The following is a 57,671-nucleotide window of genomic DNA, read 5'->3' as shown; positions in this document are numbered from 1 at the left end:
GGGTCCAGCAGATTGTCGGTCACATACAAGTAGCTGCAATCCAGTTCCATGGCATCACCACGGTTCACGCCCCAGTCAGGATTATTCCACTCGGGGATGTCAATCAGCTTGGCGGTGTCGGCCAGTTCGGGATCGCCCATCCACACCCAGACCAGGCCATAACGCTCCGTACAGGGATAGCTACGCACAACGGCACTTTTGGGGATCTGCGCCACACCTGGCGCTTTGGTACAGGAGCCGCTGCAATCAAAGGTCAGACCGTGGTAACCGCACTCCACCTGGTCGCCAATCAAGCGCCCTTTGGACAAAGGCAGACGACGGTGCGGACAGGAATCTTCCAGGGCGACAGGCTGGCCGTCTTCACGACGATACATCACCAGGTTTTCGCTAAGCATACGCACAGGCTGCAAGCTGCGACCGAGCTTCGTAGCCAATGCGCCTACATACCAGGCATTGCGTACAAACATGATTTACCCCCAACGCTATATATGGTGCACGATGGCAACAGGGCCATTCATGCGCAATTTCCTGCCATGATAGTCTCAATCAAACTCAGCCTACTATCCATATCGTTTAGAATTTCTAAAGTTAAACCATTTTTTTAGACGGGGTCTGCCCATCATGGATACCTTGCCTCCGCTACGCGCCCTGCAGGTCTTTGAAACGCTGGGCCACAGCCAAAGCCTGCAAGAAGCTGCACGTCGTCTGAAAATTACGCCTGGCGCCATCAGCCAGCAATTACGCCTGCTGGAAGAGACGCTGGGGTGTCGTCTGACCTACAAAGAGGGCAAGCGTCTGCGGCTGACAGCGGCAGGGGTGCGCTTTCACGAGATTTGCACGCAAGCCTTTGAGCTATTACGTGAAGGGCAGCAGGAAATGGAGCGCTCGCGCAACACCAGCCTGTTATCGATCAGCGCCCTGCCCTCCATGCTTAAAACCTGGATGGCCCCGCTGGCGTTTCAGTGGCAAGAGCAATACGACCCCGAGCTGACCTTGCACCTGAAAGGCAGTCATGCCGAGCCGGATCTGGAAGCGGAGCAAATCGACTTTCGGATTACCTACGGCCAGGCCGCCGCCCGCTCCCGCAGTTTTACCGAGCTGTATACGGACAGGGTCGTGCCCGCTTGCAGCCCGGCATTATTGCAAGGACATGCTGCCTTGCGGAATCCCCGTGATCTGCTGGCCTACCCCTTGCTGTCGTCGGACTGGCAACCGCGCTTTACCTCGCCGCCGTCCTGGCGGGACTGGTTTGAGTCTCTGGATATAGAGATCGGTGACACACCGCTGGATCGCTTCCGCGTGTTTTCCCTCTCGCATATGGCGCTGGAGTCGGCCATAGCAGGCCAGGGATTCGTATTGGCGCAATGCTCGATGATAGAAAAGGAAGTGCGCAGCGGGCAGTTGGTTCTGCCCTTCTCCTATTCCCTGCCACTACCCTGGCCCTATGTGCTGACACGGCGGGCGGGCGCGTTTGAGTCGCCTCATAGTCAGGACTTTCATCGCTACTTGTTGAATCGGGCACGGCAGCAGGAGCGGATTAATCAGGAACTGTTGCTGAAAGCATTGGCCTGAGCAATGCTGCCGTACGACGAAAGACGACCAGCTTGCCGATGGACCTGCTTGCCTGGTCATGGCCAAGCACTAAACCATTGAGTGCGTTGGGCGTGTAAGCACGCCGCTATTCGATGGTTTAGCTCTACACCGTTCCGCTTTTTAGTTCAGGCCCAAGCACCCAGCCAGGAGAGCAAGACTAGTCGAGCGCCTGGATCAGACAAGTACGTATCAGCGCTTGCTAGCACCCGATCAACGCAGCTGAGGATACATTCCAGCATCAACAAAAAAGCGTGTTTACCGCCCCCGAAGGGGCCATAAACACGCTCTTTAATCCTGCTGGAAAGACTTCAGTGTCTTAGGCCACCACAGCAGCCAAGGACTCCGCGAAGTAATCCACGTTGGACTGGTTCAGGCCAGGCACGCTGATGCGGCCAGACTCCAGAACGTACACACCAAAATCGTCACGCAATTTCTGGATCTGCTCCTTCGTCAGGCCGGTGTAGCAGAACATGCCTTGCTGTTTGACGAAGTAGCTGCTGTCGTACTGGGGAGCCAGTTCTTTCAAGCGATCGTGCACGCGCTTGCGCATGGCAGCGATACGTTGACGCATGGCTTCCACATCTGCCGTCCACTCGGCCAACAAGGACTCATCCGACAGAATGGTGGCAATGGCCTGACCACCGTGCGAGGGCGGGTTGGAGTAAATGCGGCGCACCACTGCTTTCAACTGACCCAACACGCGGTCGGCTTCATCTGCGCTCTTGCACACCACCGACAAGCCACCGCAGCGCTCCGAGTAGTAGGAGAAGTTCTTGGAGAAGGAGTTGGCCAGCAAGAATGTCAGGCCCGCATCCACCATGGCACGCACAGCAAAGGCGTCGTCATCCAGGCTGCGGCCAAAACCCTGGTAAGCCATGTCCAGGAAAGGAATCAGCTTGCGCTCTTGCAGCACTGGAATCAGTTGCAACCACTGCTCGTCGCTCAGATCGGCCCCGGTGGGGTTATGACAGCAGGGGTGCAGCAGCACAATGCTGTGCTCTGGCAGGACGGAAATGTCTTCCATCAGGCCGGTGAAATCCAGACCGCGAGTGGCCGGATCGTAGTAACGGTATGTGTGGGTAGGAATGCCCGATCCACGGAAAATGGAGTGGTGGTTATCCCAGGCGGGGTCGCTGATCCACATTTCGCTGTTGGGGTACGCATCGTGCAGGAAGTCGCCACCCACTTTCAAGGCACCCGAACCGCCCAGCGTCTGGATAGTGGCCACACGGCCTTCTTGCAGCACTTTGCTGTCCGCACCAAAAACCAGTTTTTGCACAGCGCTACGGTAGGAAGCCAGACCTTCGATAGGCAGGTAACCACGTGGCTGGCCCTTGGAGGCCCATTGTTCTTCAGCCCGGCGAGCCACATCCAGCAAAGGCAGGCGGCCTTGCTCGTCGTAATACAAACCAATGGTCAGGTTGACCTTGCGATCACGCGGATCGGCGTGAAAGGCCTCGTTCAAACGAAAAATCGGATCGCCACCATAGGCCTGCAAATGCTCAAACATGCTTGTTCCTTGAAAAATTACGGTTGTGGGCCGCCCGGTCTGGTCGACGGTCTATTCAAACAACCATTGACCTTATACCCTGGGCCTACTTTAGCCAATATATCGGGGATCTTTTTGCAGCACATGGGCACGCAAGCGCGGCGTGAATGCGTCATCAGACTTGTCCCCCCCTGGCTAGGCGCAGCACCTGTTCTTGTCTAGTTCGGTGCAAGCAATCAGAAGTCAGCGTCCACCTGCAAGTCTGTTTACACCCTGTGAAGGCTGGGATGCAAAGACCTGAGCGCCGTGTGCCAACCTGTCTGCCTGGGCCATGCCAGCAAAGAATATACATGGCTTTTTCACGATACAGGAGGCTGTACCTGCATTCACCCTCGTTTTGTCCGAGACGTATTGCCCACATGTCACCGCATTGTCATATGCAGATCCCGCCCAAGACCGTTAACATGAGACTTTCACCGTTTCAACAGGAGTCTGCCGTGTCCGTATCGCCGCTGCCTATCCCCGTATCCTGCCCTTTAGAAGGGGCCAGCAACTTCCGCGATATAGGCGGCTATGCCACAGACTCCGGCTCCTTTCGTAAAGGCCGTGTCTACCGCTCGGATCACCTGGCGGACTTGAGCAGCCAGGACCTGGACACCTTGCAGGAACTGGGCATTGCCCGGTCGCTGGATTTTCGGGGCGCACACGAGCGCCAGCGTTCGCCTTACCAGTACAGCTTTTTGACCAGCCACGCGCTGACCGTCGAGCCTACCGTCCTTCCGGATTTTATGGACATGCTGGCCAAAGGTCAGATAGATGTAGAAGCGGCGCATGGCACCATGAACAAGACCTATACCGAGTTCGTGACCGGGCATGCCGCCACCTTTGCGCGCGTCTTTGATCAATTGCTGGAAGCGGATACACCCGTAGTCATGCACTGCACCGCAGGCAAGGATCGCACCGGTTTTGCCGTGGCCTTGCTGCACCGCGCTACCGGGGTGCACCCTGACGATGTCATGCATGACTATCTGCTCACCAATCAATTCTTCCGCCGCCCTGATCTGCCCGACAACCGGGGCATCAGTGACGAAGTGCTGAATATTCTCTGGGGTGTTCAGCCCGAGTTTCTGGAAACCGCCTTCAAGACCATTGATGAGACGCACGGCAATCTGGAGAATTTCTTCCAGAACGTCTTGAAGCTCAGCCCCACCCGACGCGAGGCCTTGCTGGAACGCTACACCGCCTAAACCACGCCCACGGAGGTCGCTGGCAGCTCCCAGTGACCTTCCAGGCTCAGGGCAGGCCCCATCACATTGCGCCAGGTCGGCAGATCATGCATTTGCGTGAACAAAGGCATGCAATAGCGCGGCTGCACGATGTCCACCAACCAGCGCAAATCCGTCAGACGCGGGTGTACATTCCAGCACAAAGTATGGGTGCCACGCGGCGCGTGCGGGGCGACATAACCGGTATGAATCAAGAGACGCTCGCCGGGCTCTGCATTCAGGTCTGAAACCCGTGCCTGATGCTCCCGAATCAACTCCCCTGCCTTGCCCTGACAACCATCTGGCTCGCCTGCCAGAAGCAAATGCGCCTGCGGATCAAAGACTGCCGCTCGGGGCATCAACTCACGCAACGCCTGCTGCACACCGGGCAAGAGCAAATCGCTGCTTTGGCTGATCATGCGGGTCAGATTCTCGTAGCAGGAGGCATCCATGCTCCAATCCTCAAACCCTTGCTGCTGACGCCAAAACGCAATCTCTACGGCTCGGCCCGAAGGAGGCACCGGCAATAAAGCAGCTTGGGACTCCAGCAAGGATTCCAGAATGCTCCAGGCCACATGATGGGACTGGTCGTACAGGCCATACGACGCATCCAGCAAGGCCAAATACGCTGGAGGTGGCAAATCAAAGGGAAACAGCAAGGACTCGCAGGAAAAGTCCCCGCTATAAAACAGTCCACCGCCCACATCCAGATGCAGCCAGACACCCCCTAAAGCGTGTCCGGACAAGCCGGTACGCACGGCAATATCGCCAATATAGGTCGTGCCCCGTGTAGGCAGTTCGCGCCAGATGCGCCCGGCAGGCAAGCTGCGGGCGGTAGAGGCCGTGGCATAAATAGGAATGTGTTCCGGCAGCTTGGACAAGGAGCCGATATGATCCTGATGGTCGTGCGTCACCAGAATGGCATCCACCTCCAGCCCTTCATACCAGTCGCACACCTGCCCAGGGTACAAAGGCCCGCCCGCATCCAGCAGCAATCGCAAGCCACATGCCTGCACCAAAATGGCGGCAGGCGCTTTGCCTCCATAACCGCTTAACACCGTCACCAGGGTCTGGTTCATGCTCCGTCCCCTACAAGGCATTCAGGCAAAGGTAGTACCGAGCCACACCCGGCATCCCGCTTTGCGGCACGGCTGGACACCGGGCACAAGAACAAAGCATCAATAAGCGCAATGGGCCGCAGCACAGGCTGCCGGACAGAAAAAGGCATCAACTTAAAGAACCAGAGTCACCGAAGTGCCCTGCCTTAAAAAGACCACGACAGGCTCAGGTTAAACAAGTGTTCTTTCAGCCCTGTTACAGATTTATGGCAGTTCGATGGCAGTGGTCCCCGGCGAGTTTCTCCCCGTCAGATCAAGGTGAATCTCAGGGCTGGATTCAGGCAAAAAAAGAGCGCCTTACGAAGCGCTCGGACGGGCTGACTGAAACTAGGACTTGGGTGATTCAAACACGGCTTTATCAAAAACCAGCCAGACGGATTCCAACCTGCGTTTGTACTTGCGCGCACCACCAAATAACAGCTCGCTTTGCAGGCTGTCGATCAAGGCCATGTAAGTCATGGCCAAGGTATCTACACTCAAGCCTGTTTCCGGCCTGGCCAGGGCAGACTGCGCCAGAGCTTGATGGATGATGCGTTCCAGATCCTCCATGAACACATGCATGGGTTCCATCACCACGTCGTACAAATGCACAGGCGGAGCAAACAAGGTGCGAATCCAGAAGCGCACTTGATGCGATTGCTCAAAGCGCTCCTGTATTCCTTCCAGATACGCCCGCAACTGCTGCTTGATCCCTTCCCCTCCCTGCAGAACCTGACGTGCATGGTTCAACTCATCGTCCACAATATTTGGAATCAAGCTCATGAACAGCTCGTCCTTGTTGCGGAAATGGGCATAGACCGAGGGCTTTTTAATGCCCACATCAGCGGCAATCTCGTTCATGGTGGTGGCATCAAAGCCCTGAACAGCGAAGCGCGCCATCGCAGCATCCTGCAGTTTTTCAGTAGTGGATTTGCTCACAGTCCAACAAGCTCTCAGTCAAAGGCCAATGATCAGGGCCGCCATCGCGGCCCGCAGCAACTGCTTATTTTACAGCCCCCAGCTCACTGACCGATCGTGTCACCCTGCGGCAACGACCAGCCAGAACATACAGCAGAATCGACAGCAGACCGCAGCCACCAATCGCCAGAGGCAAGACCTGTGGCCCAGGCACTGCCAAGCTGACGATATAGCCCACCACGGCCGAAATCAGGTAATGGAACATGCCCATCAGAGCCGCCGCCGTACCCGCCTGCGGACCAGCCACATCCATGGTCAAAGCCGTCACGTTGCCAAAAACCATCCCTAAAGAACCGACCGACACGGCAATCAAGGCCGCATACAGGATCAGACCCGCCACATCAGCTTGCACGGCCAGATACAAGAGCAAGGCCGAAGCCGTATGAACAATCAGCCCCAAAGCCAGTACCCGGGACGTGGGCATCCCGGCCTTCAACACATAATTGCTGACGAAACCACCCAGCACCAGTGCCACCGAGTTACCGGCAAACACATAACTGAACACGGCTGGCGACAAGGCAAAATGCTGTGTGAACACAAAGGCCGAACCACTGATATAGACAAACAAGGCAGCCAGAGCAAATCCACCGGAGCCGGTATACGCCATGAAAGCCTTGCTGCCTAACTCCCGCCCATAGGCACGAACAATATGGCCTGGATTCAAAGGCACACGCTGGGTCACGGGCAAGGAGTCCGGTATGGCTTTCAAGCCCCAGAGCAAACCCATCGTTCCTAAAAAAGCCAGCATCCAGAAAATGGCCCGCCAATCCGCATGGCTCAAGAGATAGGCGCCCAAGATAGGAGCCACAATCGGTGCAATCATCATCACCTGCATCAGCAGGGAAAAGATACTTGCCGACTCTTTGACATCGCACAAGTCCGCCACAATGGCACGCGGTGTGACCAACCCCGCCGCAGCACCCAAAGCCTGAATAAAGCGCGCGGCCAACAAGGCTTCAACGGATGTGGCCAAAGCACCAAAAACCGAGCCCACCACAAAAATAACCACACCCAACAGTAAAGGGACCCGACGCCCGAAACGATCCAGCAAGGGGCCGTAAATACCTTGTCCCAAAGCCAGGCCTGCCAAAAAGATGGACAAGGTTTGCTGAATCCGGCCGGGAGAAGCACCCAGCTCCTGCGCAATGGCAGGCATACCCGGCAAATACATATCAATGGCCATGGCATCCAATGCTGTCAGCAAGGCCAGCAACAAGATCAAAGGCCAGGCCAGGCTTCTGCTACGTGACAGCTCGCTCATGTCGCGCTCTCTACCGTGCGGAAAAACAGAAACTCAAACACGCTCACACCCCCGTATATAGCGACGTTATTCAAAACTACCTACCGATAGGTAGGAAAGCCGATACTGTACTCCTTTTCAGGATTTGGGCAGAAAAAAACCCCGGAAAATGCCGGGGTTTTTTGAGCATCTGTGCAAATAACTTAGATATCCAGCAAATCGCCCATATCGTCGGCGTGCTCTTCTTCCACAGCCATGATTTCAACCAGCATCTGGCGGGTGGTCGGGTCGGTATCACCAATACGCTCGATCATCTGGCGATAGGACTCAATAGCAATACGCTCGGCAATCAGATTGGCGCGAATCATGGATTTGATATCACCGCTGTCGTCATACTCCGCATGACTGCGCTGGACCAGGTTTTCAGGGTTGAAATCGGGCTCGCCGTTCAGTTGCACGATACGCTCGGCAATGCGGTCGGCATGCTCGGCCTCTTGCTGAGCGTGCTCCAGAAACTCGGCTTTGATGGGCTCATTGTTCAAGCCGGTGGCGGTGAAGTAGTGGCGCTTGTAGCGCATCACACAGACCAGCTCGGTGGCCAGGGCCTCATTCAACATCTGAATGATTTCTTCGCGATTGCCCTTGTAGCCAGATGCGACTGCGCCATCGTCCACAAACTTTTTGGCGGCTGCCCGGATAGCGGCAACATCAATGGGACCGTGGCTGGATTGAACTGCTTTCTGCTTGCTCATTGCATTCCTCCGTATTGATTCCCGCCGCGAAAGTGCGGCGCTGTATCGCGCAACCGCCGGAAACGAACACACTGACTTCAAAAGCAATAAGAGCTTGTTCAAAGAACAAGCGCTTTACCTAAACCTGAGCTTGAAGTCTGCACGCTGCATGTGTTTAAAACCGGCCGTGCTAGAAACTGAACAAAGTGGATAGGTCTTTTCATGGTAACGACGGCTCCCTGGCTTGAAAAGCTCAAAACTGCTTGTATTAGTGGCAGTAACACGGGGGGTTCTGTGCAGAAAAGGCCAAATTTACTGAGCGTGCAACGAGCGGGGACTCACGAGCCATGCGGGTTACGCGATGAAACACTATGTTCACTACGGCAGGAAAAACCGGCTTGAACTCGTTCAAGCCGGGATACAAGACCAAACACTTGGATACATGCATCCAGCCGCTGAACGCTCTTGGCAAGCTGAAAATTGAGCCTGCACTGAATTATCGATTCTTCTTTTCAGAACCTATCAGTTCTACTAATATGAAACGGTCGTTACTTTTTAATCAAGATTATGACTTCAATAACCTGGTTACTGCTGACCTACAAGGTGCCCTCCGAACCCAGTGCAAAACGGCTGGCCCTGTGGCGACGCCTGAAAGCTCTTGGAGCGGTCTATCTGCAAAACGGTGTCTGCGTACTTCCCAAAACAGATGAACACATACGCCGCCTGAAAGTGCTGGAGAACGACATCACCACCATGGAAGGCGACTGCGTGTTGCTGGAAACCATTGCGCTGGACAAGGCACAGGAAGAAAAAGTCATTACTCGTTTTACGGACGACCGCAACGAGCAATACCAGGAACTGCTGGGCCGTTGCAAAGACTTCGAGGCTGAAATTGCCAAGGAAATTTCGATTCAGAAATTTACCTACGCCGAGCTGGACGAAGAAGAAACCGATCTGAAAAAACTGGAAAACTGGTACGAGAAAATCCAGAAACTGGATTTCTATGGCGCCCCCCTGGCACAGGTTGCTCAAGCGCGCCTGCAAGAGTGCAAGGCAAGGCTGGATGAGTATGCCCAAATGGTCTATGACGCTCATGAAGAAAACCGCTAAGCCTGCGTCAACACCGGCTTCCGATGCGCCGCGAGCCAAAATCCACCGCAGTGTCTGGGCGCTGGGTTTTGTGTCCATGTTCATGGACATTTCATCGGAACTGATTCACGCCCTGCTGCCTATCTACATGGTCACCGTCATGGGTACGTCGGTACTGGCCGTGGGCTTTATCGAAGGCATTGCCGAAGCCACAGCCTCCATCATGAAAGTGTTTTCCGGAGCGGTCAGCGACCGTTTTGGAAAGCGCAAACTGCTGGCCGTGATTGGCTATGGCCTGGCTGCCCTGACCAAACCCATCTTCCCCTTGGCGAACTCGCTGGACTGGCTGGTCGGTGCCCGTTTTGTGGATCGCATAGGCAAAGGCATACGCGGCGCACCCCGCGATGCTTTGGTGGCAGATGTCACCCCGCCCGAACTGCGAGGCGCCGCCTATGGTTTGCGGCAAACGCTGGATACGATTGGCGCCTTTATCGGCCCTTTGCTGGCTATTGCCCTGATGTGGTGGACGGCCAATAACTATCAGCTCATTTTCTGGGTCGCTGTCCTGCCTGCCTTTGCGGCCATCGCCGTGCTGGTGTTCTTTGTGCGCGAGCCCAAAATACCGGCCACCACCCGCCCCCGCAAACTACCCCTGAACCGAGAAGATTTGGGTCGGCTGGGTTCCCGTTACTGGTGGGTCGTAGCGATTGGGCTGGCCTTCACCCTGGCCCGTTTCAGCGAAGCCTTCCTGATTCTGCGCGGCGAATCCAGCGGACTGCCCCCTATGTGGGCACCCGCCGTCCTGGTCGTCATGAGTGTGGCCTTCTCCCTGTCTGCCTACCCGGCGGGCGTCTTGTCAGATCGCATGCGCAAAACGGATCTGCTCCTGATTGGCGTCGCCTTGCTGATTGCCGCAGACCTGACTCTGGCCTTCGTACCCGGCTTGCTCGGCCTGGGCCTGGGCGTTGCCCTGTGGGGCCTGCACATGGGCTTCACACAGGGTCTGTTCAATGTGCTGATTGCAGACAGCGCCCCCGCTGAACTGCGCGGCACCGCCTTTGGCATGTTCCATCTTTTAACCGGCATCGCCCTGCTGCTGGCCAGCGTCATCGCCGGTCTACTCTGGGACACCATCGGTTTCCAAGGCACCTTTGCGGCCGGGGCAATCTTTGCGGTACTGACCGGTCTAGGATTGCTGACCTTACGACGAAGCTCCCAAGGGGCGTTCTAATCAAAAAGGCCGACTTCATGTCGGCCTTTTTTCATTCCATCATTCCGCGACGGCGGCGATGCACTCGATTTCCAGCAGGAACAGGGGATTGCCCATATCCGCCGCAATCGTGGTGCGTGCTGGATACTCGCCATCCTTGAAGTAGGTGCGATAGATCTCGTTCATACGAGCAAAGTCACCGGCATTCTTCAGAATCACATTCGCTTTGACGATATGGTCCAGACTGGAGCCTGCTTCTTCCAGCAAGGCTTGCACATTGGCCATGACCTGATGCATCTGGGCATCGAAGTCGTTTTCAGCAATCTGGCGGTCGTCAAAAAAACCGGGTTGGCCAGAGACAAACACGAAGCCATTGGATCGCACGGCAGGCGACAAGGGTGCACGTGGGGGAGTCACTTTGTCGGAACGGATAATTTCTTTAATCATATTCATCTCCTAGTTAGTAGCTTGAGCTCGACTGGCTCTTTTCTTGTGTTCTGTGACAGGTTTACTGAGCACTGGCGCCGGATGCCTTGACGACGGTAGCGGCCATTTCCATTTCAGATTTCAGATACTGGGCAAACTCGGCCGATGTGGTGCCAGCAGGCTCCAAACCTTGAGCCAACAGACGCTCGCGGATTTCGGGCAGATTCACGATGCGGACAAACTCAGCACTCAGCTGCTCCACAATCGCTGCGGGGGTCCCAGCAGGAACAATCACGCCATACCAGGAGTTGGAGTTCATATTGTCCACACCCGCTTCTTTGAACGTGGGCACCTCCGGGATGGACTCCAGACGGGTGTCATTAGCCAAAGCAATGGCACGCAGCTTGCCGGATTTCACATGAGGCAAAACATCCGGCGTATTGGCAAACATCATGTCCACATGACCGCCCAGCAAATCGTTCAAAGCCGGAGCCTGGCCTTTGTACGGAATATGCAGCACATCAATCTTGGCTTCTGACTTCAGGCGTTCGATAGCGATATGCGGCGATGTACCAGCACCAAAGGATGCAAAAGACAGCTCGCCCGGTTTGGACTTGGCAGCGGCAATCACATCCGCCAGGGTTTTGACCGGAACATCGGGATTCGCCACCAGCAAATGCGGCGTGTAAGCCACCCGGCTAACTGGCGTAAAGTCTTTCACCGTGTCGTAGCGCAAGTTGTCATACAGGCTGGGGTTGATGGCAAAACTATTGGCCACCATGCCCAAGGTGTAGCCATCCGGGGCTGCACGAGCCACGATTTCCGTACCAATCACCGTACCGGCACCCGGCTTGTTATCGATGATGACGGGCTGCTTGAAGTCATCCGACATTTTCTGCGCCAGACTGCGGGTCAGATTGTCCAAGGTACCGCCCGCCGGGAACGGAACAATGATGGTGATGGGTTTGGTGGGATATTCCTGTGCCGACACAAGTGAGGGCACAGCCGTTAAAGCGCTTAATGCAGCCACGCCTGACAGGATTAATTTAAAGCGCATAGTCGTCAACCTTACTCAATAGTAGTGACCAGCTCGCCAATGGCAGAGATGCGAGCCTTGATGACATCGCCCGGCTCCAGAGAGCGAGGGGGTTGCAGGGCAAAGCCCACCCCAGAGGGTGTGCCTGTCGCAATAATGTCCCCCGGCTCCAGGGTCATGCCCGCCGACAACTGGGCGATGATGTTGGACACATCGAACAACATGTCCGAGGTATTGGCGGATTGGCGCAGTTCGCCATTCACTTCCAATTCAAGATCCAGCGCGTTGGGGTCTGCAATGGCAGTCTTCAGGGTCACGACAGGCCCAATCGGGCACGTGCCGTCCAGGGATTTGCCCTTGAACCATTGGCCATGCAGCGCTTGCAGGTCACGCGCCGTAATATCGTTGATCACCGTGTAGCCAAAGACGTAATCCAGCGCGTCCTCAGGGCTGATGTCGCGGCCTTCCTTGCCGATCACAATGCCCAGCTCCACTTCGTAATCCAGCATCTTGGTATGGGCGGCGTGACGGCTGACCAAGGCCTGATGCCCGACTACCGTCGTAGGCGGCTTGCTGAAAAACTCCAGCGCCTTGGGGAAGTCATCGGCGGCACGACCACGTGCCAGATTGCCTTCCACGATATGGGCGCGGTAGTTACGGCCTACACAGAAAATGTTCTTGGAGGGGTTGGGGATCGGGGCCAGAATGCACAGATCCTGGGCCGCATGGATAGCGACATTGGCCTGGTCGGCCTGCTCCATCAAAAGCTGCAGGCTGATCAATACCTCATCGCCCATAAAAATGGCATCGATGACTTCCGTAGGGGCCTGCCGACCGCTCAAGGGGTGATCCACCCTGCCCCAAGCCTGTGTCAGATCCACGACGCGATCATCGTCCAGCATCCCGCCCAAACGCGTTTCCCCCGCGTCTACAAACGTCAGTAACCTCATTACAGCGACCCTCCTGATTGGATGTTGTTGGAACTGTTCAGGGTTTGGGTCAACAGCCCTTGCACGTGCTCGCGAGCCAATCGGTCAGCCAGTGCCCCGTCCCGTTTTTCAATAGCGTCGATCATGGCCAGATGCTCGGCCAAGGATTCATGCGCACGCTTCAGGCGTTCGATAGTCTTGGTCTTGAGCATGTCGCGGTGCCCAAACGACTTCCAAACCTTCTCCAACAAGCTATTGGCGGCCAAACGCATGATGGCGGCGTGAAACTCCACATTGGCTGCTGCGTATTCGCTGACACGCTCTTCCACATTGTCTTGATTGAAGGGCGCAAACAGAGCGCGCAAGGCATCCACATCCCGCTGCGACGCATTCAAGGCGGCTTCACGGGCCGCAAAGGCTTCCAGTTCAATACGCAACTTCAGCCATTCGATGTAGTCCTGCTTGGTCAAGGGCGAGAGCAAAGCCCCGCGCCGAGGTTCCATGGTCAAAATGCCTTCCTGCCCCAAACGCAGCAGCGCTTCGCGTACCGGCGTACGGCTGACATTGAGCATCTTGGCCAGTTCCTCTTCCCGAACCCGCACCGGCTCATCAATGTTTTTCACCAGGCCAAGAACGTGAGCACGCACTGACTCATACACCCCATCGCTGTGACTTGTTGTTTTGATCGTGGTCATTGCTTTCCTATTTTGCATTCATTTTTTATAAATTGTATACAAGACTGAAAGTTGGTACACATTGGTGTTTATACGGACGAAAAAAAAGCCCTGGCAAGCAGATGCTTGCCAGGGCTTTGATGTTCAGTCCCGCTAAGAGCTAGGCCTTAGAACGGAATATCGTCATCCATATCGGCCAGATTGTCCGACATAGGAGCTGTATTACGTGGGGCCTGTTGCTGTTGTTGCTGCTGGGGAGCAGGACGCTGTGCACGTTGCGGTGCAGGAGCACCACCGCCACCACCACCACCACCGTATTCGCCACCACCCATGCTGCCACCGCCGCCGCCCATATCGCCATCACGGCCACCCAGCATTTGCATTTGCTCGGCAATGATTTCAGTGGTGAATTTGTCCTGGCCATCCTGACCCGTCCATTTACGGGTGCGCAGGCGACCTTCTACGTAAACGGGGCGGCCTTTACGCAGGTATTCGCCCGCGATTTCAGCCAGACGGTTGTAAAACACCACACGGTGCCATTCCGTTTCCTCGCGGCGTTCGCCGGAGGTACGGTCTTTCCACTGCGAAGTCGTGGCAATGGAAATATTGCAGATAGCCGAGCCTTCTGCGCTGTAGCGTACTTCTGGGTCGCGGCCGAGGTTGCCCACCAGAATGACTTTATTTACCGATGCCATGAAAAAATCCTGTAGTCAAAAATTCTAAATCAAGCCGTATTATCGTGGATTCGTGCCTTAATTAACACTCCCTCCCCGCTCCAGGGAGGGCAGTTTTGTCCATGCAAACGATCCGCGTACGGCGCTTTGAACGGCACATCAGACTCACAACCCTGGCGATGCCGCCTGCTGTGCCCAGCTCTTAATTCTTAGGGCCGATCCGGCCACTTTACTTGCTGCTGCCTGCTACGTCTTCGTGCAAGCGTAACAGGCAATGCCTTTTAATATTTATCTTTGAAACCGCGCGCCGTCAGCAACCAGAGCAAGGCCAGCGCGGCACCGGTCCACAACACCCATTGGGTATGCCCTCGCCCAGCCAGGATGCCCCCGATCAAACCACCGGCAAACACGCCCAGCGATTGAGAGGTGTTGTAAAAACCCAGCGCCAAACCTTTGTATTCCGGCGGCGCCACGCGCGACACCAAAGACGGCTGCAAGGCTTCCAAAATATTGAAACCAATGAAGAACAAGGTCAACGCCGCCACCATGGGAGCCAGGGAATCGCGCGCCCAAGGCATCACAGCCAGCACCACCACTAGCAACAACACAGCCAATTCCAGCGCATGTTTGTGACGCTTGCGGGTTTCAGTCCAGAACACCGCAGGCACCATCAGCACAAAAGACACCAGAATGACGGGCAGATAGACCTTCCACAAATCCTGCGTGCCGTAACCACCCAAAGTCGCCAGAATACCTGGCACCACAATGAACAGAGACATCAGGATGAAGTGCAGACAGAACACGCCAAAGTTCAGGCGCAGCAAGTCCATGTGACGCAGCACCTGCCCCGCGGTGACCTGTACGATGGATGCGGGCGCTTTAGGCGCGCTGGGCACCACAAAGGCTGCAATCAGCAAACAGACAAAACCCAGCAAGCTGATGGCCCAGAACAAACCGGACAAGCCAAACTGCCCCACCAGGACGGGCGAGAGCACCAGCGATACGGCAAAGGACAGGCCAATTGAACCGCCCACCATCGCCATAGCGCGTGTCCGCACTTCGGGACGGGTGGAATCCGCAACCCAGGCGGAAATAGCGGCAGATACCGCACCCAGACCCTGAATACAACGGCCCACGGTGACCCAATCAATATTCTGGGCCAGGGCCGAGATCACCCCACCAATAACAAACAAGGCCATGCCAATGACGATGATCGGCCTGCGCCCAAAGCGATCCGAGGCCATGCCCAAGGGGATCTGCAAGACAGCCTGAGTCAGACCATACGCACCCAATGCCAGGCCAACGCGGGCGGCATCGTTACCGCCGGGCAAAGAATGGGCTGCAACCGCAAAGACCGGAGTCAACAAAAACAGACCCAGCATCCGACAGGCGAACAGCAAAGCAAGCAAGATGCTGGCCTTGCGCTCCTGCTGAGTCAGACTCAGACGCACAGGGCGCGACTCGGCCGTATTCATGGTTTGGTGTGTACTCATTTAATACTCTGTCACAACTGGGCTGCCAGAGAGCCCGGCTACCCGATCACATAAATCCTGACGCAACGCGCTATAGTAGCAAGTTGCCTTTTGACAAGCCTAAATAAAGCGATGGAAGCCATCCGCATTCGTGGTGCCCGCACCCACAACCTGAAAAATGTCTCCGTAGACCTGCCACGCCACCAGTTGGTCGTGCTGACGGGGCTGTCCGGTTCTGGGAAATCGTCTCTTGCCTTCGACACTTTGTATGCCGAAGGCCAGCGGCGCTATGTGGAAAGCCTGTCCGCTTATGCACGTCAGTTTTTGCAACTGATGGACAAGCCAGATGTGGACTTGATCGAAGGTTTGTCGCCTGCCATTGCCATCGAGCAAAAGGCAGCAGGCCATAACCCGCGTTCCACCGTGGGAACCACTACTGAAATCCACGATTATTTGCGCCTATTGTACGCGCGGGTCGGGACTCCTTACTGCCCTGAACATCACTTGGCCCTGCAGGCTCATAGCGTGAGCCAGATGGTAGACCAGATTCTGCAATGGGAGCCTGAATCCCGTATTGCGGTGCTGGCTCCCATGCATCGTGGCCTGGTGGGTAACTTGCAGCTAGAGCTGCGCGGGCTGCAGGCCCAAGGCTTTGTGCGGGTACGAGTAGATGGCGAGATGTCCAGTATTGAAGACCTGCCTGCGCCGAATGCCGAGCAGGCCCACGATCTGGATCTGGTGATAGACCGGCTGCGTATTCGGCCCGATAGCCAGCAACGTTTGGCAGAGAGCCTGGAAACCGCCCTGGCCACCAGCAACGGACGTTGTCTGGTGGTGAATCTGGATACAGGTCTGGAACAACCGTATTCCAGCCACTATGCCTGCCCGGTCTGCGATTATTCCCTGCCCGAATTGGAGCCGCGCCTATTCAGCTTCAATAACCCGGCAGGTGCCTGCCCGGACTGTAGCGGCCTGGGGCAAGTGGATGTATTCGACCCCGAACGCGTGGTGGCCTTTCCCGAACTGAGTCTGGCGGGCGGTGCCATTGCGGGCTGGGATCGCCGCAATGCCTTTACCTACACCTTGCTGACCAGTCTGGCGGCCCACTATCACTTTGATATTGAGGCCCCGTTTGAGTCCCTGCCAGCCGAACTGCGTCACACCGTGCTGTACGGCTCCGGCGCTGAAGAAATCCCCTTTCTCTATTTGAATGAGAAAGGTCGCACCACAGTTAAAACTCACCCATTTGAAGGGGTGATTCCGAATCTGCAACGTCGTTGGGCCGAAACCGACTCCAGCGCGGTACGTGAAGAGCTGAACAAGCTGCGTCGCACCCAGACCTGCCCGGCCTGCCATGGGGCACGCCTGCGTCTGGAAGCACGACACGTACGTATCGGGGACGATCCCGTGCCCAGCCATGCAGGGTGCAAGCACCATTCAGGCACTACTGCTGTCAGCACAGCGTCATCCGCAGCCGCAAGCTCGGTAACCCAAGGACAAGCCAAGGGACTGGCTATCTACGAAGTCGAAGCCCTGGCCCTGTCGGACTGCCTGCAATGGTTCAAGAACCTGTCGCTGACAGGTGCAAAAAAAGAAATTGCCGATCGCATCGTGCACGAAATCCAGCTACGGCTGGAGTTCTTGAACAATGTGGGACTGAACTACCTGTCGCTGGATCGCAGTGCCGACACTATTTCCGGTGGCGAAGCCCAGCGTATTCGCTTGGCCAGCCAGATCGGTTCCGGCCTGACGGGTGTGATGTACGTGCTGGACGAGCCATCTATTGGCCTGCACCAGCGTGATAACGACAAGTTGATCCAAACCTTGCAGCACCTGCGCGACCTGGGCAATAGCGTGATCGTGGTCGAGCACGACGAAGACATGATTCGCACGGCCGACTATGTCATTGATATGGGACCCGGCGCTGGTGAACATGGTGGACAAATCACGGCCCAAGGCTCGCCTGCTGAACTGGCAGCAAACCCGGAGTCTCTGACGGGTCAGTATCTGTCCGGCAAGCGCCAGATTGCCATCCCCACACGTCGCCCGGTGGATGACAGCCTGAACTGGCTGCGTCTGTACGGTGCCAGCGGCAATAACCTGAAGTCGGTGGACCTGGCGATTCCTGCTGGGCGACTGGTCTGCATTACCGGCGTATCCGGCTCGGGCAAGTCCACGCTGATCAACGACACACTGGCTACCGCTTTCTCGCACCTATTGCACCGTGCCCATGCCGAGCCCGCGCCTTACGATCGCATGGAAGGCCTGGAGCATTTCGACAAGATCATCACGGTCGACCAAACCCCGATTGGCCGCACCCCGCGCAGTAACCCGGCCACATACACAGGCATGTTCACCGCGATTCGTGAGCTGTTCGCCAGTGTGCCCGAGGCGCGTCTGCGTGGTTACGACCCAGGGCGCTTCTCCTTTAACGTCAAAGGTGGCCGTTGCGAAGCGTGCCAGGGCGATGGCGTGGTCAAGGTAGAAATGCACTTTCTGCCAGACGTCTACGTCCCTTGCGATGTATGCCAAGGACGTCGCTATAACCGTGAAACACTGGATATACGCTATCGCGGCCGCAACATCAGCGAAGTGCTGGAGCTGACGGTTGAGCAAGCAATGGAGTATTTCGATGCCGTGCCTAGCGTGGCTCGCAAGCTGACTACCTTGATTGATGTGGGCCTGTCGTATATCCGGCTGGGCCAAAGCGCCACGACCCTGTCGGGCGGTGAAGCACAGCGGGTGAAGTTGTCACTGGAACTGTCCAAACGCAGCACTGGCCAGACGCTGTACGTGCTGGACGAACCTACCACAGGCCTGCACTTCCAGGACATCGCTGTCTTGCTGGAAGTGTTGGACAAGCTGGTGGAGTCCGGCAATAGCGTGGTTGTCATTGAGCACAATCTGGATGTCATCAAGACGGCAGACTGGATTGTGGACATGGGCCCGGAAGGTGGACACGGTGGCGGTCAAATCGTGGTGCAAGGCACCCCGGAGACTGTCGCGGCCTGCGAGCAAAGCCATACAGGACGTTATCTGAAGCCTTTGTTGCAGCGCTAAGAGCCAGCCGCCTGGCAAAGTCGAGCTATCAGGCCTACATCTTGAAAATAGCGTCGTGCTCGCGGATGGCGTGGCGGTCCGTCATGCCAGCGATGTAGTCAGCTACAGCACGAGCCTGTGCAATCGGGTCTTCACGCCGATGTTCTGCCGCCAACAAGCGCGGATCATCCACAAACGCCTGAAACAGGTCTCGCACAATGTGTTGCGCCTTGTTCATCATGCGCACCACTTTGTAGTGACGGTACAGATTGGCGTGCAAAAACCGCTTGAGCTCATCTGCCTGGGCGCGCATCTCTGGCGAGAATCCGGCAAGGCGTGGCAGATGTCGAATCGCATCGACACTATCAGGGCGGTGCTCTTCCAGCTTGGCACGAGTCATGTCCGTTAAATCCACCACCAGGGTGTTGATCATGCCGCGAATGATTTCAGCCACCAGCCGCTGCCCTTTCAAACCCGGATACTGGGCCTGCACACGCTCGTAGTGATCACGGAACAAACGCAGTTCCAGCAATTGTTCCAGCCGGATCAGGCCGGAGCGCAAGCCATCATCAATATCGTGATTGTTGTAAGCAATTTCATCGGCCAGATTGGCCATTTGCGCTTCCAGAGACGGTTGCGTGCGTTCAATAAAACGCTGACCGACCTCGCCCAACTCGCGAGCGTGCTTGAGCGAACAGTGCTTCAAAATCCCCTCGCGGGTTTCAAAACACAGGTTCAAACCATTGAAGGCGGCGTAACGCTCTTCCAGCTCGTCCACAATGCGCAGACTTTGCAAATTGTGCTCAAAGCCCCCTGCTTCGGGCCGCAATTCCTGCATACAGCTATTAAGCGTGTCCTGGCCTGCATGTCCAAACGGGGTGTGGCCCAGATCATGGGCCAGAGAAATCGCTTCGATCAGATCTTCGTGCAAACCCAGATTGCGGGCAATGGCCCGCGCCAACTGGGCCACTTCCAGACTATGCGTCAATCGTGTTCGGAATAAATCACCTTCGTGGTTAATGAAAACCTGTGTTTTGTATTCCAGCAGACGAAAGGCATTGCAGTGAATAATGCGGTCGCGGTCCCGCTGAAAGGCGTTGCGGCCTTGGGGCGCTGCTTCTGCATAACGCCGACCGCGGGACTGTTCAGGGTGACAGGCATAAGCGGCAAGCATCTGCATCGGCTTTACTCCTGTTCCACCGTTGTAAAACGGGCCAGCACCTGGCGCACCACATCCGGCGCAACAGCCTGTACCTTGGCATGGCCTAATTTATCCAGCAGTACAAAACGCAGTTGGCCGCCCTCGTTTTTCTTGTCCACCTGCATCAGCTCCAGCCAACGGTCCGCAGGCCATTGCGGCGGGTTGATCGGGCAGCCACTGGCTTGCACCAGGGCTTTGATACGGGCCACATCCTGCGCAGGCAAGCCGCAAACCAGGGCGGACAACTCGGCAGCCATAATCATGCCGCAACCCACGGCCTCGCCGTGCAGCCACTGGCCGTAGCCCATACCGGACTCGATTGCGTGACCAAAAGTGTGACCAAAATTCAGAATGGCGCGCAGGCCGGATTCGCGTTCGTCTTGAGAAACGACTTCGGCCTTGACCTCGCAGGAGCGGCGAATTGCATAGACGATCTGCTCTTGCTCCAGGGTGCGCATGGGGCCGATCTGCTCTTCACACCAGTGAAAGAAATCCAGGTCGTAAATCATGCCGTATTTGATGACTTCTGCCAGACCGGCAGAAATCTCGCGGGCGGGCAAGGTCTTGAGTACATCGGTGTCCACTTCCACCGCGATAGGCTGGTAGAACGCGCCCACCATATTCTTGCCCAACGGATGGTTGATCGCAGTTTTGCCACCGACCGAGGAGTCCACCTGCGCCAGCAAGGTCGTAGGCACTTGCACAAAGCGCACGCCACGCATGAAGCAGGCAGCCGCAAAACCCGCCATATCGCCAATAACGCCACCGCCTAGAGCGACAATCAAGGCCTTTCGGTCCAGATGATCACCCAGCAACGCGTCAAAAATCAGGTTCAGGGATTCCCAGTTCTTATAGGCTTCGCCATCAGGCAACTCAATGACATGGATAGGCTTGCCCGTTGTGGCCAAGGCTTGCTTCACAGGCGCCAGGTACAAGGCGGCCACCGTGGGGTTAGTGACAATGGCAATAGCAGACGTATCGGCTGGCACCGTGTCTGCAAGCTGCGCCAGACGCCCGGCAGCGATATGGATGGGGTAAGCGCCACCCTGGGCGTCAACATGCACTACAGACATTTAGCAACCTCGTTCTTTCAACAGGGACAATAAGTGGCGCACCGCATGATGGACTGGCGCCGAGCCAGTCTCAAAGCGGACGTCCGCCACTTCTTCATAGAGGGGTTCGCGCGCTTGCAGCAGTTCCTGGATACGGGCGCGTGGGTCCGCCGTTTGCAACAGCGGTCGGTTACGGTCTCGGGCCACGCGGCGGTACAGTTCATCTACCGTGGCGCACAAGTACACTACGATACCGCGATCTTTGATGATCTGGCGATTGGCCTCGGACAAAATGGCCCCACCTCCGGTCGCCAGCACAATACCGGTCTGGCGCGAACAAATATCGAGCACCGCAGATTCACGTTTGCGGAACCCTTGCTCGCCTTCGAACTCAAAGATAGTGGACACTCGCACGCCGCTACGGGCTTCCAGCTCGTGGTCCAGGTCCATAAACTCGCGCTTGAGCTCTCTCGCCAATTGACGACCAATGGTCGTTTTACCGGCACCCATCATGCCCACCAGAATAATGGGACGTGGGCCAGTTTGTTGTAAATGGAGCAGCTCGGCGTCTGATAAGGGATCAGGATGTTCTACAGGCATCAGCTCGGCGGGTAAAGAGTGGTTCATTTGTGTATTATCCCATTAGCCTTCCCTAAGCAACGCCCGTCGCTTAGTATTATTTTGTTACATTGATACTTGGTTTGAGGCCCAGTCCTGCTGCGTTTGGACTTTAAAATCAGCCCTAATGAGTTCTTCTTCCCGCTCCCCTAATTCAAAACCCGAGCAAAGCTCCGGTTCCTGGCTTGCCCGCCTCATCATCAAGACCTCGGTCTTTTTTGTGGGGCTTGGTCTGTGTGCCGCCCTGCTCGGATCGCTGGCGTTGGCGCTGGCCTGGCCAAACCTGCCTGACCTTAGCGCCATGATCGACTACCGCCCCCGAGTGCCACTGCGCATTTATACGGCGGACAAAGTGCTGATCGGCGAATTTGGCGAAGAACGCCGCAATGTGTTGCGTTTTGACGAAATCCCCGATGTCATGAAATCGGCCATTCTGGCGGCCGAGGACGACCGTTTCTACCAGCACGGTGGCATTGACTGGATGGGCGTGGGCCGCGCTGCCTTGGCCAATATGACCCATATGTCCAAGACACAAGGGGCCAGTACGATCACCATGCAGGTAGCACGTAACTTCTACCTGTCATCAGAAAAGACCTATACCCGGAAGTTCTACGAATTGCTGCTGACCTTCAAGATTGAGGCCACGCTGTCCAAGGACCAGATTCTGGATCTGTACATGAACCAGATTTACCTGGGGCACCGCGCCTATGGTTTTGCCGCGGCCTCACGTACGTATCTGGGCAAACCGCTGGGTGAAATCACGACGGCGGAAGCCGCCATGCTGGCCGGTATCCCCAAAGCTCCTTCGCGCTTTAACCCTATTGCCAACTTTGAGCGTGCAAAAACACGTCAAGGCTATGTGCTGGGCCGTATGCGCACACTGGGTTACATCACCGAGCAGGAATACCAAGAAGCTCAGGCCCAGGAAATCGTTGTGAAATCGGCCCTGGGTACCCCTGCTGGCGGTTACGCCATTCATGGTGAATACGCGGCTGAACTGGCTCGCCAACTGCTGTACGGCGTCTACCAGGACAATGTGTACTCGCGCGGTTTCAACATCTACACCACCATCAAGTCCAGTGACCAGGAAGCCGCTTACCTGGCGGTGCGCAATGGTATTTTGGACTACACACGCCGTGCGCCTTACACCGGCCCACAGGGCCAGGTAGATTTACCAGCCGGTATTGAAAACGATCACGCCCAACTAGACACGATTCTGGACGACCTGCAAGACAAATACCCGGATACCGGCGATCTGCTAACGGGTGTCGTGCTGGACGCCAACCCCAACCAGATTCGTGTTGCTCGTACTGCCCAGCAAATTATTGACGTCAATGACAAGCGCGCCCTGAAAATCGTGGCTCGCGGTCTGGTTAACAATGCCAAAGCAGACGTGCGCATTCAGCGCGGCTCCGTGATTTATCTGTTCCGCAATGGCGATTACTGGGAAGTGATCAATATGCCTGCGGTACAGGCGGCCTTTGTGTCGGTACGCCCACAAGACGGCGCGATTCAGGCTATGGTCGGTGGTTTCCACTTCTCGGACGGGAAGTTCAACCGTGTGACCCAAGCCTGGCGTCAACCCGGTTCAGCCTTTAAACCCTTTATCTACGCCTCCTCGCTGGAACGCGGCCTGACTCCTGCTACCCAGATTTCGGACGAACCTTTTATTCTGACGGCGGCCCAGACCGGCTCCAAGCCCTGGACACCCAAGAACTACGGGCGCACCTACGAACCCATGCTGACCATGCGTCAAGGTTTGTACAAGTCCAAAAACATGGTGTCCATCCGTATCATGCAGGCCGTTGGTCCCAAGTACGTTCAGGAATACGTTACCCGCTTTGGTTTCGACAAAGCTCGTCAGCCTGCCGTTCTGCCGCTGGCCCTGGGTGCCGGTAGCGTGACGCCACTGCAAATGGCCGGTGCTTACTCGGTCTTTGCCAACGGCGGTTACCGTACCGAGCCCTTCCTGATCGACTACGTTACAGACAGCACCAACAAAGTCATCATGCGTGCCAAGCCGATTGTGGCTGGCGATGCCGCTGCCCGCGCTATCGACGCCCGCACGGCTTATGTCATGAACGATTTGCTGCGCGGTGTGGCTACCTCCGGTACCGGTGCCCGTTCCTCGCGTGAATTGAAGCGTACGGATATCGGCGGCAAGACCGGGACCACCAACGACTCGCAAGACGCCTGGTTTGCCGGTTACACGCCAGACTTGGTCGGTATTGCCTGGATGGGCTTTGACAAGCCACGCAGCCTGGGTTCGGGTGAAACCGGCGGTGGTGCTTCCATGCCTATCTGGATCAACTACATGCGCGCTGCGCTTAAAGACAAGCCTATCGTGCCTCCCGGCCCTATGCCTTCGGGTCTGTCGCGCATCAATGGGGACTTCTACTTTGACGAATTCCCGCCCGGACAAGCCATTGCCCGCGTCGGTCTGCCCGCTCCGGGTGACGGCGCTTTACAGCAAGGCGGTGGGGATCCAAACGATGGTATTGGAGATCTGCTGCGGCAACTGGACTCTGACTCCGGTTCCTCGGGTGCCCAAACACAACCTTTCGTCCCTTTCTAATTATCTGTATCCAAACGCCGGCCTAGCCGGCGTTTTTTGTGCTTTGCTCTTCCCAATGGCACAATGCTCTGTATTGCCCGCACTAGCTCACCACTTATGAACAAACTACGTTCCTCCCGCTTGCTGGCCTTGCTGGCACTTAGCGTTTTTCTTAGCGCTTGCGGCTACAAAGGCCCCCTGTACCACCCTCCTGCGCAGGAAGCAGCGGACGCCCAAACAGCGCCGCGCTGATTTCCGCCCTGCTCGCTTAACCTCTGTTATTTGACGACACCATGACCGTTGCACCTCACTTCCAATTTCAGAACAACACGCTGCACGCCGAGCAAATTCCCCTGAACAAGCTGGCTGAAGAATTCGGCACCCCTCTGTATGTGTATTCCCGCCAAGCCTTGCGCGACGCCTGGGAGTCCTATCGAGTGGCAGGTCAGGATCGCAAGTTGTTGGTGTGCTATGGCATGAAGGCCAACTCCAATCTGGCCATTCTGCAAGAATTCGCCCGCCTGGGTACCGGCTTTGACATCGTCTCCGGCGGTGAGCTGGCCCGCGTGATCGCCGCGGGTGGCGACCCCGGCAAAGTGGTGTTCTCCGGTGTAGGCAAACAGGTTTGGGAAATCGAAGCTGCCCTGAAAGCAGGCGTGAAGTGCTTTAACGTCGAATCCGAAAGCGAGCTGGAGCGTGTAGCCCAAGTTGCTGAACGCATGAATGTGAAAGCGCCTGTTTCCTTGCGCGTGAACCCGGACGTGGACGCGGGCACCCACCCGTACATCTCCACCGGCCTGAAAGACAATAAATTTGGTGTGCCTATTGATCAGGCTCCACGCATTTACGCCCGTGCCCAAGAGCTGCCCAGCCTGAACATTGTGGGTGTGGACTGTCATATCGGCTCGCAGATCACCGAAGTCAGCCCCTATCTGGACGCACTGGACAAGCTGATCAAGCTGATTCTGGCCCTGAAAGCACAAGGCGTGAACCTGATTCACCTGGATTTGGGCGGCGGCTTGGGCATTCGCTACACCGACGAAACCCTGGTGACCCCCACCCAACTGCTGACCGAAGTCTTTGCCGCTTTGGACAAGAACGGCCTGGGCCACCTGGAAATCGTGCTGGAACCCGGCCGCTCCATGGTCGGCAACGCCGGTGTGCTGCTAAGCCGCGTGGAATACCTCAAGCATGGCGAGACCAAAAACTTCGCCATCATTGATGCCGCCATGAACGATTTAATCCGTCCTACCCTGTACGATGCCTGGCACGGCGTGGAAGCGGTAGAGCCTCGTCCAGTAACCGAAGCCACTCCCCACTACGATCTGGTTGGCCCTATCTGCGAAAGCGGCGACTGGATGGCTCGTGACCGTCAACTGGAGCTGAAACAAGACGATCTGATCGCCATCATGTCCGCCGGTGCGTACGCCTTTGCCATGGCCAGCCAGTACAACACCCGCCCCCGTGCGGCTGAAATTCTGGTCGACGGCAAGCAGGTTCATGTGATCCGCCCCCGCGAAACCCTGGAAAGTTTGTTCGCCACCGAACGATTGCTCCCTTAAGGGCGAGGCAAGAATACAGGCAACAACCATTCAGCCTTAAAGAACTCTCGAATCTGACCGTAAAACAGGCCGGGACTGCGCTGCCATCAGCAGGCATCGCAGTCCCGGCCTGTTGCGTCCTGTCCTAGCCGGGAAAGCACAGATTTCGCTGTCAGTGGCCAGACAGTTCGATGGTAAGCGCTGGAGGCTGTACCACCATCATGACCACCCCAGGGATACCGACACACGGCTTTGAGCCTGTTACTTCGGCCAGCGAGCGCCTGATTCGCGGCTTAAGTCTTTACGTCATCCCTTTGTTTCTGATCATGCTCACTTTATGGGCATTACTGTTCCTGCCGAATCGCTACCCTGCCGTTCCCGGGCAAAGTTTAGGCATTCAGGCGCTGGCCAGCCAGCAAGAGCATGCGGATCCAGAGTTACTGACGCAATTAGAAAGTGCCCCGTCCCGGCAACGGTTGCACCTGAGCGAGCCTCATTGGCTGCTGCTGACCCTGCCTGCTCCTTTCCCCCAGCAGGACCAGGTCCTGCACTTTCCCGCCTCCCCGATTTCCTCGCTGCACTGTCAAGACGCCCGCAGCGGTCAGGCCCTGCGCAATAGCGAACTGGACCCGCCAACCCCGCTGTCACCCGCCCCGGTCAAAAGCTACACTCTGGAGCTGGGCCAGACGAACCACCCCGACACCGTGCTGTGCCGTGTCGAAACCTCCCGTCCCACCCTCTTGCAAGCCCAACTCTGGGCCAGCGCTGACGTCACCAACTCCTCGATCCGCCTAAGCCGTGGCATAGGACTGCTGGAAGGCGGTTTGCTGACCATGGCCATGTTCATGCTGGTACTGGCCGCCACCAACCGCGCCTGGATCTACCTGCTGCTGTCGGTCTGGTTGATTGGCAACCTGCGATTGGGTTCGATGGCCATGGGTTGGGATACCCAGTGGTTAGGCCAGATCCTGCCCTCGCAATACATGCCAGTACTGCGGCAAGTCACCATCGCCTGCTACTTCATCCTGAGCTATTCCCTATTCACTGTCTTGCTGGGCAACTCCATCACCACTGCCCGCCTGCAACGCTTGCTCCCCACCGTCGGCATCCTGGGCCTGATCCTGCTGCCCGTGTCCCTGCTGGCCCCGCCCTCGGTGTTCCAGCCCGTCATGTGGATCAGCACCATCTACGCCCTGTGCTGCGTGTCTGCCGTCCTGTTGTCCATTCTGCTGCACACCCGCTCACGCATTTTGCTGTGGCAACTGGTACTGCTCAGCATGGCCCTGTGCATGCTGATCTCGGCCATCTTCCTGGTGGCCTTTGGTCGCTCCAGCTTTGTTGAAAACTTCAACGGCGTCATCGCCTTCCTGCTATCCAATCTGATGGTGGCCTTGGCCGTGGGCGAGCGCCTGCGTGAAGACCGCAGCGAATCCCTGCGTGCCCGAAATGAACTGATGGCGCATTACCTGCTGACCCCCGTGGGCATGTTCACCTTGAACGAGTCCGGTGTCTTTCTACGCATCAGCCCCATCTTGGCGCGCATGCTGAACATCGAAGCCGACCCGAGCGAGAGCACCATTCACTGGACCAACTTCTTCCCGGAACAAGACTGGAAAGCCGTCGCCCAAAGTACCCAGAATGGCCAGGACGTCACCATTACCTACTACGACAGCGACGCCCAACCCTGCCAGTTCGCCTTGCGCGTCGCTATCGTCAACCAGTGCATCGAAGGTTCCCTGCAAGACACCACCGCCCGCGCCGAGACCTACCGACAACTGCGCCTGATGGCCGACAACGACCCGGTCACCAACGTCCTGAACCAACGCGGCATCGAAAAAGTCCTGGATGGCCTGCTGAGCCGCAGCCAGGACGACAAGCCCTGCCTGCTGGCCTACCTGGACCTGAACCACATCAAATACGTCAATGGCACCTTCGGCCACTCCTCGGGCGACGCGCTGCTGCTGAAAGTCTGCGAGCAACTGGAATCCGTCCTGCGCAGCAAAGACAAAATCGGCCGCATTGGTAGCGACGAATTCGTCATCGTCTTTGAAGACTGCGAACCCGAACAGGCCCGTGTGCTAGCCAATAGCGTGCTGGAGTCACTAAACAAGAGCCCCTTGATCGCAGGCAACCGCAGCTTCAACCTGCGTAGCACCCTGGGCCTGGTCGAAGTGGCACCTGGCATGGCCCCACAAGAAGCCATTTCCGCCGCCAGCCGAGCCGCCCGCGACGCCCGCCGCCTGCATCAAGACATGATCATCTACGAGCAGGACTCCAACGCCCTGCAAGAACACGCCGAAGAACTGCGTCTGTTTGAAGAACTGGAAGGCGGCTCCTCGCGCGCGCTGTACCTGGAAATGCAGCCCATCGCGGCGCTGCGTCGCCCCATGGACAGCCTGAACTTCGAGGCCCTGCTGCGCGTGCGGGACTCCTCCGGCCAACTCATCCCCACCGGCCGCATCATTGCAGCAGCCGAAGAAAGCGGCACCATCACCATCATCGACAAATGGGTGTTCTCGGCCACGCTGGAGTGGATGTCCAAACACGAAGCCCAACTGACAAAAACCCAATGGGTCACCATCAACCTGAGCGGCGTGTCCCTGAACGACGACACCTTCATCCAATGGTTCTTCGACATCCTGGCCCGCTTTGAACACCTGGCTCGCCGCCTGTGCGTAGAAATCACCGAAGGCGTCGCGCTGGACGACCTGGAACACACCCGCAACTTCATGCGCCGCCTGCAGAAAATGGGCGTACGCATCGCATTAGATGACTTTGGAGCGGGCTACACCTCCTTCTCCTACCTGCGCGAACTGCCCGCCGACGCCATCAAAATCGACGGTGCGCTGATCTGCGACATGCTCAAAAAAGAGACCAACGTCGCCATCGTGCGCACCATCGTCGAACTGGCCAACAACCTGGGCATGATAAGCATCGCCGAATGGGTAGAAGACGTCCCCACCCTGAAAGCCCTGCAAGAACTGGGCGTGGACTACGTACAAGGCTTCATCATCTCCAAAGCCTGCACCCCCGCAGACCTGCTCCAAGCCAAATCCATGCCCGATCTGGTCCAAGACCCGGCAGCCCGCCAGTTCCTGATCGAATCGCAGGATAAATACCCGCCCGCCATGTAAACAAATAGCCACCCAAGCCCCATAGAAGGCTTTGGTGGCAAATAACAGGGCCCTCCGCCATCTGTGGACGCGCACTCGTCTCAAATGCAATGGGGAAGCTATAAATGCTTTCCTAACATCATCACCGTCACTCCGACACCCAGCCAAGCCATATCAAAGCCCTGAGTCAACAAGCCTCATCACGCCACTTACTACAGCGTGATACCCGACTCTAAATTTTGCATTTCGGACCGGTTACCGCTCCAAGTGCAGACGCACATCTAAGGCAGAAGCAATAAATAGATCAAAGGGTCGGTACAGACATCCCGTTAGCTTTGGCTTTGACGGCCTGGGTCAGGGGCGACATAAATAAACACTGTGAGCCGCTGGTGTGCTGGGCGGGGGTGTCGGGGCGATTCAGAGAGCTTGCCGCAGGCAGAAGATCGCGTAGGGATGCAAGCATCCTGCTGTTTGAGCACGACGCTTATAGTTTGTCCGGGGGACAAACTATCGTGCGAGTTCAGGATGCGCCCTACGCGATCTTCTGACCAGGGCACCGGTGCGCAGCACCGGCAAGCGCTCAAGCCCCGCCACCCCCGCCCAGCACACCAGCGGCGTCTCCCAGCGCTTACTCCCCCTACGAAGACCTCCCCACCAAACACCCCAAACAAGCGACCACAAAAAAACCCGAGTCCGGCATCCAGCCAAACTCGGGTTTCCCATTCTGAAGCAAATATTCTGAAACTAATCCCCAGCTTCAGAACAAGAAGAACCTTACAGCTCCCCGTAGGAATGCAGCCCCGACAAGAACATATTCACGCCCAGGAACGCAAAGCTGGTAATCAGCAGCCCACCCAGCGCCCAATACGCCGCCATCGTGCCACGCAGACCCTTCAGCAAACGCAAGTGCAACCAGGCCGCATAGTTCAGCCACACAATCAAAGCCCAAGTCTCTTTCGGGTCCCACTGCCAGTACGTACCCCAGGCATCAGCAGCCCACAAAGCTCCCAACACCGTCGCCACCGTAAAGAAGGCAAAACCCACCGCAATCGCCCGGTACATGATGTCATCAAGCACCTCCAGCGAAGGCAGCTTGCGCGAAATCGGACCACGGAAATACAGAATCGTCCCCACGATCACACTACCGATACCGAAATACAGCATCCAGGTAGGCGACAACTCGCGCGAACCAAAAATCATGGGCTCGGCACACAGAATCGCGCCCAGCAAAAACACCGGAATCAGCTTGGCACGCGAACGCGTCTCGCCATTTTCCTTGACCAGATACGCAAAGCCCACCATGGCCGCCAAGGAGAACGTGCCGTAACCAATAAAGTTGGCCGGCACGTGCAACTTCATCCACCAGCTTTTCAGCGCAGGCACCAAAGGCTGAATCTGATGCGCATCACGCGTGAAGGAATACCACAGCAGGAAAATAACCAGCGAGCTGATCGCCAACAACACAAAGCCACCCAAGGCACGCGTGTTGTAACGACGCTCGTAATACATGTAGAACAAGGCCGTAATCAGCGCCAGCAGCACAAACACTTCATACAGATTGCTGACCGGGATATGACCAATATCCGGACCCAGCAAATGACCTTCGCGCCAGCGCACCAGCAAACCCGTCATTCCGGCATAGACCGCTGCCCAGGTCAGCCCCGAACCCATCCAGGCTGCCGTATTGCTGAAGAAACCAGCCCAGTACATCACCGTAGCCAGAATAAACAGCGCACACATCCACAAAATAGCGGATTGGGAAGAGAACAAATACTTCAGCAGGAAAACCGAATCGGCCTTTTCAATATCACCTGTACTGAGACCATCGCCCGTGCTGTAGAGCCAAACCGCCAGCAAAGCCGTCAGTCCCGATAACACCAGCAGCGTGCGCAGCGGACGCCACAACCACCCCAGCCAGGCCACAAAGGGTACGAACGCCACCAGAATAATCTTCTCGTAGTAATCCATGCTGGTGCTGTACACATTGAGCGCATACGCTGCACCCAAAGCCAACACGATCAGATACAGCACATCCGTCCAGTCCGGACGGCCACGGATACCGCGCCGGTCACCACTGGAAGCGATATTGTCTTGCCACATCGAGGGAGTGGCCGAAGAAAGGGTCTGCGCCATAGTAGCTACACCTTGTCAGACAGATAGCCGGTTGAAAGCCGCTTTCAGGCGATCAAACTCGAGGTTAAAGTCCAAGTTGCGACGTTGAGAGGTCATGGCAGCCATCAAACGGCTACCTTGGTTGTGAGGGCGAATCCAGACCCACACGCGGCGATCCCGGATATAGAACATCGAGAACACGCCAATAATCAGAAACAAGCAACCCAAGTACACAATGTACATGCCTGGGCTGCGCGCCACCTGGAATACGCTGGCCTGAACTTGCTCAAAGCTGTCCAAGGTCAACATAACCGGAGCGGGGTAATCGGGCAGGTTGGCAAACGCCAGTACAGCAGACTGAATCCAGCGATTGGCATCGCTATTTTCCTGACTGTAATCCAACTCTGGCAAACCTTGTTGCTGTCTGACCAAATCACGCAATTCCGACAGTGTGAACTGAATCATGGGAATCGCAAAACCCAGAATACGCTCGCGCTCGGCCTCGGGGACACGGCTGATCAAGCCATCAAAACCGGCACGTACAAAAGTCTGCAAAGCGGTCCTGGAAGCGGAGAGCATCAGCTCTTTTTGCTCAGGCGAAGAAGAATTACGTTCGGCAAAACGCTCGGCCGCCTGGTTCACCAGGGCCTCGTTCTGCGTAGCCGCACGCAAATCCATGAATTCTTTCAAGGAACCCTTGTCGTCAGCCGGGAAACGCACATAGCGGAACGGCTCGGCGGGCGAGAAGCGCATACCAGCCAGGAACACCAGGGTGCCATCCAGCTCCACAGGCAGCATGTAGTTCACAAACTCACGGGACTGACCTTGGTCGTCAATCAAGCGATAGTTCACGCTGGGGCCGACGTTCTTCAAATGCTGGTCTTTCTTGTTGGCAGCGCTACCGGTCACAGCGGCAACGTGTTCAATCATGGCCTTGGGCTGAGGATCGCCCTCAGTCAGGTTTTCCACGTTGATGGGGCGCAGCTCGGTCAGTTGCACCGTCAAAGCATGTTTGTTGGGGCTTTCCTGGGCCGCAATGCCTACGGTCTCGCCCACTTTGCCGTTCAGAGCAAACGTTTTGGAACCAGTACCGACCAAGGGATAGCCCTTCAGGCTAAGAATACTGCCACCATCGTCAAAGCCGGACTGATAAACCGTAACGCCCTTGTAGCGCAGGGGCTCGTTCACCTCGATGGTGCGCTCGAACGTATCGCCCGTGACCGGATCGGTTACTTCCACTTCGCTCTTGAAGCTGCTAGGCATGCCGGTCGAGTAGTACTCCACCAGGAAACGCTTGAGTTCCAGGGCGAAAGGCAGGGGCTGAATCAGGACGCCATCACCAGAATTGATAACCGCCGTTGCCGTACGGGCGCCCTCAGGCACCAGCATATTGGCGCGGAAGCTGGGATTGCCCAGACCCAGTCGACCCGACTCGGGCACCTGGGAAATCAGCATATTCTCTGTAATGGGCTGTTTGCCACCCAGCCACACTTGCACACGCACGGGCAATTCGCTGTCCAGCAGACCGCCCACACAGATCACCACAATGGCCAGGTGAGCAAAGATGTAACCCAGCTTGTTGGCGCTGCCCTTCTTGGCCGCCATCATCATGCTGCCGTCGTCATCCTGACGCACGCGCACGGCGTAACCCTGGGACTGCAACCATCCCTGCACCTGCTCGCGACTATGGGCGGGCGCACCGGCACTTTCCAGTTCGACACGATGGGGGAAGGCTTTCAGACTGCCGCCGCGCACATGTTCTTTGAACGTGCGCATCTCGCGGATCATCTTGGGGGCATTGCGAATGACGCACAGCGTGGTCGAAACCACCAGAAACGTCATGATGACCATGAACCAGCCACTGTTGTAGATGGACCAGATCGAGAAATGATCGAAAAACTCAAACCAGTACGGCCCGAATTGATCGATATACGTATTAGCAGGCTGATTTTGCGCCAGAACAGTGCCGATCAGGCTGGCTACGCAAATGAACATCAGCAAGCTGATGGCAAAGCGCATCGAACCGAGCAATTCCAGGAAATCGGCCGCAAAGCGACGTACAGGGGATACTTTTTTCACAAAGGCTAGCTTAGGAGGTGGGGGGTTTCACCGGAAACATCCAGACTTGGAGCGCAGAACGCGCACAAAGTTCGATTACTGGACAAAACACCAACACGAGACCCGGCCCAAATCGGCACTGCCCGTTGTTAAGGCACCCAAACCGCCACGACCTTCAGGACGAAGCTGGGGCCCAAGCGAATGTCAGGGTGTAGACAGTCAGGGGGCCAATGGCCCCCTTTAACTGATTAACGCAGGCCGGCTGCGAAATCTGACACAGCAGCAATGTCGGAGTCCGACATACGGTCTGCGATGTCATGCATCATCGGGCCATTGGCACGGTCGCCACTGCGGAACAATTTGAGCTGTTCGGCGATGTAGGCAGGGTGCTGACCCGCCAGACGGGGGAACTGACCGGGCATACCAGCGCCATCAGGCGAGTGGCAAGCGGCACAGGCCGCAACACCGCGCTCGGGCAAACCGCCGCGCCAGATCTTTTGGCCGCGCTCCATGGTGTCTTCTTTGCTGGCGTTAGCAGCCTGTTCCCAGTCCACGGACTGTTGGGACAGATACAACGACACGTTTTTCATGTCTTCTTCAGTCAGGCCAGCCGCGATAGCCGTCATCAGGCTATTGGCGCCTTCTGGGCCACGACGCGAGGGCTGGGACTTTTCGTCCTTGGCACGGAAATCGTGCAACTGCTTGACCAGGTACTCGTACGGCTGGTGAGCCAGCGACGGGTTCACTGGAATAATGCTGTTGCCGCCATCCCCGTGACAGGTCACACAGGCCAGCACACCACGCGACATCTCACCTTGCAGGTAGAGCTGCTCGCCTTTGGCGGCATCTGGCTTGGCCAGACCGGCTGCATTGGCCACGTTAGCGGTAAAAACCACAGAGCAAGCCATCGTCAGGCTGCTTGCGATAACGACTCGGGAAAGCGCACGCTTCATTTGGACCTCGATAATCGCGAATCAATCGGGGTGCCGCATGCGCCCCGCAAAAGCCACCGTAAGCCGCTGGTCAGTACCCAGTGGAATACGACATTACTGTTTCAAATCGAGAGATTATACAATAGGCTCTGAACCAATATGGAATTACGCTGCAACCATGTCGATACTGCACCGCGCTCACTTCACGATTTCTGCTGCTCAGATCGATCAGCTACCTCCTCCCGGACCTCCCGAGGTCTGTTTTGTGGGGCGCTCCAATGCGGGCAAATCCTCCGCCATCAATGTGTTGGCCAACCAACGGAAACTGGCTTTTTCCAGTAAAACGCCGGGACGAACACGCCTGATCAATATGTTCGGCATCCCCGACCCGCTCACACCGGGCGACTACCTGGGCCACCTGGTGGACTTGCCCGGATACGGCTATGCCGCCGTGGCCCGTCACGAAAAGCAGGACTGGGCCGAGATCCTGGGCGACTACCTGGCAACACGGCCTTCGATTGCCGGCATTGTGTTGTTAATCGATATACGCCGCGGCGTCACCGAGCTGGATATGCGTCTGGCCCAATGGATTGCGCCCACCGGAAAACCGGTACTGACGCTTTTGACCAAGGCGGACAAACTGCCGTATGGTCAACGCATCAAGGCCGTTGCCGAAGTGCGCCGCCAACTCAGAGAAATTGGCGCTTTGCACGCGCTGCCCTTCTCCTCCACCGATCGTATCGGCCTGACCGAAGCGACCGAATACATCGAAAACTGGATTTCTCCGAAGGTTGTTCCATGACTCGTTTTATTCCTCCTGCCGACTTTCCTAATACTCGCCTGCGCCGTAACCGCCGCGATGAGTTTTCCCGCCGTCTGGTGCGTGAAAACCGCCTGTCCACAGACGATCTGATCTACCCGGTCTTTGTCCGTGAAGGCGAGAAAGTTCAGGAACAAGTCGGCTCCATGCCAGGCGTCATGCGCTATTCGCCTGATGAACTGATGCGTGTGGGCGAACAATGTATGGAGCTGGGCATCCCCGTGCTGTCCCTGTTCCCTTCTATCGATCCGTCCCTGAAGACCCCGGATGGCAGCGAAGCCGCCAACCCGAACGGCCTGATCCCGCGCGTTGTGGGCATGCTCAAGCAGCAATTCCCCGAGCTGGGCGTGCTGACTGACGTGGCGCTGGACCCCTACACCAGCCACGGCCAGGACGGCATTCTGGACAATGACGGCCACATCCTGAACGAAGAAACCGTTGCCATGCTGATCCGTCAGGCTCAGACCCAAGCCCAAGCGGGCGTGGATATTGTGGCCCCCAGCGACATGATGGACGGCCGTATCGGCTCCATCCGCGCCGCTTTGGACAAGGATCAATTCATCCACACCCGCATCATGGCGTACTCGGCCAAGTACGCCAGCGCCTTCTACGGCCCCTTCCGCGACGCGGTAGGCTCGGCTGCCAATCTGGGCCGTTCCAACAAGAACACCTACCAGATGGACCCGGCCAACCGTAACGAAGCCCTGCGCGAAGTGGCTGCCGACATCCGTGAAGGCGCCGATATGGTCATGGTCAAACCTGGCCTGCCTTACCTGGACATCCTGCGCGACGTGAAAGACGCCTTTGGCATGCCGACCTACGCCTACCAAGTCAGTGGCGAGTACGCGATGATCAAGGCCGCTGCCCAGAACGGCTGGCTGGATCACGACAAGGTCATGATGGAGTCCCTCTTGGCGTTCAAACGCGCTGGCGGTGACGGCATTCTGACCTATTTCGCCATCGAAGCAGCCAAGCTGATGCGCAAACAGAACTCCTGATTCACATCAATCAGAACGCAAAAAACGCAGCCTGTGAGCTGCGTTTTTTGTTGCTTGTACACGACGATCTATCGCCTCTTAGACCCAGATAGAGGAAATTTCGACCCGATCAAGCCGGTCAGGCACCCGCCAACACCTCATCGAGCACCTTGGAGAAGCGACTGGCGTCCTGAAAACCGATAACGCGCAGTTGCTCCAACTGTTTCCCCTTGGAATCAAAAAACATGATGCCGGGCGGGCCGAACAGGCGGAAATGTTTGAGCAGTTCACGATCCTCTGGCGTATTGGCGGTGACATCTACCTGCAGCAGTTCAAACTGCGCCATGCGTTGTGCAACCGAGGGATCGCTGAAGGTGAAGTTCTCCATCTCAATGCAGGACACGCACCAGTCCGCATAGAAATCCAGCATCACAGGACGAGTCGCCTTGGCCAAGCGCTCCTCGAGCTCCTGCAAACTGTTCACACGCTGGAATTCCACTTTGCTTTGTGCCGCCGCTACAGTGCCGGTGGATTTCAGGCCTTCCAAAGGACGAATCACGCTAGGACGGCTCAATGCAATGCTGACCAGCATCATGATGGCCCAGACAGCCAGCAGGACGCCCACACCTTGTCGCAACCCCGACCAGGGCGTGCGCTCCGCCGTCCCGCGCCCAAAGGCCCCCAACAAAGCGGCAGCCCACAAAGCCAATACAACCCAGCCAAACACAGCGACGGTGCCAGACATCAAGGGCGACACCATCCACCAGGCCGTGGCCAGCAACAAAACACCAAACGCGGTTTTGACGCTTTCCATCCAGGCACCGGCCTTGGGCAATACCCGGCCAGAACCTGCACCCACGACCAGCAGCAACACACCCGAGCCCCAGGCCAAGGCAAACAAGGCCGAGCCACCCAGAACCACATCACCCGTCTGCGAAATAAACAGCAGCACGCCCGCCAATGGGGCCGCCACGCAAGGGCCAACAATCAAGGCGGACAACATGCCCATCAGAAACACGCCGCCCAACTGACCGCCGGGCAAGCGATTCATTCGCTCGTTCAGGCGTGTCTGCAAACCGGCCGGAGCCTGCAAGGTAAAGACGTCCAGCATGGACAGGGCCAATGCCACCAGAATCAGCGCGAACAAGCCCAGCACCCAAGGGTTCTGCAACCAGCTCGCTAAACCTGCACCTAGCAACCCGGCAGCAACACCCAGCAAGGTGTAGACCAGCGACAGGCCCAGCACAAAAGCGAAGGCCATTTTCAGGCCGTGCCAGCGCGACGGTGCAGGCTGATTACGGCCTGCAATAATCGACAGCAGAATAGGCACCATAGGCAGGACGCAAGGCGTAAAGGACAGCAGCAAGCCGAACACAAAGCTCAGCAGCACGATCTGGCCCCAACCCGCCTGTTTCAGATAATCCGCCAAACCCACATCGCTCAGGCTCAGTGCAGAGGCCATACCACCTATGCCGGGTGTGGCAGAGGAACTGGACGTTGCTGTGTCAGTCTTCTGGGTGGCGCCTTCGCCCGGAGCAGGCACCGACAACACTCCAAAAGGTCCCGCCACTTCCCAGCCTTGCCCGGTAGGAATCAAGGTCAGGGTTTGGGTAGAGGGGGAATAACACAGGCCCGCATCCGCGCAGCCCTGGCTGACCACATCAATTTTCAGATCCTGGCCAATAGCGCTATCAGCCAAAACCGGGACGCGCAGAGTCACCGAATTTCGGTAAACCTCCATGACCTCGTCAAAGGTAGGGTCGTACACCTTTTCGCCATCGGGAAGCTGGGGGCTGCCCAAATGCTCCGCCTTCTCGGTCGAGATCTCGAAGCGCTTGCGATACATATAGTATTCAGGCGCGATCTGGAAATGGATATCCAGTTGATCTGGCTGGCTCATGGCCGCAGTCAGGACAAAAGCCTGCTCCGGGTCCAAGAACTCTTCTTCTGCCTGGGCCGTCAAAGGGGCCGCTGCCAGCCAGGCCAGCATCAAGACAAAAAGAACGGCAAACCAGGCGCCAAGACGCTGGGCGGGAAACAGGGAACGCTTCAAAGACAAGGACACAAATCTATTCCGGTTTTTTAGGCTGGGCCATCTGAATCAGGCAGGACGCGTCTGGGTCCGCACCCAATCAAGATAAGCGGTGAAACCACCAACAACAGGAAGAACAATCAGTTCAGGCAATTCGTACGGATGCTGCTCCCGCAAGCGATCTGCCAGTTCCGGTAGCCGGGCTACTGTGGTTTTGAAAGTCAGTGTGATTTCCTCATCGCCCTGTAACTCCCCTTGCCACATGTACATAGACAAACTGGCAGGCGCAAGGTTCGCACAAGCTGCAATTCCATCCTCAACCAAGTGATGAGCCAGGTATTTGGCCAGCATCATATCGGGCACGGTCGTCTGCACCAGCACCACATGCTGGGCATCCAGATCGGGCACAGTCAGGTCCAGCTTGGGTTTGGAATGGGAGGGACTATCAGAGGACATGTAGGGCTCCTAATCAGAGCCCTTAGTGTAGCGCTTCAGGCTCCGGCTTAGAGGCCGGACCGGGCTCGACTCAAGCCACTTAAGGTCTCGGACGGGCGCTCGCCATAGCTATGCCGATAATCGGCCGAAAACTGCCCCAAATGAGTAAAGCCACAGGCCATGGCGACCTCGGTCACCGACATGCCACCTTCCTGCAAATGACGCCGAGCCGCCTCCAAACGCATCTGCTTCAAGCGCGCCATCGGTGCCACTCCCAGATGCTCCCGGAATCCGGCATACAGACTGCGTACGCTGACACCAGCGGCCTGGGCAATATCGCCAATCGTGATGGACTGACTGGCCTGGCTTTCCATGAAGTCCAAGGCGCGACGCAAAACATGCGGCACCGCAGCAGCGGTTTTGTGAGCAGGCTGATTGTGCTGATGCAGCTCGAACAAAGCATAAATCAAGGTTTGCTCGAACTGCTTCACCTGACGGGCCTGGTCAAACAAGGTCCCGTCCGACACCTCGGCAAACTGCCAATCCAGCAAACGGCGCAGGCTGGCCCCACCGGGCGCATCCAAAGGAATAGACGGCTGAAACTCCAAGGGCCCACGCACAGGCTGCGCAAAATAATCCTGATAATGACGCTCCAGCCCTTGGCGTCCAATACGCACAAACAGCTTATCGGCCTCCAGGCTGTGTTCCATGCTGAAAGCTTGAGTCGGGCTAATGATGGAAGCCAGGCGCGAGGTGGACGCAAAACGCCCATGCACCGTATGGATCTGCTCTTGACCCGACAAGGGGATTTGCAAGAGATAGAAATCGTCCAGAGGTTGAGGCTCAATTTGCACCTGCGCCCCATAACGCAATCGACCATAAGCGACATCCTGTCCTTGGCGCAGATACAGACGTGCATTCAGCCGCTGACGCGTATCCGTCAGCGTCAGGCTGTGTGGGCAGAAAACCTGGGAGATATAGTGCTGAACGCAGTCCACATCCTGCGAATGCAGCTGGGCATAGCGATTCAGTATGGTGGTCATGAGCGTCGCGACAAGCGATAAAAAAAGCTGTGCCCTAGTGTGACACAGCCTCTTGCACTGCAACATCGAGACAATCCCTAGGCTGCCCCCTCACCAGGCATACACCAGGCCAGGAACGGCCATCTCGACGGTTTACTGGCCCTGAAAACGGCCAAAGCGTCCCTGCCAATACAGCAAAGGCGAATCCTGCTCCTGCTCGGCATGGTGTACTTGCAGCACCCGGCCCAATACCAGGGCATGGCTATGGCGCTCAATCACTTCCACAATCTGGCAGGCCAAAGCTGCGGGCGCTTGCCGTGCCAGCCAAATACCGTGCTCGGTCCGCAGCCAATCGTGACCGGCATAGCGGGCATCGCCCTGTTCGCCTTTAAAACCGGCAAACTGCAACGCCAGGCCAGCCTGCTCAACGCCCAGAATATTCACGCCAAACAGACCGCTGTCGCGCATCAAAGGCCAGGATGACGAGCTTTGATTGACGCAGACCAGCACCTCCGCTGGGTCAGCCGCAACCGACGTCACCGAAGTCGCAGTCAAGCCGCTACGCTGGCCCTGATGGTCGACCGTAATGACATTGGCCGTACCGCCCAGATGGCGCATGGCCAGTTTGAATTGCTCGGCAGAAACCCCCGGCGCTTGTAACGCTTGGTCTGTCGGCAAGGAAGCCAATTCCACAGGCATGATTCACCTTTTTTAATCTTATGGGCAACACCGCCATCACGACGGCGTTGCCTGCATGGCTTACGTGTACTGGCCATCCCCCCGTGGCAGAACCCAAGCCTGCCGGATAGCCCGCGTATCGCTATTAGCGAATGCCACGCTGCTGCAACAAAGGCAGCACAGTATCACGGAAATACGGGAATTCCTTCACATAGTCCACAAAGGACAAGGTTGTTCCACGGAAACCAGCGGCGTGCAGAGCACACAAACCATCGGCAACTTGCTCGGGTGTCCCCACCAACGGGAAGCCACCATGACCAGCTGCCATGCGTTCACGAATCTGCTCCAGCAACTCGTGCGGGAAGGAATGAGCATGGGCAAACTGCAAGTTCATCAGATTGTCCACGGCGCCATTGTCGATATTGCCCATGATGCGCTCCCACTCCGCCTTGGCTTCAGCTTCCGTAGGACGGCAAACCACGTGCGAGAAGGTCATGACATCAACCTTGCGGCCCTGTGCATCCCCTTGTGCCTTCAGTTCAGCTACTTCCTTCTTCGAGCGCTCCAACTCCATGGCCGGGGTGAACAGGAAGTTGGCATTGCGGCTGGCAAACTCGCGGCCTTGACCGGAACCAGCGGCGTTAAAGATAGGTGGGTCAAACTCTGGACGAGGGTTGCCGTACACGCCTTTGGCCTGGAAGTACTTTCCATCCCAATCGAAACGGCCATCGTGATGCCAGATTTTCTTGATCAGGTCGAACCACTCTTGCGCGTAGCCGTAGCGAGTTTCGTGATCATCAGGCAGCTTCACACCCAGAGCATCGTACTCAGGCTTGTTCCAGCCAGCCACGATATTCAAGCCCACACGGTTGCCGCTCATCTGCGCCATAGTGGCGATTTGCTTGGCCACCACAACAGGATGGTTGGCAACGGTATGCACCGTGGCAAAAACGCTGATATTGCGTGTATTGGCCAGCAAGGCGGTCGCCCAGGTCACGGTCTCCAATACATAACCGTGGAAATCGGTTTCGCCACCGTAACCAATCCAGCGAGCAATGGGCAGCATGAAGTCCATACCGGCATCATCCAGCAGCTTGCCCAGCTTCAGATTGTTTTCCCACGTGGCTTGCCAGCGATCAGGCAAAGTGGATACCGTCATGCCACCACCACAGTTAGTGGCAAAGGTACCCAGCAAAAACTTATCGTGTGTGAGCAATGTATTCTGTGCCATCGCCAGTCTCCTGAAAATCATCGTTCTTTACAGCTCGCCACCATGACGAAGCTGATATAGCGCAGATTTTATGGAGCGGCCCAAAGGCCCACTATCAGATCCCTGCCGGTTTTATCAATTGCCTGCAATTATTTGAACCATAAAGCGATGCAGACCGCAGAACTTGGCGAAAACCCTTATATAACAGGGCATTGCCGATACTTCTCAAGCGGCTTTTAACACTCATAAGTTCCTGCTTTGCTCCCCCATCCTAAAGCTGGAGCAACTCCAAGAAAGAGCCTTACCTTGAGGCTACAAATAATTAGCACATAAAAAAACGGACTCCTGAGAGTCCGTTTTCAATACTACTGTAGAAACAAGCGGCGCTTATTCAGCAGCGGCTTCTTCCTGAACTTCTGGACGATCCACCAGTTCCATGAATGCCATAGGAGCGTTGTCGCCCTGACGGAAACCCATTTTCAGAACACGGGTGTAGCCACCGTTACGCTCTTGGTAACGTGGGCCAATCACTTCAAACAACTTGGTAACGGCATCGCGGTCGCGCAGACGGGCGAAAGCCAGGCGGCGGTTAGCCAAAGTTGGGTTCTTAGCCAAAGTGATCAGGGGCTCAACCACGCGACGCAGCTCTTTAGCTTTAGGCAGTGTGGTTTTGATGGCTTCGTGAGTCAGCAGGGACACGGACATGTTGCGGAACATGGCCAAACGGTGGCTGCTGGTACGATTCAGTTTACGTAGACCGTGACGGTGACGCATGATGATTTTCCTAAATAATGAATCTAATTGGCACGCCGCTTATGCGACATGCGTAAATCCGGTTCTTCTATCAGCTAAGCTGCGGACCAGATGGACAGCGCAAAACAATAACACGTTTTTAGCCACCACTGACATTTTTTGCAGGTGTACAACACCCAAAAAAGTGCCAGCAGTGTCTAAGAAACTACCGTCTTGATGACGACTTATGGACGCTCAAGGCCCAGAGGTGGCCAGTTTTCGAGCTTCATGCCCAAAGTCAGACCACGTGCAGCCAGGACTTCCTTGATTTCGTTCAAGGACTTGCGACCCAGGTTTGGAGTCTTCAACAGCTCGTTTTCGGTACGCTGGATCAGATCGCCGATGTAGTAAATATTTTCGGCTTTCAGGCAGTTTGCGGAACGAACCGTCAATTCCAGATCGTCGACAGGACGCAGCAGCACTGGATCGATCTGTGGAGCGCCACGTACTGGAGCTTCGTAGGCATCGCCCACACCTTCCAGAGCAGCAAACACCGAGATTTGATCCATCAGGATGCGAGCGGACTGACGCACTGCTTCCTCGGGCGAGATCACGCCGTTGGTTTCAATGTCCAGAACCAGCTTGTCCAGGTCAGTACGCTGTTCCACACGGGCGTTTTCGACCGCGTAGCTAACACGACGCACTGGGCTGTAAGAAGCGTCCAGCACAATACGGCCGATCGTGTGAGTGCGATCATCAGCCAAGGCACGGACGTTACCAGGCACGTAACCACGGCCTTGCTCAACCTTGATTTGCATTTCCAGCTTGCCGTCGTCGGTCAAGGTGGCAATCACATGATTGGGGTTGATGATTTCAACGTCGTGCGGCAGTTCGATGTCGCTAGCCAGAACCTGGCCGGCGCCTTCTTTGCGCAGGATCAGGGTGACTTCTTCACGGCTGTGCAGCTTGAACACCACGCCCTTCAGGTTCATCAAGATATCAACCACGTCCTCGCCCACGCCTGGCAGCGTGGAGTACTCGTGCACCACACCGGTGATCTGCACTTCAGTCGGTGCATAACCAGTCATGGAGGACAGCAAGATACGACGCAGTGCGTTGCCCAGAGTGTGGCCGTAGCCGCGCTCGAAAGGCTCCATGATCACTTTGGCGTGATTTTTGCTGATCGGTTCAACTTCGATGGAACGGGGTTTCAAAAAACCTTGAGACATTCGATTTCCTTTTCAATACCCTCGGCTCGTTACACCGATAAGGCTGACGGAAACTGGCCTAAGCCAGCAGAAAGTATCGCAAAGCCCACTTGCCGAAAAACGGGAAGTGGGCTTGCTTTACTGCATTGTGTAAGCAGTCTTCGCGTAAAAGATTAACGCGAGTACAACTCAACAACCAGCGATTCGTTGACGTCTTGAGCGACATCAGCGCGGTCTGGAGCTTGTTTGAACACGCCGGACAGCTTGGCAGCGTCAACTTCCACCCACTGAGGCAAGCCAATGCCAGTAGCCAGATCCAGGGATTCCTTGATACGGCCTTGGGATTTAGCTTTTTCGCGGACGGCAACAACGTCACCAGCCTTGATCAGCATGGAAGCGATGTCAGCGGTGTGACCGTTGACTTCGATGGCGCGGTGGTTAACCAACTGACGAGCTTCGGCACGTGTAGAGCCAAAACCCATGCGGTATACCACGTTGTCCAGACGCGATTCCAGCAATTGAATCAGCGTTTCACCGGTGTTGCCACGGCGGCGGTCAGCTTCAACATAGTATTTGCGGAATTGCTTTTCCAGCACGCCGTACATACGCTTGAGCTTTTGCTTTTCGCGAAGCTGCAGACCGAAGTCAGACGTACGAGCACCAGAGGTGCGGCCGTGCTGACCAGGACGCGATTCCAGTTTGCACTTGGAATCCAGCGAGCGACGGGCGCTCTTCAAAAACAGATCAGTACCCTCGCGGCGCGAGAGTTTGCACTTTGGTCCAATATAACGAGCCACTTTGCTTCCCCTTAGATGCGACGACGCTTGGGTGGACGGCAACCGTTATGCGGAACCGGTGTGATGTCTGCAATGCTGGTAATTTTGATACCCAGAGCATTCAGAGCACGCACAGACGATTCACGGCCGGGGCCGGGACCCTTGATGCGAACTTCAAGATTTTTAATACCGTATTCCATGGCAGTACGGCCGGCTGTTTCAGCGGCAACCTGCGCGGCAAACGGCGTGGATTTACGAGAGCCTTTAAAGCCCGCGCCACCCGACGTTGCCCAGGACAATGCGTTGCCCTGACGGTCAGTAATGGTGATGATCGTGTTGTTAAAAGAAGCGTGGACGTGAGCAATCCCGTCCGACACGCTTTTTTTGACTTTCTTGCGTGCGCGTGAAGCGCTGCTAGAAGCTTTGGCCATCTTCTATTCCTCGATTATTTCTTCAGGGACGCGGCGGCGCGACGCGGACCTTTACGGGTGCGAGCGTTAGTGCGTGTACGTTGGCCGCGCACTGGCAGACCGCGACGGTGACGCATGCCACGGTAAGTTCCCAAGTCAGCCAAACGCTTGATCGAGAGCTGAACTTCACGACGCAGGTCACCTTCTACGGTGAACAGGCCAATCTGTTCGCGAATGCGCTCGAGTTCCGCGTCGGTCAGATCTTTGACCTTCTTGGAGTATTCAATGCCCGACGCAACGCAAATCTTGCGAGCGCGGGTGCGACCGATGCCGAAAATCGCGGTAAGACCGATTTCGGCGTGTTGATGCGGCGGGATGTTAATGCCGGCAATACGGGCCATGGTTATTCCTTGTTAAATCGGTTGCGTTTCGGCAACTTAGCCTTGACGCTGCTTGTGGCGTGGATCGGTGCAGATGACTCGCACCACGCCATGACGTTTAATGATTTTGCAGTTGCGGCAGATCCGCTTTACTGATGCCATTACCTTCATGGTTTGACTCCTAGTTTCCTGTAACCGGGCCGCTTATTTGGAGCGGAACACAATTCGTGCTCGGGATAGATCATAGGGCGTGAGCTCCACAGTGACCTTGTCGCCCGGCAGAATCCGGATATAGTGCATACGCATTTTGCCTGAAATGTATCCAAGCACTACGTGACCATTTTCCAGCTTGACGCGAAAAGTTGCGTTGGGAAGGTTCTCAAGAACCTGTCCCTGCATTTGAATAACGTCGTCCTTTGCCATTTTCGTGAATTACCGCATCGGCAAGCTCGAGCCTTTGAAGTTAGCCTTCTTGAGCAGCGAGTCGTATTGTTGTGACATGACATAGGCCTGGGCCTGCGCCATGAAGTCCATGGTTACTACAACAATAATCAGCAAGGATGTGCCGCCGAAATAGAACGGTACATTCCAGCGCATTTGCAAGAACTCTGGTACCAGACATACCAAGGTGATGTAGATAGCACCGGCCAACGTCAAACGCATCAAAATCTTGTCGATATAACGCGCTGTCTGATCACCGGGACGAATCCCTGGTACGAAAGCTCCACTCTTTTTCAGGTTGTCTGCAGTTTCGCGGCTGTTAAACACCAGGGCCGTGTAGAAAAAGCAGAACAAAATGATCAGCGCGGAGAACAAAGTAATGTAAAGCGGCTGACGCGGCGACAAAGCAGCCTCGATTTCACGCAGCCAACCCAGACCGGGCGTGCTGGAAAACCAATTAGCAATCGTCGCTGGCAACAGAATGATGGACGAGGCGAAGATCGGAGGGATCACACCAGCCATATTCAGTTTCAGCGGCAAATGCGAGCTTTGACCACCATAGATACGGTTACCTACTTGCCGTTTGGCGTAGTTGACCGTGATACGACGCTGACCACGCTCGACAAAGACGACGAAGTACGTGACGGCGGCTACTAAAACGAGGATAAACAGTGCCGATAGAATCGACATGGAATCCGTACGCACCAGATCAAGCATGCCGCCCAAAGCATTAGGCAGACCCGCTACGATACCGGCAAAGATCAAGATGGAAATACCATTACCCAATCCCCGTTCAGTGATCTGTTCACCCAGCCACATGACGAACATGGTGCCAGTGACCAGTGTTACCACTGTCGTGAAGCGAAACAACATCCCTGGGTCGATAACCAGACCGGGCTGTGATTCTAGAGCGATGGAAATCCCAACTCCCTGGAACAAGGCCAAAAAGACTGTTCCGTAACGGGTGTACTGCGTGATCTTGCGACGACCTGACTCACCCTCTTTCTTGATTGCTTCCAGCGTAGGCACCACAGCGGTCATCAATTGCATGATGATGGACGCCGAGATGTAGGGCATGATTCCCAGTGCGAACACTGAGAATCGCTCTAAAGCACCACCGGAGAACATATTAAACAAACCCAGAATACCACTCTGGTTTTGAGTAAACAGTTCGGACAAGGCATCAGGATTGATGCCTGGTACCGGAATGTGCGTACCCAAGCGGTAGACAATCAGGGCGAGCAACAGGAAAACGAGACGACGTTTCAAATCGCCGTAGCGCGGACCCGACTTACTCTGTGCCTGAGCTTTTGCCACCGTGACCCCTTGTTATTCCAGCGAGCCGCCGGCTGCTTCGATCACGGCGCGAGCGCCGGCCGTTGCATTAATGCCTTTCAGCGCAACTTTACGGGAAAGTTCACCGGACTTGATGACTTTAGCGTAACGCACCATTTGGCCAACCACGCCAGCCTGCTTCAGTGCCTGGACGTCGATAACTTCGGCATCCATTTTTTGCAGTTCGGACAGACGTACTTCTGCGTACAGGTGGTCGTCCAGGGTGGTGAAACCACGCTTGGGCAAACGACGTTGCAAAGGCATTTGACCGCCTTCGAAACCGACTTTATGAAAACCACCCGAGCGGGATTTTTGGCCTTTATGACCACGTCCGCCGGTTTTGCCCAAGCCGGAACCGACACCGCGACCAACACGACGTGCTGCGTGTTTGGCGCCAGCGGCGGGCTTGAGATTGTTTAATTGCAATTCAGACATCCCGATTCCTTTCAGGCTTCCGAGACCGTAACCAGATAATCCACCTTGCGGATCATCCCACGAACCTCAGGAGTATCAACCAATACACGGCTGGTGTTGACTCGGCGCAGACCCAGGCCGCGAACGGTGTCGCGATGGCTTTGCTTTGTGCCGATGACCGAACGCACCAACGTAACTTTGATTTGTTTCTGTGCCATGACTTACCCCAGAATTTCTTCAACTGTCTTGCCGCGCTTGGCAGCAATGTCAGCAGGTGTCGAGCAAGCACGCAAACCGTTCAATGTAGCGCGAACCATGTTGTATGGGTTGCTGGAACCCAGGCTCTTGGCTACGACGTTGCGAACGCCCATCACTTCGAAGATAGCGCGCATTGGGCCGCCGGCAATAACGCCAGTACCTTCAGCTGCGGGAGAGATCAGAACGGTGGCTGCACCGTGCTTACCAACTACGGTGTGATGCAGAGTGCCGTTTTTCAGAGGCACTTTGATCAGACCGCGACGGGCCTGTTCCATTGCCTTCTGAACAGCAACGGGTACTTCACGGGCTTTGCCCTTACCCATGCCGATGCGACCATCGCCATCACCGACCACGGCCAGCGAAGCAAAGCTCATGGTGCGACCACCTTTAACGACTTTGCTGACGCGGTTGACCGCAATCATCTTTTCTTTCAGGCCGTCATCGCGCTCTTGCTCTGGAGCCTGTCTGCCTTGTGCTTTAGCCATTTGATAATTCCTTTAGAATTTCAAGCCGGCTTCACGCGCGGCCTCGGCCAGCGCTTTCACGCGGCCATGGTAACGGAAGCCCGAGCGGTCAAAAGCAACCGTCTCGATGCCCGCAGCCTTCGCCTTTTCGGCGACGCGCTTGCCAACCAGGCTGGCTGCCGCTACGTTGCTGCCAACGGCCAATTCTTTGCGAACTTCGGTCTCGACAGTGGAAGCACTGACCAGAACGCGGTCGCCTTCGGGCGAGATGATGCTCGCGTAAATATGCGTATTCGTGCGATGCACCGACAGGCGGTGTACGCGCAGCTCGGCGATCTTGCGGCGAGTAGCCACTGCACGACGCATACGGGATTGTTTCTTGTCCATGATTCGTCCTTGCCTGCGGGCTTATTTCTTCTTGGTTTCCTTGAGGATGACGCGTTCGCCGACGTAACGTACACCCTTGCCTTTGTAAGGCTCTGGTGGACGATAGCCACGAATTTCTGCGGCAACCTGACCAACCACCTGCTTGTTCGAGCCCTTGATCACGATTTCAGTCGGAGTAGGACACTCGGCTTTGATGCCTTCAGGCAGGTCGTGCACGATGTCGTGCGAGAAACCAAGTTGCAACTTCAGGGCATTACCCTGGACGGAGGCACGGAAGCCCACGCCAACCAGACTCAGCTTGCGTTCGAAACCGGCGCTGACACCAACAACCATGTTGTTGACCAGTTGGCGCACGGTGCCGGACATTGCGTTTGCGTGACGGGTTTCGTTCGCAACTGCAAAAGACAGCTGACCGTCTTGAAGTTCAATGGTGACGTCGCCAGTCAGAGCTTGAACCAAAGTGCCCAGAGGGCCTTTGACCGTGATCTGATCAGCGGCAATAGTCGTTTCTACGCCCTTAGGCAGGGAAACGGGATACTTAGCGATACGTGACATATGATGTTCTCCTTATGCCACGTAGCACAGCACTTCGCCACCGACGCCAGCTGCACGAGCTTTGCGATCGGTCATCACGCCGCGAGACGTGGACACGATAGCAACACCCAAGCCGTTCATGACTTGAGGGATGTTTGTGCTGCCTTTGTAGATGCGCAGTCCAGGACGCGAAACGCGGTCGATGCGCTCGATGACTGGCTGGCCGGCATAGTATTTCAGGGTGACTTCCAGCTCTGGCTTGGCTTTTTCGCCAACGATGCGGAAATCTTCGATGTAGCCTTCGTCTTTCAGCACAGCAGCAATAGCTGCTTTCAGCTTCGAGGAGGGCATGCTGACCGATGTCTTGTTGACCATTTGCGCGTTACGCACGCGGGTCAACATATCGGCGATTGGATCGCTCATGCTCATGTGTATTTCTCCTACCAGCTGGCCTTGGTCATACCGGGGATCTCGCCGCGCATTGCCATTTCGCGCACTTTATGGCGAGTCAAACCGAATTTCTTGAAAACACCACGGGGGCGACCGGTGATAACGCAACGGTTGCGTTGACGGGTCGGGTTCGAGTTGCGTGGCAATTGCTGCAACTGCAAACGAGCCTCGTAGCGTTCTTCGTCAGACTTGGACTGGTCGTCAATGGTCGCTTTCAGTTCGGCACGTTTAGCGGCGAATTTCTCAGCCAGCTTGACGCGCTTGATGTCGCGATTGATGAGGGAAAGTTTAGCCACGTTGCGCCCCTTAGTTGCGGAACGGGAAGCTGAACGCGCTAAGCAGCGCCTTGGCCTCTTCGTCCGTCTTGGCAGAAGTAGTGATGCTGATGTTCAGACCACGCACTGCGTCGATTTTGTCGTACTCGATTTCGGGGAAAATGATTTGCTCTTTAACCCCCATGTTGTAGTTGCCACGACCGTCAAACGCACGACCCGACACACCACGGAAGTCACGTACGCGAGGCAGAGCCACAGCGACCAGACGATCCAGGAATTCGTACATGCGTTGACCGCGCAGGGTCACCATACAACCAATCGGGTAATCTTCGCGAATCTTGAAACCGGCAATAGCTTTGCGGGTTTTCGTGATAACGGGCTTCTGACCAGCAATTTTGGTCATGTCCGATACCGCGTTCTCGATGATCTTCTTGTCAGCAACGGCTTCCGAGACACCCATGTTCAGGGTGATCTTGGTGATGCGCGGTACTTCCATGATGCTCTTGTACTCGAACTGCTTTTGCAGATCGGCAACCACTTTTTCGCGGTAGAACTCTTGTAAACGTGTCATGTTATCCGCCCCTTATGCCTTGGCGCCAACGGCTTTGCCGCTGGAACGATAAATACGCGTCTTCTGACCGTCGATCACCTGGATACCAACGCGGTCGCCCTTGCCGGTTTCTGGGTTGAACAGAGCAACGTTCGAGATATGGATAGGCATGGTCTTGTCGACGATCCCACCTTGCGTGCCAGCCATAGGATTGGCTTTAACGTGTTTTTTGACGACATTGATGCCTTCCACGATAACGTGGTCTGCATCGACGCGTTGCAGTACGGTGCCACGGCGTTTTTTATCACGGCCGGTCAGCACAATAACTTCGTCGCCTTTACGAATTTTTTGCATTTTTCGCGCTCCTTACAGCACTTCGGGAGCCAGGGACACGATCTTCATGAACTTCTCGGTACGCAGTTCACGCGTCACGGGTCCGAAGATGCGGGTGCCGATAGGCTCCAGCTTGGCATTGAGCAATACGGCGGCATTGCCACCGAAACGAATCAGCGAACCGTCTTTACGGCGCACGCCCTTAGCGGTACGAACCACTACAGCGTTGTAGATTTCGCCTTTTTTGACGCGTCCGCGCGGGGCCGCTTCTTTAACGGTAACTTTGATAACGTCACCAATTGCGGCATAACGGCGCTTCGAGCCGCCCAGCACTTTGATGCACATTACAGAACGCGCACCTGTGTTGTCGGCCACGTCCAGCGTGGTCTGCATTTGAATCATGATTTTTCCTGTTCCAACTTAATTGCAACGATCCAGCCAAAATGACTGGGTCACACAACCAGTTTTGGTCCCGTCAGATTCGGATCCAGCCAGTTCGATACCGTAAACCCGATCTCGATCTGGTCCGGCAAGCCGAACCCTAGGTTGAAATCTTGCGAGAGACAAAACGTTGTATTACCAACTTCAATCCGGATAGGCGACTAAGCCTCTCCGGTCAAAATAAAGAGGTAAGCCACATATACTAGCAAATAAGGCCCGACAAAACAAGGATTTATTTCCTAAGGCCTTGGCACGACGGCGTTTTCACGCAACAACTCATCCAACTGGGCACTATTGCTGGCTCGCGTTACTCGACGCAAACCAATGCCCAGTTCCTGCAAACTTTGCAAGAATGCCATCAGTAAATGTCGCCCACCCACCTCGGCCTGCAGAGTCTGGGCACGCTCATCGTCCAGGACAATGTACTTCAGTGCCATCATGTGCAACCACAGGATAGACTCGGGCTGTTCAAGCACCCGGCGCAGACCGAATTGCACACCCAAGGGGCGCAATTTATCCACAAAAGCGACCGTTTCCACATCATGCTCGCTCAGGCAGTAGGCATCCAGCTCAATAATCAGACGCTGCGCCGTATCCCCTGCCGCAGCCAACACCTGAGCCACCTGATCCGCAAATCCGGGCTTGATCACCGATGCCCAGGACACTCGAACGCTTAAACTGCCTTCGTTTTTAGCCAGCCAATCACCTGCCAGCTCCATCGTACGCAAATCGCATTGCCCGGACAGACCCAAACGAACCGCAACGGGGATAAACAAATAAGCAGGCAAACTGGCCTGGCCCGACTGCTCGGGCAGCAAATTCAAGGTAGCGTCGTGAATCTTGCCAGCCTGGCCCCACACTTCGACGCCCGGCTTCACATTCAGTTCAATCCGTCCCTGCTCCAGGCCCCGCTCAATACGCGAGTGCCATTCCTGCTCGCCAATAGAGGAACCCGCCTCGCTATGGGCACCTTCAGAAGGACGGTACTCCACTTCCTGGTGCCCTGCCCCTTCGGCACGCATCAAGGCATTATCCAAGCGCGTCATCACAGCGCTGAGCGAATCCTGGCCTTCGTAGTTTGTCATCGCCATAGACCATCGGCACAGGCTGCCATCGGGCAGGGGCTGACGCAACTCCTGCAAGGCGGTACGCAATTCCTGAGCAAAGCCCATCACCTGAGGACCCGTCTGACCTTTAAGCAGCACGATAAAGTCGGAGCCATTCAAACGAGCCAGATTGCCCGCATCCATGCCATTTTTCTTCAAAAGCTCTGTACAACGCTGGGTCACCAGGTTCAGCCAGGCATCTACCGCGTCGCGCGACAAGGAGGTATTTAAAGACAGCAAGTCCCGCTGACGGAACAGCAATACATGGCCACCCTCCTCTTGCTGCAATACCTGACGGAACAAGTTCACGAAGTACTTGCGGTTGGCCAGGCCCGTCACCGGGTCGCAGTTCAGCTCCAACTGCAATTGCTCGATTCGGGCATTTTGCTCCTGGCTACTGACACGGATACGGTTTTGCACCGTACTCAAGGTATGTGTCACGGCCTCCAACTCGGGAATCGTGCGCACTTTCTTGCGGCTAGGCACAGATTCGCTTTGGTCCATCTGTTGCAGCTCGAACTGTACGTGCTCACGCAAGGCACGGCGCAACCAGGCCATCACCATCAAGACAAATACGCCCCAGGCAATTCCGGCACCCAAAACCAGCAAGGTGACGCGTACAAAACTTTTCCACAGACTGGCGCGAGCGTACTCGTCGGCAGGCTTGACCTCGATCGTGCCAATCTGGTTCCAACCATTACTGACATGCGCGGACGCCAAAGGCACATCAATCGGCAAGGAGTTGGCGAACCACGCAGGAGAGGAACCACTGACCTGGGTTTCCTGCTGAGCGCTACGCTCTACCAGGACGGTATCGGAAGTGTCGTAAAAACGAATGCGTTCAAACTGACCGGTATCGTACAAAGCTGCGATCAGCAGCTCTTGCGTAATCGGGTCCTGGTTGCTGGGCTGAGACAAGGTCAAGGCCAGCGAGGTCGCCGCCGACTCGCCCTGAGCCTGCAATTGGCTACTTAAGTACTGCCTTGCCGAATCCACGCTAAACCACAGCGTGCCAATCAAAATAGCAAGAATCGCGCACGAGACACTTAGCAAGAGCTGTTTAAGTAAAGACATAGCGCTTCCGTATATTCCATAAATTCTGGTCTAGCCCACCCCGAAGGGTGGCTTGGGTTCTGTTACTGATCGATCATCACGCACAAAGGGGGTGTTCATCCTCAGGGCACAAAACCTTCCTTACGCATTTTTTCCAGCAACCCGCGCCAGCGGCTAATACTGTCTACCGAACCTTTTTGGGCATTACCCACATACACCCCTTGTGAGTTAAAGCTGAACACAGGGGTCAGATCAGGACGTTGGCTGGCGGGGCGAATCGAACCGCTTAAATTATCGAGCAGCAAAGGCTCGGACTGCGGCGTGGGATAGTAGCCCAGCACCATGTGCGCAATACTTTGGCCACCGACCTGCGCGCGTACATAGATCAATCGCAGTTTTTCATTAGGCACACCCAGGTGCAACAAGGAAAAATACTTGCCGATGACAAAATCCTCACAGTCACCTGCTGCTTTGCCCAGAGTTTCTATGGGCGTTGCCCAGTAATCCAACTGGCCCCAGATATGAATGTCCTCACCCGCCATCACATTCATATTCCAGAAATCATTAACGGCATCTAACTGGCGACGTTCGCTTAATCCACGAGCGGATTCCAGATTGGCCATCCACCGATCCACGGCAGTCCCGGCACGGGCGCCAAAACGGGAAACAGCGGTCTGACGAATCTTGCTTGCCTCGAACTGCAAGGCAGGCGCCGACAAGGGCAGCCACACCAATACCAGCAGTGCGACCAGCACAAACAGCGCAATCCTAGATCGAAGAAAAAGGCGTAGCCAGGCAAAAGACAAGAGCACGTCAATCCCAAATAAGCAAACCCTTATAACGGCGTTATAGCTTGCCTATTTAGTGAACGCTTGGCAATCGACAAAGCGCCTAATCCCTCTATATATAGAGCAGGCTGTTAAACGGCCCTGAACTATCCCTGAAAAGAGAGGCCACCACGTGGCAACCCGCAGAACAGCGCACTTACCGGCTAAGCGTGGTCAATAGCCCTGCTGCATGCGCCCTCTTTCTTGCGACACATCACGATCATAGTCACAAATGCCAGGTGCCCACTATTGGCGCTGACGACAAGCCACAGACATAAAAAAACCCCACAAACCCAAATAGGTTTGTGGGGCTTGGACACTACCCGCAGGTAGTGCCTATCCAGTGAACAGCTTAGAAATCAGAAGACTTCAAGGTGCCGTCTTTCAGCGAGTTGGCGATCTGAGCTGCCTTCTCTGCGTCAAAGTCGATGTTGTCCAGAATGATCTTCTGATCGATCTGACCATTACCTTGAGAGCTGATACCAATTTCCATCTTGCCGTTAGCCGAGCTGCCTACCGTCAGATACTGGCTCAGGTCGCCGCTATTGAGGTCGTGGCCCGACAACAGATCAGTGATATCCAAGGTGTCGGTACCCGAATCACCAAAGTCCATCACGTAATCCACAGCCGGTTTGCTAGTAGTGCCTTGATCGCCCTTGTTCCACACAAAGGTGTCATCACCCTCACCACCGAACATGATGTCGTCACCGGCACCACCGATCAAGGTGTCGTTACCGCCCTGACCGTACAGGATGTCGTTACCTGCGCCACCGTCAAGGATGTCGTTACCACCACGCTTGTCGCCGTCAACGTTGAAGTCGGCATGGTTTTCCTTGATGTACTCGTACAGATCATTACCTGTTGCTGGAGTGCCGTTGTTCTTCATCTGCAAGAACACTTCCAGCGCCTTCAGACCGGAGCCATCAGGCAGGTTGTCTGGACGACCACCCACTTCATGCCATGGCAAAACCGAACCGTCGGTGTTGATCGTGTCACCGAAGATGATGTCATTACCATCACCACCGATGATGTGGTCGTTACCAACAGGTGCTGGATCATTCGTTACCGAACCACCCTTCAAGGCTGCATCCAAGTCTTCCTTGGTGTTGACGATGTCGACCTTGTTGACCTCTTTCCAATCATTTGAATTGCCGGAGGACAGCATCGTGACGTCGTCAATGTAGACCTTGTAGTTGCTGCTGCTGGAACGATCATCAACCAGGAACTCGAAGCGGTACTGACCTTCGCCTACTGGTTTGGTCGTGATGGTGCCGGAGCTACCTGGGCGGCCACCTTCCTGCACAACTTCCCAGTTACCTGTTTTCTCGTTGTACTTCTGCAGTTGCCACTTGAACACGTCCTGGCTATTACGGCCGCTCTCTGCATAGGTAAAGCTAAGCTTGCCATAGCTACCAGCGGCCACTGCCATACCGGGGCCACGAACTGTCGTGGAAGTATCGTTCCTATTGCTATAGGTATCAGTGATTTCCAGACGCGATCCAGCCCACCAGTCGTTGTTGACGCCGACAGTGCCACCACCGTTGACCTTCGTCCACCCGTCGTGACGGCCGTTTTCAAAGTCAGTAACGTCCTTGGTACCACGGATAACATCAACAATCTCAGTACCGGTGTTGTCGTACTTGCGCAGAACATCCACGCTGACGTCGTTACCAATACCCACTGCGTACACCTTGCTACCCGAAGAAGTAACCAAGCTGTTGTAAGCACTCTGACCACGCGAGTCAGCAGTAGCGTCATAGCCACTACCAGCACCTTGGCCAGTACCGTACTGAGTTGGATTACCGTCAGTCAGGAAGTACGTAACGTTTTCATAAGCGTTGCCGTTCTTGTCTGTTGCCGGTGCATCGCCAGTCTTGAACCATGCTTCAGCCGCCTTGAAGGCTGCTTCATAGTTGGTACCGCCAACGTTGGAGTTCCAGTTGGAGTTGTAGCCATTCAAGGTGTCGATCGAGTTCAGCAACTTGACCAGATCAGCATGCGTCAGATCTTTGAAGACCATAGGCGCATCAGCCTTGGTACCAAAGCCGATGATACTCAGGTTCACCGTGCCGCCTTCGTGGTTGGCCAAGCTTTCAGCCAAGGTCGTCAGCGCAGCCTTCAGCAACTGCATACGGTTCATGTTGTCCGTACCAGAAGCCTCTTTCATGCTGTTGGAACGGTCAACCAGAATGGCAATGTTGTAGCTCTGGCCGTGAACGATGTTCTCCTGTACACCGCCGCGGTCACCAATAATGACGTCGTCGCCCACGCCACCATTCGGATTGCCACCACCGTTACCATCAATGATCAACTGATCCACATCCAGCGTGTATGGGCCAGAGTCGTTGGCAGAAGCGCTGTTACCAGCCGAGTCTGTCGTCGTTACCTTGGCATCAACCGTATCGTTCTTCAACAGATCCTGTACAGGTACTGGGATCTTGAAGGTCAGATCATTGCCAACGGTACCGGTGTATTCCTTGCCACCGATAGTCAGGGTCACGGTATCGCCAGGCTGTACATCCTTGCCAACCGTACCGGTCACGTCAATCGTGCCCTTGCCGTCGCCAGCTTCCTTGTGATCCAGCACGCCGTCACCAGCGATCGGATCCAGAGTGATCTCGGCTTCAGGCAATGTGGTCTGCACACCGTAGTCGCGGTCAGCTTCAGCGCTAGCGCTGTTACCGGCAGCATCCTTGGTCTCAACCTTGGCGTGGACGTTGTCATCCAGAGCCAGCTCGGAACCAGGAACGCTCACACTCCAGGTCTTGCCATCGGTATTAACCGTGGTTGTGTAGTCCTTGCCGTTCACAGTCACAGTGACCTTGTCGCCAGCCTTGACGTCTTGACCAACCGTACCGGTCAGGGTGATGTTGGATTCGGACTCAGCCTTGTTGATCACGTCGTCACCAGCAATGGTGTCGATAGCAATCTCGGCCTTAGGCAAAGCGGTCTGAACGTCGTAGCCGCGGTCAGCTTCAGCCGACGCTGGGTTACCAGCGGCGTCTTCGGTCTCAACCTTGGCGTGAACATTGCTGTCCTTGGCCAGTTCAGCACCGGGAACGTCTACATTCCAGGTCTTGCCATCGGCGTTAACGGTAGTGGTGTAATCCTTGCCGTTCACGGTCACAGTAACCGTGTCGCCTGCCTTGACGTCCTTGCCAACCGTACCCGTCAGGGTCACGTTGGACTCGGACTCGGCCTTGTTGATCACATCGTCACCAGCAATGGTGTTGATGGTGATCGAGGCTTCTGGCAGGTCGGTATCGACACCGTAGCCACGGTCGGCTTCAGCGCTGGCTGGGTTACCAGCCGCGTCTTCGGTCTCAACCTTGGCGTGGACATTGCTGTCCTTGGCCAGCTCGGCACCTGGAACGTCCACGTTCCAGGTCTTGCCGTCGGCGTTAACGGTGGTCGTGTAGTCCTTGCCGTTCACGGTCACGGTCACGGTATCACCAGCCTTCACATCCTTGCCAACCGTACCCGTCAGGGTCACGTTGGACTCGGACTCGGCCTTGTTGATCACATCGTCACCAGCAATGGTGTTGATGGTGATCGAGGCTTCGGGCAGGTCGGTATCCACACCGTAGCCACGGTCGGCTTCAGCGCTGGCTGGGTTACCAGCCGCGTCTTCGGTCTCAACCTTGGCATGAACATTGCTGTCCTTGGCCAGTTCAGCACCAGGAACGTCCACGTTCCAAGTCTTGCCATCGGCGTTAACCGTGGTGGTGTAATCCTTGCCGTTCACGGTCACAGTGACCGTGTCGCCAGCCTTGACGTCTTTACCAACCGTACCGGAGACAGTGACATCCCCTTCCGATTCGGCTTTGTTGATCACGTCGTCTTCAGCGATCACGTTGATCGCGATCTCGGCTTCAGGCAGATCAGTCTCTACGCCGTAACCACGGTCAGCCTCAGCCGACGCTGGGTTACCAGCGGCGTCTTCAGTCTCAACCTTGGCGTGGACGTTGCTGTCCTTGGCCAGTTCAGCACCAGGAACGTC

55 protein-coding genes (1 of these 55 running past the window's edge) are annotated in these 57,671 nt (G+C 56.0%); 11 read left to right on the top strand and 44 right to left on the bottom strand.

Annotated elements, in window-relative coordinates:
* A protein-coding gene (locus OSH09_RS07210; protein ID WP_266120581.1) for an aromatic ring-hydroxylating dioxygenase subunit alpha crosses the window boundary here: on the bottom strand, positions 1-467 show its 5' portion. 577 nt of this gene lie to the left of the window's left edge; only the first 467 of its 1,044 coding nucleotides appear in the window; the start codon lies at positions 465-467; the stop codon falls past the left edge of the window.
* Positions 468-621: 154 nt separating this feature from the next.
* On the opposite strand from OSH09_RS07210, the gene OSH09_RS07205 reads away from it, so the two are divergent.
* A complete protein-coding gene (locus OSH09_RS07205) occupies positions 622-1,572 on the top strand; it encodes a LysR substrate-binding domain-containing protein (RefSeq protein WP_266120580.1) in 951 nt (316 codons plus the stop codon).
* A gap of 337 nt (positions 1,573-1,909) precedes the next feature.
* Here OSH09_RS07205 and OSH09_RS07200 read toward each other — a convergent pair whose 3' ends face one another.
* Positions 1,910-3,103, bottom strand: a complete 1,194-nt coding sequence (locus OSH09_RS07200; RefSeq protein ID WP_207872577.1) for an amino acid aminotransferase — start codon at positions 3,101-3,103, stop codon at positions 1,910-1,912.
* A 476-nt stretch (positions 3,104-3,579) separates the two neighbouring features.
* Here OSH09_RS07200 and OSH09_RS07195 point away from each other — a divergent pair, with 476 nt between their 5' ends.
* Positions 3,580-4,329: a tyrosine-protein phosphatase gene (locus OSH09_RS07195; RefSeq protein WP_266120579.1), complete on the top strand. Its 750-nt coding sequence runs from the start codon at positions 3,580-3,582 to the stop codon at positions 4,327-4,329.
* On the opposite strand, the gene OSH09_RS07190 is transcribed toward OSH09_RS07195, so the two are convergent.
* The 4 genes from OSH09_RS07190 to OSH09_RS07175 form a co-directional block, all read right to left on the bottom strand.
* Positions 4,326-5,426 (bottom strand): MBL fold metallo-hydrolase, encoded by a 1,101-nt coding sequence (locus OSH09_RS07190; RefSeq protein ID WP_207872579.1) that lies wholly within the window; start codon positions 5,424-5,426, stop codon positions 4,326-4,328. The two genes, OSH09_RS07195 and OSH09_RS07190, sit on opposite strands and share 4 nt — an antisense overlap.
* Before the next feature lie 366 nt (positions 5,427-5,792).
* Positions 5,793-6,383 (bottom strand): TetR/AcrR family transcriptional regulator, encoded by a 591-nt coding sequence (locus OSH09_RS07185; protein WP_266120578.1) that lies wholly within the window; start codon positions 6,381-6,383, stop codon positions 5,793-5,795.
* Positions 6,384-6,447: 64 nt separating this feature from the next.
* Positions 6,448-7,683, bottom strand: coding sequence for a multidrug effflux MFS transporter (locus tag OSH09_RS07180; RefSeq protein WP_266120577.1), 1,236 nt, complete (start codon positions 7,681-7,683; stop codon positions 6,448-6,450).
* A gap of 182 nt (positions 7,684-7,865) precedes the next feature.
* The gene (locus OSH09_RS07175; RefSeq protein WP_266120576.1) at positions 7,866-8,414 is read right to left on the bottom strand and encodes a ferritin-like domain-containing protein; all 549 of its coding nucleotides are present in this window, start codon (positions 8,412-8,414) and stop codon (positions 7,866-7,868) included.
* 546 nt (positions 8,415-8,960) lie between these two features.
* Between OSH09_RS07175 and OSH09_RS07170 the strand changes: the two genes are divergently transcribed.
* Positions 8,961-9,503 (top strand): Chromate resistance protein ChrB, encoded by a 543-nt coding sequence (locus tag OSH09_RS07170; RefSeq protein WP_222669157.1) that lies wholly within the window; start codon positions 8,961-8,963, stop codon positions 9,501-9,503.
* Positions 9,487-10,713, top strand: a complete 1,227-nt coding sequence (locus OSH09_RS07165) for an MFS transporter (RefSeq protein ID WP_376912150.1) — start codon at positions 9,487-9,489, stop codon at positions 10,711-10,713. Before OSH09_RS07170 ends, OSH09_RS07165 begins: the two co-directional genes overlap by 17 nt.
* A gap of 39 nt (positions 10,714-10,752) precedes the next feature.
* Here OSH09_RS07165 and OSH09_RS07160 read toward each other — a convergent pair whose 3' ends face one another.
* The 6 genes from OSH09_RS07160 to OSH09_RS07135 form a co-directional block, all read right to left on the bottom strand.
* Positions 10,753-11,139, bottom strand: coding sequence for a RidA family protein (locus tag OSH09_RS07160; RefSeq protein WP_207872583.1), 387 nt, complete (start codon positions 11,137-11,139; stop codon positions 10,753-10,755).
* Positions 11,140-11,200: 61 nt separating this feature from the next.
* Entirely contained in the window at positions 11,201-12,175 is a 975-nt protein-coding gene (locus tag OSH09_RS07155) for a Bug family tripartite tricarboxylate transporter substrate binding protein (protein WP_207872584.1), read from the bottom strand.
* A gap of 11 nt (positions 12,176-12,186) precedes the next feature.
* Entirely contained in the window at positions 12,187-13,104 is a 918-nt protein-coding gene (locus OSH09_RS07150) for a fumarylacetoacetate hydrolase family protein (protein ID WP_266120575.1), read from the bottom strand.
* Entirely contained in the window at positions 13,104-13,778 is a 675-nt protein-coding gene (locus tag OSH09_RS07145; protein ID WP_266120574.1) for a GntR family transcriptional regulator, read from the bottom strand. The genes OSH09_RS07150 and OSH09_RS07145 overlap by 1 nt, the downstream gene beginning before the upstream one ends.
* Before the next feature lie 146 nt (positions 13,779-13,924).
* The gene (gene ssb, locus OSH09_RS07140; RefSeq protein WP_266120573.1) at positions 13,925-14,452 is read right to left on the bottom strand and encodes a single-stranded DNA-binding protein; all 528 of its coding nucleotides are present in this window, start codon (positions 14,450-14,452) and stop codon (positions 13,925-13,927) included.
* Positions 14,453-14,712: 260 nt separating this feature from the next.
* Positions 14,713-15,924, bottom strand: a complete 1,212-nt coding sequence (locus tag OSH09_RS07135) for an MFS transporter (RefSeq protein WP_266120572.1) — start codon at positions 15,922-15,924, stop codon at positions 14,713-14,715.
* 111 nt (positions 15,925-16,035) lie between these two features.
* Here OSH09_RS07135 and uvrA point away from each other — a divergent pair, with 111 nt between their 5' ends.
* A complete protein-coding gene (gene uvrA, locus OSH09_RS07130; protein ID WP_266120950.1) occupies positions 16,036-18,963 on the top strand; it encodes an excinuclease ABC subunit UvrA in 2,928 nt (975 codons plus the stop codon).
* Positions 18,964-18,997: 34 nt separating this feature from the next.
* Here the strand turns inward: uvrA and OSH09_RS07125 are convergent, their stop codons facing one another.
* The 3 genes from OSH09_RS07125 to OSH09_RS07115 are packed head-to-tail and all read right to left on the bottom strand — an operon-like array spanning position 18,998 to position 21,822.
* A complete protein-coding gene (locus OSH09_RS07125) occupies positions 18,998-20,122 on the bottom strand; it encodes a deoxyguanosinetriphosphate triphosphohydrolase (RefSeq protein WP_266120571.1) in 1,125 nt (374 codons plus the stop codon).
* A gap of 5 nt (positions 20,123-20,127) precedes the next feature.
* Positions 20,128-21,216: a 3-dehydroquinate synthase gene (gene aroB, locus OSH09_RS07120; RefSeq protein ID WP_207872590.1), complete on the bottom strand. Its 1,089-nt coding sequence runs from the start codon at positions 21,214-21,216 to the stop codon at positions 20,128-20,130.
* Complete coding sequence (locus OSH09_RS07115) at positions 21,217-21,822, bottom strand: shikimate kinase (protein WP_042485349.1); 606 nt, start codon at positions 21,820-21,822, stop codon at positions 21,217-21,219.
* Positions 21,823-21,940: 118 nt separating this feature from the next.
* On the opposite strand from OSH09_RS07115, the gene OSH09_RS07110 reads away from it, so the two are divergent.
* From OSH09_RS07110 to OSH09_RS07095, 4 genes are all read left to right on the top strand, one after another.
* The gene (locus OSH09_RS07110) at positions 21,941-24,388 is read left to right on the top strand and encodes a penicillin-binding protein 1A (protein WP_266120570.1); all 2,448 of its coding nucleotides are present in this window, start codon (positions 21,941-21,943) and stop codon (positions 24,386-24,388) included.
* 96 nt (positions 24,389-24,484) lie between these two features.
* Entirely contained in the window at positions 24,485-24,619 is a 135-nt protein-coding gene (lptM, locus tag OSH09_RS07105) for an LPS translocon maturation chaperone LptM (protein ID WP_080655585.1), read from the top strand.
* Positions 24,620-24,660: 41 nt separating this feature from the next.
* Positions 24,661-25,929: a diaminopimelate decarboxylase gene (gene lysA, locus OSH09_RS07100; RefSeq protein WP_266120569.1), complete on the top strand. Its 1,269-nt coding sequence runs from the start codon at positions 24,661-24,663 to the stop codon at positions 25,927-25,929.
* 170 nt (positions 25,930-26,099) lie between these two features.
* Complete coding sequence (locus OSH09_RS07095) at positions 26,100-29,042, top strand: EAL domain-containing protein (protein ID WP_266120568.1); 2,943 nt, start codon at positions 26,100-26,102, stop codon at positions 29,040-29,042.
* Positions 29,043-29,795: 753 nt separating this feature from the next.
* On the opposite strand, the gene ccsB is transcribed toward OSH09_RS07095, so the two are convergent.
* The 3 genes from ccsB to OSH09_RS07080 form a co-directional block, all read right to left on the bottom strand.
* Positions 29,796-31,154, bottom strand: coding sequence for a c-type cytochrome biogenesis protein CcsB (ccsB, locus tag OSH09_RS07090; RefSeq protein ID WP_266120567.1), 1,359 nt, complete (start codon positions 31,152-31,154; stop codon positions 29,796-29,798).
* A 15-nt stretch (positions 31,155-31,169) separates the two neighbouring features.
* Complete coding sequence (locus OSH09_RS07085) at positions 31,170-33,212, bottom strand: cytochrome c biogenesis protein ResB (protein ID WP_266120566.1); 2,043 nt, start codon at positions 33,210-33,212, stop codon at positions 31,170-31,172.
* Positions 33,213-33,439: 227 nt separating this feature from the next.
* Positions 33,440-34,144: a c-type cytochrome gene (locus OSH09_RS07080; protein ID WP_207872595.1), complete on the bottom strand. Its 705-nt coding sequence runs from the start codon at positions 34,142-34,144 to the stop codon at positions 33,440-33,442.
* Between the two features lie 157 nt (positions 34,145-34,301).
* Here OSH09_RS07080 and yihA point away from each other — a divergent pair, with 157 nt between their 5' ends.
* Together yihA and hemB are read left to right on the top strand one after the other, a co-directional pair.
* Positions 34,302-34,925, top strand: a complete 624-nt coding sequence (gene yihA / locus OSH09_RS07075) for a ribosome biogenesis GTP-binding protein YihA/YsxC (protein ID WP_207872596.1) — start codon at positions 34,302-34,304, stop codon at positions 34,923-34,925.
* Positions 34,922-35,941 carry a porphobilinogen synthase gene (hemB, locus tag OSH09_RS07070; RefSeq protein ID WP_266120565.1) on the top strand — a complete coding sequence of 340 codons (1,020 nt, stop codon included), beginning with the start codon at positions 34,922-34,924 and terminating at the stop codon, positions 35,939-35,941. The genes yihA and hemB overlap by 4 nt, the downstream gene beginning before the upstream one ends.
* A gap of 118 nt (positions 35,942-36,059) precedes the next feature.
* Here the strand turns inward: hemB and dsbD are convergent, their stop codons facing one another.
* The 26 genes from dsbD to OSH09_RS06940 form a co-directional block, all read right to left on the bottom strand.
* Positions 36,060-37,985: a protein-disulfide reductase DsbD gene (dsbD, locus tag OSH09_RS07065; protein WP_266120564.1), complete on the bottom strand. Its 1,926-nt coding sequence runs from the start codon at positions 37,983-37,985 to the stop codon at positions 36,060-36,062.
* Positions 37,986-38,021: 36 nt separating this feature from the next.
* Positions 38,022-38,408 (bottom strand): divalent-cation tolerance protein CutA, encoded by a 387-nt coding sequence (gene cutA / locus OSH09_RS07060; protein ID WP_222669171.1) that lies wholly within the window; start codon positions 38,406-38,408, stop codon positions 38,022-38,024.
* Between the two features lie 47 nt (positions 38,409-38,455).
* Positions 38,456-39,430: an AraC family transcriptional regulator gene (locus OSH09_RS07055; protein WP_207872600.1), complete on the bottom strand. Its 975-nt coding sequence runs from the start codon at positions 39,428-39,430 to the stop codon at positions 38,456-38,458.
* A gap of 132 nt (positions 39,431-39,562) precedes the next feature.
* Positions 39,563-40,108: a flavin reductase family protein gene (locus OSH09_RS07050; RefSeq protein WP_266120563.1), complete on the bottom strand. Its 546-nt coding sequence runs from the start codon at positions 40,106-40,108 to the stop codon at positions 39,563-39,565.
* 124 nt (positions 40,109-40,232) lie between these two features.
* A complete protein-coding gene (locus tag OSH09_RS07045) occupies positions 40,233-41,318 on the bottom strand; it encodes an LLM class flavin-dependent oxidoreductase (RefSeq protein ID WP_266120562.1) in 1,086 nt (361 codons plus the stop codon).
* A 366-nt stretch (positions 41,319-41,684) separates the two neighbouring features.
* Positions 41,685-42,071: a 50S ribosomal protein L17 gene (gene rplQ / locus OSH09_RS07040; protein ID WP_207872603.1), complete on the bottom strand. Its 387-nt coding sequence runs from the start codon at positions 42,069-42,071 to the stop codon at positions 41,685-41,687.
* Between the two features lie 203 nt (positions 42,072-42,274).
* The gene (locus tag OSH09_RS07035) at positions 42,275-43,258 is read right to left on the bottom strand and encodes a DNA-directed RNA polymerase subunit alpha (RefSeq protein WP_003805337.1); all 984 of its coding nucleotides are present in this window, start codon (positions 43,256-43,258) and stop codon (positions 42,275-42,277) included.
* A 152-nt stretch (positions 43,259-43,410) separates the two neighbouring features.
* The gene (gene rpsD, locus OSH09_RS07030; RefSeq protein WP_207872604.1) at positions 43,411-44,034 is read right to left on the bottom strand and encodes a 30S ribosomal protein S4; all 624 of its coding nucleotides are present in this window, start codon (positions 44,032-44,034) and stop codon (positions 43,411-43,413) included.
* Positions 44,035-44,045: 11 nt separating this feature from the next.
* Positions 44,046-44,444 (bottom strand): 30S ribosomal protein S11, encoded by a 399-nt coding sequence (rpsK, locus tag OSH09_RS07025; protein WP_003805343.1) that lies wholly within the window; start codon positions 44,442-44,444, stop codon positions 44,046-44,048.
* A 14-nt stretch (positions 44,445-44,458) separates the two neighbouring features.
* A complete protein-coding gene (gene rpsM, locus OSH09_RS07020) occupies positions 44,459-44,824 on the bottom strand; it encodes a 30S ribosomal protein S13 (RefSeq protein WP_189392888.1) in 366 nt (121 codons plus the stop codon).
* A gap of 36 nt (positions 44,825-44,860) precedes the next feature.
* Complete coding sequence (gene rpmJ, locus OSH09_RS07015) at positions 44,861-44,974, bottom strand: 50S ribosomal protein L36 (protein ID WP_003805360.1); 114 nt, start codon at positions 44,972-44,974, stop codon at positions 44,861-44,863.
* A 33-nt stretch (positions 44,975-45,007) separates the two neighbouring features.
* The gene (gene infA, locus OSH09_RS07010) at positions 45,008-45,226 is read right to left on the bottom strand and encodes a translation initiation factor IF-1 (protein WP_003805361.1); all 219 of its coding nucleotides are present in this window, start codon (positions 45,224-45,226) and stop codon (positions 45,008-45,010) included.
* Between the two features lie 9 nt (positions 45,227-45,235).
* Positions 45,236-46,561, bottom strand: coding sequence for a preprotein translocase subunit SecY (gene secY, locus OSH09_RS07005; protein ID WP_003805363.1), 1,326 nt, complete (start codon positions 46,559-46,561; stop codon positions 45,236-45,238).
* 12 nt (positions 46,562-46,573) lie between these two features.
* Positions 46,574-47,014: a 50S ribosomal protein L15 gene (gene rplO / locus OSH09_RS07000; RefSeq protein WP_094198139.1), complete on the bottom strand. Its 441-nt coding sequence runs from the start codon at positions 47,012-47,014 to the stop codon at positions 46,574-46,576.
* A gap of 11 nt (positions 47,015-47,025) precedes the next feature.
* Positions 47,026-47,211 carry a 50S ribosomal protein L30 gene (gene rpmD, locus OSH09_RS06995; protein WP_003805366.1) on the bottom strand — a complete coding sequence of 62 codons (186 nt, stop codon included), beginning with the start codon at positions 47,209-47,211 and terminating at the stop codon, positions 47,026-47,028.
* A 3-nt stretch (positions 47,212-47,214) separates the two neighbouring features.
* Positions 47,215-47,736, bottom strand: a complete 522-nt coding sequence (rpsE, locus tag OSH09_RS06990) for a 30S ribosomal protein S5 (protein ID WP_003805367.1) — start codon at positions 47,734-47,736, stop codon at positions 47,215-47,217.
* 12 nt (positions 47,737-47,748) lie between these two features.
* Positions 47,749-48,102, bottom strand: coding sequence for a 50S ribosomal protein L18 (rplR, locus tag OSH09_RS06985; RefSeq protein ID WP_009459977.1), 354 nt, complete (start codon positions 48,100-48,102; stop codon positions 47,749-47,751).
* A 21-nt stretch (positions 48,103-48,123) separates the two neighbouring features.
* Complete coding sequence (rplF, locus tag OSH09_RS06980; protein ID WP_207872605.1) at positions 48,124-48,657, bottom strand: 50S ribosomal protein L6; 534 nt, start codon at positions 48,655-48,657, stop codon at positions 48,124-48,126.
* Between the two features lie 12 nt (positions 48,658-48,669).
* The gene (gene rpsH, locus OSH09_RS06975; RefSeq protein ID WP_026484822.1) at positions 48,670-49,065 is read right to left on the bottom strand and encodes a 30S ribosomal protein S8; all 396 of its coding nucleotides are present in this window, start codon (positions 49,063-49,065) and stop codon (positions 48,670-48,672) included.
* Positions 49,066-49,076: 11 nt separating this feature from the next.
* Complete coding sequence (rpsN, locus tag OSH09_RS06970; RefSeq protein WP_207872606.1) at positions 49,077-49,382, bottom strand: 30S ribosomal protein S14; 306 nt, start codon at positions 49,380-49,382, stop codon at positions 49,077-49,079.
* A 10-nt stretch (positions 49,383-49,392) separates the two neighbouring features.
* A complete protein-coding gene (rplE, locus tag OSH09_RS06965; protein ID WP_042489408.1) occupies positions 49,393-49,932 on the bottom strand; it encodes a 50S ribosomal protein L5 in 540 nt (179 codons plus the stop codon).
* 12 nt (positions 49,933-49,944) lie between these two features.
* Positions 49,945-50,265, bottom strand: coding sequence for a 50S ribosomal protein L24 (gene rplX, locus OSH09_RS06960; protein WP_153231432.1), 321 nt, complete (start codon positions 50,263-50,265; stop codon positions 49,945-49,947).
* A gap of 12 nt (positions 50,266-50,277) precedes the next feature.
* Positions 50,278-50,646 carry a 50S ribosomal protein L14 gene (gene rplN / locus OSH09_RS06955; protein ID WP_153231433.1) on the bottom strand — a complete coding sequence of 123 codons (369 nt, stop codon included), beginning with the start codon at positions 50,644-50,646 and terminating at the stop codon, positions 50,278-50,280.
* A gap of 278 nt (positions 50,647-50,924) precedes the next feature.
* A complete protein-coding gene (locus tag OSH09_RS06950) occupies positions 50,925-52,865 on the bottom strand; it encodes a bifunctional diguanylate cyclase/phosphodiesterase (RefSeq protein WP_266120561.1) in 1,941 nt (646 codons plus the stop codon).
* Positions 52,866-52,966: 101 nt separating this feature from the next.
* Positions 52,967-53,599, bottom strand: coding sequence for a transglutaminase-like cysteine peptidase (locus tag OSH09_RS06945; RefSeq protein ID WP_207872608.1), 633 nt, complete (start codon positions 53,597-53,599; stop codon positions 52,967-52,969).
* Positions 53,600-54,023: 424 nt separating this feature from the next.
* Positions 54,024-57,671, bottom strand: a 3,648-nt coding sequence (locus OSH09_RS06940) for an Ig-like domain-containing protein (RefSeq protein WP_266120560.1), incomplete at its 5' end; no start/stop codon positions are given.

Origin of the sequence: Alcaligenes parafaecalis (assembly GCF_026344135.1) — a bacterium.
In the GTDB taxonomy this organism is placed as follows: Bacteria; Pseudomonadota; Gammaproteobacteria; order Burkholderiales; family Burkholderiaceae_B; genus Alcaligenes; species Alcaligenes parafaecalis.
The sequence above is the reverse complement of the archived record's forward strand: the minus strand, read 5'-3'. Positions and strand labels throughout refer to the sequence as shown.

Coding starts and splice junctions, on each gene's coding strand:
- rplQ (WP_207872603.1), bottom strand. CDS start 42,071: ATGCGTCACCGTCACGGTCTACGTAAACTGAATCGTACCAGCAGCCAC.
- hemB (WP_266120565.1), top strand. CDS start 34,922: ATGACTCGTTTTATTCCTCCTGCCGACTTTCCTAATACTCGCCTGCGC.
- rplX (WP_153231432.1), bottom strand. CDS start 50,265: ATGCAAAAAATTCGTAAAGGCGACGAAGTTATTGTGCTGACCGGCCGT.
- rplE (WP_042489408.1), bottom strand. CDS start 49,932: ATGACACGTTTACAAGAGTTCTACCGCGAAAAAGTGGTTGCCGATCTG.
- OSH09_RS07150 (WP_266120575.1), bottom strand. CDS start 13,104: ATGAGGTTACTGACGTTTGTAGACGCGGGGGAAACGCGTTTGGGCGGG.
- OSH09_RS06950 (WP_266120561.1), bottom strand. CDS start 52,865: ATGTCTTTACTTAAACAGCTCTTGCTAAGTGTCTCGTGCGCGATTCTT.
- OSH09_RS07050 (WP_266120563.1), bottom strand. CDS start 40,108: ATGCCTGTGGAATTGGCTTCCTTGCCGACAGACCAAGCGTTACAAGCG.
- OSH09_RS07155 (WP_207872584.1), bottom strand. CDS start 12,175: ATGCGCTTTAAATTAATCCTGTCAGGCGTGGCTGCATTAAGCGCTTTA.
- OSH09_RS07110 (WP_266120570.1), top strand. CDS start 21,941: ATGAGTTCTTCTTCCCGCTCCCCTAATTCAAAACCCGAGCAAAGCTCC.
- rplN (WP_153231433.1), bottom strand. CDS start 50,646: ATGATTCAAATGCAGACCACGCTGGACGTGGCCGACAACACAGGTGCG.
- OSH09_RS07095 (WP_266120568.1), top strand. CDS start 26,100: ATGGTAAGCGCTGGAGGCTGTACCACCATCATGACCACCCCAGGGATA.
- OSH09_RS07165 (WP_376912150.1), top strand. CDS start 9,487: ATGAAGAAAACCGCTAAGCCTGCGTCAACACCGGCTTCCGATGCGCCG.
- OSH09_RS07115 (WP_042485349.1), bottom strand. CDS start 21,822: ATGAACCACTCTTTACCCGCCGAGCTGATGCCTGTAGAACATCCTGAT.
- OSH09_RS07045 (WP_266120562.1), bottom strand. CDS start 41,318: ATGGCACAGAATACATTGCTCACACACGATAAGTTTTTGCTGGGTACC.
- rpmJ (WP_003805360.1), bottom strand. CDS start 44,974: ATGAAGGTAATGGCATCAGTAAAGCGGATCTGCCGCAACTGCAAAATC.
- OSH09_RS07175 (WP_266120576.1), bottom strand. CDS start 8,414: ATGAGCAAGCAGAAAGCAGTTCAATCCAGCCACGGTCCCATTGATGTT.
- lysA (WP_266120569.1), top strand. CDS start 24,661: ATGACCGTTGCACCTCACTTCCAATTTCAGAACAACACGCTGCACGCC.
- OSH09_RS07125 (WP_266120571.1), bottom strand. CDS start 20,122: ATGCAGATGCTTGCCGCTTATGCCTGTCACCCTGAACAGTCCCGCGGT.
- rpsM (WP_189392888.1), bottom strand. CDS start 44,824: ATGGCCCGTATTGCCGGCATTAACATCCCGCCGCATCAACACGCCGAA.
- rplF (WP_207872605.1), bottom strand. CDS start 48,657: ATGTCACGTATCGCTAAGTATCCCGTTTCCCTGCCTAAGGGCGTAGAA.
- OSH09_RS07035 (WP_003805337.1), bottom strand. CDS start 43,258: ATGTCTCAAGGTTTTTTGAAACCCCGTTCCATCGAAGTTGAACCGATC.
- rpmD (WP_003805366.1), bottom strand. CDS start 47,211: ATGGCACAGAAACAAATCAAAGTTACGTTGGTGCGTTCGGTCATCGGC.
- OSH09_RS07145 (WP_266120574.1), bottom strand. CDS start 13,778: ATGACCACGATCAAAACAACAAGTCACAGCGATGGGGTGTATGAGTCA.
- infA (WP_003805361.1), bottom strand. CDS start 45,226: ATGGCAAAGGACGACGTTATTCAAATGCAGGGACAGGTTCTTGAGAAC.
- rpsE (WP_003805367.1), bottom strand. CDS start 47,736: ATGGCTAAAGCACAAGGCAGACAGGCTCCAGAGCAAGAGCGCGATGAC.
- cutA (WP_222669171.1), bottom strand. CDS start 38,408: ATGTCCTCTGATAGTCCCTCCCATTCCAAACCCAAGCTGGACCTGACT.
- OSH09_RS07205 (WP_266120580.1), top strand. CDS start 622: ATGGATACCTTGCCTCCGCTACGCGCCCTGCAGGTCTTTGAAACGCTG.
- rplO (WP_094198139.1), bottom strand. CDS start 47,014: ATGTCTGAATTGCAATTAAACAATCTCAAGCCCGCCGCTGGCGCCAAA.
- lptM (WP_080655585.1), top strand. CDS start 24,485: ATGAACAAACTACGTTCCTCCCGCTTGCTGGCCTTGCTGGCACTTAGC.
- OSH09_RS07135 (WP_266120572.1), bottom strand. CDS start 15,924: ATGAGTACACACCAAACCATGAATACGGCCGAGTCGCGCCCTGTGCGT.
- uvrA (WP_266120950.1), top strand. CDS start 16,036: ATGGAAGCCATCCGCATTCGTGGTGCCCGCACCCACAACCTGAAAAAT.
- OSH09_RS07080 (WP_207872595.1), bottom strand. CDS start 34,144: ATGAAGCGTGCGCTTTCCCGAGTCGTTATCGCAAGCAGCCTGACGATG.
- ssb (WP_266120573.1), bottom strand. CDS start 14,452: ATGGCATCGGTAAATAAAGTCATTCTGGTGGGCAACCTCGGCCGCGAC.
- OSH09_RS07180 (WP_266120577.1), bottom strand. CDS start 7,683: ATGAGCGAGCTGTCACGTAGCAGAAGCCTGGCCTGGCCTTTGATCTTG.
- OSH09_RS07200 (WP_207872577.1), bottom strand. CDS start 3,103: ATGTTTGAGCATTTGCAGGCCTATGGTGGCGATCCGATTTTTCGTTTG.
- rpsK (WP_003805343.1), bottom strand. CDS start 44,444: ATGGCCAAAGCTTCTAGCAGCGCTTCACGCGCACGCAAGAAAGTCAAA.
- rpsH (WP_026484822.1), bottom strand. CDS start 49,065: ATGAGCATGAGCGATCCAATCGCCGATATGTTGACCCGCGTGCGTAAC.
- OSH09_RS07055 (WP_207872600.1), bottom strand. CDS start 39,430: ATGACCACCATACTGAATCGCTATGCCCAGCTGCATTCGCAGGATGTG.
- aroB (WP_207872590.1), bottom strand. CDS start 21,216: ATGTCTGTAGTGCATGTTGACGCCCAGGGTGGCGCTTACCCCATCCAT.
- yihA (WP_207872596.1), top strand. CDS start 34,302: ATGTCGATACTGCACCGCGCTCACTTCACGATTTCTGCTGCTCAGATC.
- ccsB (WP_266120567.1), bottom strand. CDS start 31,154: ATGGCGCAGACCCTTTCTTCGGCCACTCCCTCGATGTGGCAAGACAAT.
- OSH09_RS07160 (WP_207872583.1), bottom strand. CDS start 11,139: ATGATTAAAGAAATTATCCGTTCCGACAAAGTGACTCCCCCACGTGCA.
- OSH09_RS07190 (WP_207872579.1), bottom strand. CDS start 5,426: ATGAACCAGACCCTGGTGACGGTGTTAAGCGGTTATGGAGGCAAAGCG.
- rplR (WP_009459977.1), bottom strand. CDS start 48,102: ATGGACAAGAAACAATCCCGTATGCGTCGTGCAGTGGCTACTCGCCGC.
- OSH09_RS07170 (WP_222669157.1), top strand. CDS start 8,961: ATGACTTCAATAACCTGGTTACTGCTGACCTACAAGGTGCCCTCCGAA.